The 55,837-nt window shown below is 63.1% G+C and carries 55 protein-coding genes (2 of these 55 cut by a window edge); 33 read left to right on the top strand and 22 right to left on the bottom strand.

What is annotated here, in order from left to right; genetic code table 11:
* The 7 genes from lgt to J2Z31_RS15845 form a co-directional block, all read left to right on the top strand.
* A protein-coding gene (gene lgt, locus J2Z31_RS15875; protein ID WP_209602540.1) for a prolipoprotein diacylglyceryl transferase crosses the window boundary here: on the top strand, window positions 1–100 show its 3' portion. 746 nt of this gene lie to the left of the window's left edge; the window shows 100 of its 846 coding nt (coding positions 747–846); its start codon lies beyond the left edge, outside the window; it ends in the stop codon at window positions 98–100.
* A gap of 12 nt (window positions 101–112) precedes the next feature.
* The gene (locus J2Z31_RS15870; protein ID WP_209602539.1) at window positions 113–1,243 is read left to right on the top strand and encodes a class I SAM-dependent methyltransferase; all 1,131 of its coding nucleotides are present in this window, start codon (window positions 113–115) and stop codon (window positions 1,241–1,243) included.
* Window positions 1,244–1,355: 112 nt separating this feature from the next.
* A complete protein-coding gene (gene pgeF / locus J2Z31_RS15865; RefSeq protein ID WP_209602538.1) occupies window positions 1,356–2,150 on the top strand; it encodes a peptidoglycan editing factor PgeF in 795 nt (264 codons plus the stop codon).
* 1 nt (window position 2,151) lies between these two features.
* Complete coding sequence (locus tag J2Z31_RS15860; protein ID WP_209602537.1) at window positions 2,152–3,303, top strand: M24 family metallopeptidase; 1,152 nt, start codon at window positions 2,152–2,154, stop codon at window positions 3,301–3,303.
* 91 nt (window positions 3,304–3,394) lie between these two features.
* Entirely contained in the window at window positions 3,395–4,246 is an 852-nt protein-coding gene (locus tag J2Z31_RS15855) for a hypothetical protein (RefSeq protein WP_209602536.1), read from the top strand.
* 325 nt (window positions 4,247–4,571) lie between these two features.
* Window positions 4,572–5,504, top strand: a complete 933-nt coding sequence (locus J2Z31_RS15850) for a ribose-phosphate pyrophosphokinase (RefSeq protein WP_209602535.1) — start codon at window positions 4,572–4,574, stop codon at window positions 5,502–5,504.
* A gap of 489 nt (window positions 5,505–5,993) precedes the next feature.
* Entirely contained in the window at window positions 5,994–6,434 is a 441-nt protein-coding gene (locus tag J2Z31_RS15845) for a YybH family protein (RefSeq protein WP_209602534.1), read from the top strand.
* Window positions 6,435–6,520: 86 nt separating this feature from the next.
* On the opposite strand, the gene J2Z31_RS15840 is transcribed toward J2Z31_RS15845, so the two are convergent.
* Window positions 6,521–9,910: an AAA family ATPase gene (locus J2Z31_RS15840; RefSeq protein ID WP_209602533.1), complete on the bottom strand. Its 3,390-nt coding sequence runs from the start codon at window positions 9,908–9,910 to the stop codon at window positions 6,521–6,523.
* Window positions 9,911–10,380: 470 nt separating this feature from the next.
* On the opposite strand from J2Z31_RS15840, the gene J2Z31_RS15835 reads away from it, so the two are divergent.
* Window positions 10,381–11,352 (top strand): cation diffusion facilitator family transporter, encoded by a 972-nt coding sequence (locus J2Z31_RS15835; RefSeq protein ID WP_209602532.1) that lies wholly within the window; start codon window positions 10,381–10,383, stop codon window positions 11,350–11,352.
* A gap of 149 nt (window positions 11,353–11,501) precedes the next feature.
* Here the strand turns inward: J2Z31_RS15835 and J2Z31_RS15830 are convergent, their stop codons facing one another.
* On the bottom strand, window positions 11,502–11,756 hold the full coding sequence (locus tag J2Z31_RS15830) for a heavy-metal-associated domain-containing protein (protein WP_209602531.1): 255 nt from the start codon (window positions 11,754–11,756) through the stop codon (window positions 11,502–11,504).
* Between the two features lie 177 nt (window positions 11,757–11,933).
* On the opposite strand from J2Z31_RS15830, the gene J2Z31_RS15825 reads away from it, so the two are divergent.
* From J2Z31_RS15825 to J2Z31_RS15780, 10 genes are all read left to right on the top strand, one after another.
* Window positions 11,934–14,462 (top strand): heavy metal translocating P-type ATPase, encoded by a 2,529-nt coding sequence (locus J2Z31_RS15825; RefSeq protein WP_234939473.1) that lies wholly within the window; start codon window positions 11,934–11,936, stop codon window positions 14,460–14,462.
* 25 nt (window positions 14,463–14,487) lie between these two features.
* On the top strand, window positions 14,488–15,528 hold the full coding sequence (locus J2Z31_RS15820) for a 2Fe-2S iron-sulfur cluster-binding protein (protein WP_209602530.1): 1,041 nt from the start codon (window positions 14,488–14,490) through the stop codon (window positions 15,526–15,528).
* Entirely contained in the window at window positions 15,525–15,998 is a 474-nt protein-coding gene (cueR, locus tag J2Z31_RS15815; RefSeq protein ID WP_209602529.1) for a Cu(I)-responsive transcriptional regulator, read from the top strand. The genes J2Z31_RS15820 and cueR overlap by 4 nt, the downstream gene beginning before the upstream one ends.
* Window positions 15,999–16,029: 31 nt before the next feature.
* Entirely contained in the window at window positions 16,030–17,523 is a 1,494-nt protein-coding gene (locus J2Z31_RS15810; protein ID WP_209602958.1) for a multicopper oxidase family protein, read from the top strand.
* Window positions 17,524–17,949: 426 nt separating this feature from the next.
* Window positions 17,950–18,894 carry an ABC transporter permease gene (locus J2Z31_RS15805; RefSeq protein WP_209602528.1) on the top strand — a complete coding sequence of 315 codons (945 nt, stop codon included), beginning with the start codon at window positions 17,950–17,952 and terminating at the stop codon, window positions 18,892–18,894.
* A complete protein-coding gene (locus tag J2Z31_RS15800; protein WP_209602527.1) occupies window positions 18,884–19,798 on the top strand; it encodes an ABC transporter permease in 915 nt (304 codons plus the stop codon). The genes J2Z31_RS15805 and J2Z31_RS15800 overlap by 11 nt, the downstream gene beginning before the upstream one ends.
* Window positions 19,791–20,795 carry an ABC transporter ATP-binding protein gene (locus J2Z31_RS15795; RefSeq protein ID WP_209602526.1) on the top strand — a complete coding sequence of 335 codons (1,005 nt, stop codon included), beginning with the start codon at window positions 19,791–19,793 and terminating at the stop codon, window positions 20,793–20,795. Before J2Z31_RS15800 ends, J2Z31_RS15795 begins: the two co-directional genes overlap by 8 nt.
* A complete protein-coding gene (locus J2Z31_RS15790; protein WP_209602525.1) occupies window positions 20,792–21,844 on the top strand; it encodes an ABC transporter ATP-binding protein in 1,053 nt (350 codons plus the stop codon). The genes J2Z31_RS15795 and J2Z31_RS15790 overlap by 4 nt, the downstream gene beginning before the upstream one ends.
* Before the next feature lie 117 nt (window positions 21,845–21,961).
* A complete protein-coding gene (locus J2Z31_RS15785; RefSeq protein WP_209602524.1) occupies window positions 21,962–23,455 on the top strand; it encodes an ABC transporter substrate-binding protein in 1,494 nt (497 codons plus the stop codon).
* Between the two features lie 151 nt (window positions 23,456–23,606).
* Window positions 23,607–24,827 carry an MFS transporter gene (locus J2Z31_RS15780; protein ID WP_209602523.1) on the top strand — a complete coding sequence of 407 codons (1,221 nt, stop codon included), beginning with the start codon at window positions 23,607–23,609 and terminating at the stop codon, window positions 24,825–24,827.
* A gap of 48 nt (window positions 24,828–24,875) precedes the next feature.
* On the opposite strand, the gene J2Z31_RS15775 is transcribed toward J2Z31_RS15780, so the two are convergent.
* From J2Z31_RS15775 to J2Z31_RS15765, 3 genes are all read right to left on the bottom strand, one after another.
* On the bottom strand, window positions 24,876–25,250 hold the full coding sequence (locus J2Z31_RS15775; RefSeq protein WP_408022038.1) for a DUF779 domain-containing protein: 375 nt from the start codon (window positions 25,248–25,250) through the stop codon (window positions 24,876–24,878).
* A gap of 101 nt (window positions 25,251–25,351) precedes the next feature.
* Window positions 25,352–26,860: an aldehyde dehydrogenase gene (gene adh / locus J2Z31_RS15770; protein ID WP_209602522.1), complete on the bottom strand. Its 1,509-nt coding sequence runs from the start codon at window positions 26,858–26,860 to the stop codon at window positions 25,352–25,354.
* A 247-nt stretch (window positions 26,861–27,107) separates the two neighbouring features.
* The gene (locus J2Z31_RS15765) at window positions 27,108–28,064 is read right to left on the bottom strand and encodes a helix-turn-helix domain-containing protein (RefSeq protein WP_209602521.1); all 957 of its coding nucleotides are present in this window, start codon (window positions 28,062–28,064) and stop codon (window positions 27,108–27,110) included.
* A 221-nt stretch (window positions 28,065–28,285) separates the two neighbouring features.
* Between J2Z31_RS15765 and J2Z31_RS15760 the strand changes: the two genes are divergently transcribed.
* The 6 genes from J2Z31_RS15760 (at window position 28,286) to J2Z31_RS15735 (ending at window position 34,770) form a co-directional block, all read left to right on the top strand.
* Complete coding sequence (locus J2Z31_RS15760; protein ID WP_209602520.1) at window positions 28,286–29,467, top strand: benzoate/H(+) symporter BenE family transporter; 1,182 nt, start codon at window positions 28,286–28,288, stop codon at window positions 29,465–29,467.
* Window positions 29,468–29,632: 165 nt separating this feature from the next.
* Window positions 29,633–30,244 carry a 50S ribosomal protein L25/general stress protein Ctc gene (locus tag J2Z31_RS15755; protein ID WP_209602519.1) on the top strand — a complete coding sequence of 204 codons (612 nt, stop codon included), beginning with the start codon at window positions 29,633–29,635 and terminating at the stop codon, window positions 30,242–30,244.
* 230 nt (window positions 30,245–30,474) lie between these two features.
* Complete coding sequence (locus J2Z31_RS15750; RefSeq protein WP_209602954.1) at window positions 30,475–32,841, top strand: putative bifunctional diguanylate cyclase/phosphodiesterase; 2,367 nt, start codon at window positions 30,475–30,477, stop codon at window positions 32,839–32,841.
* Between the two features lie 68 nt (window positions 32,842–32,909).
* Window positions 32,910–33,644, top strand: a complete 735-nt coding sequence (locus J2Z31_RS15745; protein ID WP_209602518.1) for a substrate-binding periplasmic protein — start codon at window positions 32,910–32,912, stop codon at window positions 33,642–33,644.
* A gap of 190 nt (window positions 33,645–33,834) precedes the next feature.
* Complete coding sequence (pth, locus tag J2Z31_RS15740) at window positions 33,835–34,554, top strand: aminoacyl-tRNA hydrolase (RefSeq protein ID WP_209602517.1); 720 nt, start codon at window positions 33,835–33,837, stop codon at window positions 34,552–34,554.
* Entirely contained in the window at window positions 34,555–34,770 is a 216-nt protein-coding gene (locus J2Z31_RS15735) for a hypothetical protein (protein ID WP_234939471.1), read from the top strand.
* Between the two features lie 13 nt (window positions 34,771–34,783).
* Here J2Z31_RS15735 and clpS read toward each other — a convergent pair whose 3' ends face one another.
* The gene (gene clpS / locus J2Z31_RS15730; RefSeq protein WP_209602516.1) at window positions 34,784–35,095 is read right to left on the bottom strand and encodes an ATP-dependent Clp protease adapter ClpS; all 312 of its coding nucleotides are present in this window, start codon (window positions 35,093–35,095) and stop codon (window positions 34,784–34,786) included.
* 259 nt (window positions 35,096–35,354) lie between these two features.
* Between clpS and ychF the strand changes: the two genes are divergently transcribed.
* Entirely contained in the window at window positions 35,355–36,458 is a 1,104-nt protein-coding gene (gene ychF, locus J2Z31_RS15725) for a redox-regulated ATPase YchF (protein ID WP_209602515.1), read from the top strand.
* 173 nt (window positions 36,459–36,631) lie between these two features.
* Here ychF and J2Z31_RS15720 read toward each other — a convergent pair whose 3' ends face one another.
* The 9 genes from J2Z31_RS15720 to J2Z31_RS15680 form a co-directional block, all read right to left on the bottom strand.
* Window positions 36,632–37,009, bottom strand: coding sequence for a DUF488 domain-containing protein (locus J2Z31_RS15720; protein WP_209602514.1), 378 nt, complete (start codon window positions 37,007–37,009; stop codon window positions 36,632–36,634).
* Between the two features lie 76 nt (window positions 37,010–37,085).
* Window positions 37,086–37,499: an EF-hand domain-containing protein gene (locus tag J2Z31_RS15715; RefSeq protein WP_209602513.1), complete on the bottom strand. Its 414-nt coding sequence runs from the start codon at window positions 37,497–37,499 to the stop codon at window positions 37,086–37,088.
* Window positions 37,500–37,595: 96 nt separating this feature from the next.
* Window positions 37,596–39,035, bottom strand: a complete 1,440-nt coding sequence (locus tag J2Z31_RS15710) for an FAD-binding oxidoreductase (protein ID WP_209602512.1) — start codon at window positions 39,033–39,035, stop codon at window positions 37,596–37,598.
* Between the two features lie 127 nt (window positions 39,036–39,162).
* Entirely contained in the window at window positions 39,163–39,954 is a 792-nt protein-coding gene (locus tag J2Z31_RS15705; protein WP_209602511.1) for an ABC transporter ATP-binding protein, read from the bottom strand.
* The gene (locus J2Z31_RS15700) at window positions 39,951–40,784 is read right to left on the bottom strand and encodes an ABC transporter ATP-binding protein (RefSeq protein WP_209602510.1); all 834 of its coding nucleotides are present in this window, start codon (window positions 40,782–40,784) and stop codon (window positions 39,951–39,953) included. The genes J2Z31_RS15705 and J2Z31_RS15700 overlap by 4 nt, the downstream gene beginning before the upstream one ends.
* Window positions 40,781–41,713, bottom strand: a complete 933-nt coding sequence (locus J2Z31_RS15695; RefSeq protein ID WP_209602509.1) for an ABC transporter permease — start codon at window positions 41,711–41,713, stop codon at window positions 40,781–40,783. Before J2Z31_RS15695 ends, J2Z31_RS15700 begins: the two co-directional genes overlap by 4 nt.
* On the bottom strand, window positions 41,710–42,771 hold the full coding sequence (locus tag J2Z31_RS15690; protein ID WP_209602953.1) for an ABC transporter permease: 1,062 nt from the start codon (window positions 42,769–42,771) through the stop codon (window positions 41,710–41,712). The genes J2Z31_RS15695 and J2Z31_RS15690 overlap by 4 nt, the downstream gene beginning before the upstream one ends.
* A gap of 23 nt (window positions 42,772–42,794) precedes the next feature.
* Window positions 42,795–44,435 (bottom strand): ABC transporter substrate-binding protein, encoded by a 1,641-nt coding sequence (locus J2Z31_RS15685; RefSeq protein ID WP_209602508.1) that lies wholly within the window; start codon window positions 44,433–44,435, stop codon window positions 42,795–42,797.
* 47 nt (window positions 44,436–44,482) lie between these two features.
* Window positions 44,483–45,538, bottom strand: coding sequence for a dipeptidase (locus J2Z31_RS15680; protein ID WP_209602507.1), 1,056 nt, complete (start codon window positions 45,536–45,538; stop codon window positions 44,483–44,485).
* A 372-nt stretch (window positions 45,539–45,910) separates the two neighbouring features.
* Between J2Z31_RS15680 and J2Z31_RS15675 the strand changes: the two genes are divergently transcribed.
* The gene (locus J2Z31_RS15675) at window positions 45,911–47,104 is read left to right on the top strand and encodes an alpha/beta hydrolase (protein WP_408022041.1); all 1,194 of its coding nucleotides are present in this window, start codon (window positions 45,911–45,913) and stop codon (window positions 47,102–47,104) included.
* A 21-nt stretch (window positions 47,105–47,125) separates the two neighbouring features.
* Here the strand turns inward: J2Z31_RS15675 and J2Z31_RS15670 are convergent, their stop codons facing one another.
* Both J2Z31_RS15670 and J2Z31_RS15665 read right to left on the bottom strand, forming a co-directional pair.
* Window positions 47,126–47,455, bottom strand: coding sequence for an SMR family transporter (locus tag J2Z31_RS15670; protein WP_209602952.1), 330 nt, complete (start codon window positions 47,453–47,455; stop codon window positions 47,126–47,128).
* A 63-nt stretch (window positions 47,456–47,518) separates the two neighbouring features.
* Window positions 47,519–48,079, bottom strand: a complete 561-nt coding sequence (locus tag J2Z31_RS15665) for a TetR/AcrR family transcriptional regulator (protein ID WP_209602505.1) — start codon at window positions 48,077–48,079, stop codon at window positions 47,519–47,521.
* Window positions 48,080–48,226: 147 nt separating this feature from the next.
* On the opposite strand from J2Z31_RS15665, the gene J2Z31_RS15660 reads away from it, so the two are divergent.
* Both J2Z31_RS15660 and J2Z31_RS15655 read left to right on the top strand, forming a co-directional pair.
* A complete protein-coding gene (locus tag J2Z31_RS15660) occupies window positions 48,227–48,619 on the top strand; it encodes a group II truncated hemoglobin (protein WP_209602504.1) in 393 nt (130 codons plus the stop codon).
* Between the two features lie 5 nt (window positions 48,620–48,624).
* A complete protein-coding gene (locus tag J2Z31_RS15655; RefSeq protein WP_209602503.1) occupies window positions 48,625–48,987 on the top strand; it encodes a DUF423 domain-containing protein in 363 nt (120 codons plus the stop codon).
* A gap of 229 nt (window positions 48,988–49,216) precedes the next feature.
* Here the strand turns inward: J2Z31_RS15655 and J2Z31_RS15650 are convergent, their stop codons facing one another.
* The 5 genes from J2Z31_RS15650 to J2Z31_RS15630 all read right to left on the bottom strand — a co-directional run bounded on the left by J2Z31_RS15650 (window position 49,217) and on the right by J2Z31_RS15630 (window position 51,887).
* On the bottom strand, window positions 49,217–49,531 hold the full coding sequence (locus J2Z31_RS15650; RefSeq protein ID WP_209602502.1) for an antibiotic biosynthesis monooxygenase family protein: 315 nt from the start codon (window positions 49,529–49,531) through the stop codon (window positions 49,217–49,219).
* Between the two features lie 3 nt (window positions 49,532–49,534).
* Complete coding sequence (locus J2Z31_RS15645; RefSeq protein WP_209602501.1) at window positions 49,535–49,810, bottom strand: hypothetical protein; 276 nt, start codon at window positions 49,808–49,810, stop codon at window positions 49,535–49,537.
* Window positions 49,811–49,874: 64 nt separating this feature from the next.
* Window positions 49,875–50,285 (bottom strand): DUF2325 domain-containing protein, encoded by a 411-nt coding sequence (locus J2Z31_RS15640; protein WP_209602500.1) that lies wholly within the window; start codon window positions 50,283–50,285, stop codon window positions 49,875–49,877.
* Window positions 50,286–50,491: 206 nt separating this feature from the next.
* Window positions 50,492–51,412 carry an energy transducer TonB family protein gene (locus J2Z31_RS15635; protein WP_209602499.1) on the bottom strand — a complete coding sequence of 307 codons (921 nt, stop codon included), beginning with the start codon at window positions 51,410–51,412 and terminating at the stop codon, window positions 50,492–50,494.
* 37 nt (window positions 51,413–51,449) lie between these two features.
* Complete coding sequence (locus J2Z31_RS15630) at window positions 51,450–51,887, bottom strand: hypothetical protein (RefSeq protein WP_209602950.1); 438 nt, start codon at window positions 51,885–51,887, stop codon at window positions 51,450–51,452.
* 250 nt (window positions 51,888–52,137) lie between these two features.
* On the opposite strand from J2Z31_RS15630, the gene hemP reads away from it, so the two are divergent.
* The 5 genes in view from hemP to J2Z31_RS15605 are tightly spaced (at most 11 nt apart) and all read left to right on the top strand, a layout consistent with a single transcriptional unit that may run on beyond the window.
* The gene (hemP, locus tag J2Z31_RS29355; RefSeq protein WP_328243471.1) at window positions 52,138–52,248 is read left to right on the top strand and encodes a hemin uptake protein HemP; all 111 of its coding nucleotides are present in this window, start codon (window positions 52,138–52,140) and stop codon (window positions 52,246–52,248) included.
* A gap of 11 nt (window positions 52,249–52,259) precedes the next feature.
* Entirely contained in the window at window positions 52,260–53,321 is a 1,062-nt protein-coding gene (locus tag J2Z31_RS15620) for a hemin-degrading factor (protein WP_209602497.1), read from the top strand.
* Between the two features lie 10 nt (window positions 53,322–53,331).
* Window positions 53,332–54,279 carry a heme/hemin ABC transporter substrate-binding protein gene (locus J2Z31_RS15615; protein WP_209602496.1) on the top strand — a complete coding sequence of 316 codons (948 nt, stop codon included), beginning with the start codon at window positions 53,332–53,334 and terminating at the stop codon, window positions 54,277–54,279.
* The gene (locus J2Z31_RS15610; protein ID WP_209602495.1) at window positions 54,266–55,387 is read left to right on the top strand and encodes a FecCD family ABC transporter permease; all 1,122 of its coding nucleotides are present in this window, start codon (window positions 54,266–54,268) and stop codon (window positions 55,385–55,387) included. Before J2Z31_RS15615 ends, J2Z31_RS15610 begins: the two co-directional genes overlap by 14 nt.
* Window positions 55,388–55,392: 5 nt before the next feature.
* Window positions 55,393–55,837: the 5' portion of a heme ABC transporter ATP-binding protein gene (locus tag J2Z31_RS15605; RefSeq protein WP_209602494.1), read on the top strand. 341 nt of this gene lie beyond the right edge of the window; the window shows 445 of its 786 coding nt (coding positions 1–445); its start codon is at window positions 55,393–55,395; its stop codon lies off the right edge, out of view.

The raw sequence follows: 55,837 nt of genomic DNA, 5'->3' as shown, positions 1-55,837 counted from the left end.
TGGCTGGCTAACCATGGGCATGCTCCTTTCGGTGCCGATGGCGATCGCCGGACTATGGGCAATTGTCCGGGCACGCCGGGCGGCGGTCGCCGCCGCATAATTGGACGAATGCATGACGAATTCTCTCGCGGACAAGATCAAGGCCCTGATCAGGGCCAACGGGCCGATCAGTGTCACCGACTACTTCTCCCTCTGTCTCGCCGATCCTGAGCACGGCTACTACCGTGTCCGCGAGCCCTTCGGGGCTGCCGGAGACTTCACCACCGCGCCGGAGGTGAGCCAGCTCTTCGGGGAAATGATCGGCGTCTTCCTCGTTCACGCCTGGCAACAGCACGGTTCCCCCAAGGGCGCGCTCATTGCCGAGATCGGGCCGGGCCGCGGCACCATGATGTCGGACATGCTGCGTGTGGTCCAACGCCTCGCGCCCGAACTCTATGAGGGATCGAGCGTTCATCTCGTCGAAACCAGCGAGCGACTGCGCGAGGTCCAGGCGGCGACCCTCTCCGCTCATTACGGCAAGATCCACTGGCATGAAAGTTTCGACAGCTTGCCCGCCGGGCTCCTGCTCATCGCCGCCAACGAGCTCTTCGACGCGATCCCGATCCGCCAGTTCGTCCGGACCGCCCTGGGCTTTCGCGAGCGCGTGGTCGGGCTTGATGCCGAGGACGAACTTACCTTTGCCGCAGGAACTGCCGGCATCGACCCGGCGCTGTTGCCGACGCCGGCGCAAGCGGTGGCCGAGGGCACGATTTTCGAGATCGCTCCGGCCCGCGACGCGGTGATGGCCGCGTTCTGCGAACGTCTTCGCACCGGCGGCGGCACGGCAATCATCATCGACTACGGGCATCTGGCGACCGGTTACGGCGATACCCTTCAAGCCGTCCGCAAGCATCGTTACGATCCGCCGCTTGCCCATCCCGGCGAAGCGGACCTCACCAGCCACGTCGATTTCGAGCAACTGGCGAACCGTGCCAGGGGGGAAGGCATACAGGTGAACGGGCTTGCGCACCAAGGCGATTTCCTCGTCGGCCTCGGCCTTCTCGAGCGCGCCGCCGCTCTCGGACGCGGCAAGAACGCGACAACCCAGGAAAGCATTCGCGACGATGTCGAGCGCCTTGCCGGCACCGGTGCCGGCAAGATGGGCGAACTGTTCAAGGTGCTGGTCGTCAGCAGCCCCGAAGTGGCGTTGGCGCCGTTCCAGCGGAAGCGCGCCGGCCACATTTCGCTTTCGGCCGGCAATTGACAGTCTCGGCATGCCGCGCCAACATCCCCCCACGTCAGCCGCATTTCATCGGGCCGAAGCGCGCCCTCAAATCCAAAGTAGCTTATTGAAAATACAAGGGCGAGAACACCGAATGCAGGACGATGCCTCGCTTTGCCCCGTGCAGAGCCCACTCCTCGGCGCCAGGGCGGGCCGCGCGATCACGCATGGCTATTTCACCCGCCAAGGGGGCGTTTCGGAAGGCATCTACCGCGGCCTCAATGTCGGTATCGGCTCCCATGACGACCGGGCGCGTGTCGGCGAAAATCGCGCCCGCATCGCGCGCTGGTTCGATGCCGAGCCGCACCGGCTCGCCACCGTTCACCAGATCCATTCCCCGGACGCCTTGATCGTCGACGGCAGCTACGACGGTTCGCGCCCGGAGGCCGACGCGCTGGTGACGGCGACGCCCGGCATCGTTCTTGGCGTCCTTACGGCCGATTGCGGCCCCGTGCTTTTTGCCGACCCGGAGGCCCGTGTCATCGGCGCGGCCCATGCGGGCTGGAAGGGAACGCTGACAGGCATACTGGAAAGCACCATCGAGGCCATGGTTTCGCTCGGCGCGCGCCGTGAGCGCATCGTCGCCTGCCTCGGCCCATCGATCAGCCGTCAGCATTACGAGGTCGGACCCGAATTCGTTGAGCGCTTCGTCGCGGCCGATGCCGGCTATAGTTCGTTCTTCAGCCCGTCCAGCCGCAACGGCCACGCCATGTTCGACCTGCCCGCGCTGACGGTCCGGAAACTTACGGAGGCCGGCGTGACGGCGGAGAACCTCGACATCTGCACCTATGCCGACGAGGATCGCTTCTTCTCCTACCGCCGCACGACTCACCGGCGCGAACCGGACTACGGCCGGCAGATATCCGCGATTTGTCTACGGGAGGTTTGAGATGGCGCTTCATTTCGCCGAAGAGGAATATGCAAGCCGTCTGGCGCGGCTGACGGCCCGGATGCAGGAAGAGAGGCTCGACGCCATGCTCCTCTTCGCGCAGGAGAGCATGTATTGGCTGACCGGCTACGACACTTTCGGCTACTGCTTCTTCCAGACCCTCGTCGTCAAGAAGGATGGCTCGATGGTGCTGCTGACGCGCTCGGCCGATCTGCGCCAGGCGCGCCACACCTCGAACATCGACCGAATTGAGATCTGGGTGGACCGGGTCAATGCCGATCCCGCTATGGACCTTAAAAACCTCCTGAGCGAACTCGACCTGCTCGGCAGCCGTATTGGCGTCGAATACGATACCCACGGCATGACCGGAAAGGCGGCGCGCCTTATCGACAATCAGCTCTCCACTTTCGGTGAGCTCGTCGACGCCTCCATGCTGGTGAGCGGGCTGCGTCTCATCAAGAGCCCGGCGGAAATCGCCCATGTCGAAAAAGCCGCAAGCCTCGCCGACGACGCGCTCGAGGCGGCACTGCCGCTGATCCGGCCAGGCGGCAGCGAGGCAGATATCCTCGCGGCCATGCAGGGGGCGGTCTTTGCCGGCGGCGGCGATTATCCGGCCAACGAATTCATCATCGGCTCCGGTGCCGATGCCTTGCTCTGCCGCTACAAGGCGGGCCGGCGGACACTCGATGCCAATGATCAGCTCACACTCGAATGGGCGGGCGTCAGCGCCCACTACCACGCGGCGATGATGCGCACGGTGGTGATCGGCGAACCGAGCAACCGGCACCGCGAGCTCTACAGCGCCTGCCGCGAGACGATCCAGGCGATCGAAATGGTGCTGAGGCCCGGCAACACTTTCGGTACCGTATTCGACGTTCACGCCAAGATCATGGACGAACGCGGCCTCGCCCGTCATCGGCTGAACGCCTGCGGCTATTCGGTGGGTGCCCGCTTTGCGCCCTCATGGATGGAGCATCAGATGTTCCATGTCGGCAATCCGCAGGAGATCGAGCCCGACATGTCGCTCTTCGTGCACATGATCATCATGGACTCCGACAGCGGAACCGCCATGACGCTCGGGCAGACCTACCTGACGACCACGGACGCGCCGCGGGCGCTGTCGCGCTACGGGCTGGACTTCATAACTGCGTAAGGAAATCGTCCTATCGTTTTGGCGAGAATAGAAGAAAGCGCGGCATGTCGGCTTTCCGACAACGCCCATTCGAGCCGAGACGGTGGGAACAATGCGACAGCGGATCATGCCGATCGCCAGCCTTGGCCTTGCCGCAGCCCTGGCCGGCTGCAACACGACGGACGCGCTGATACCGCGGGTGGACGTCGGGGAAGGCAGCTTTCGATCGCCGCCCGTCACGCAATCCGACCTCGATGCCATGTCGGCACAGACGGCCGTGATGCCGGTCGAAAGCGTACCGCCGAACAATGCCGCCGCATTCTCGGCACAGCCGCATGTTGCGAGTCCGCCGACGCAGTACGCGACCGACTACACTGACTACACGGATCCGGCCGGCACGCTGGAGGACCAGGCAAGTCGCCTTGCCCAGGGCGGGGCACCCGTCCAGACCCTGCAGCCGCATGCGCCGCAAGCGCAAAGCGATCCTCCGCCACAGGAGACTGCCGCCCGTCAGGAGCCGCTGGAGCCAGAGCCAGCCGCGACGGCAGCCCCGGAACCGAAGCATGCCGCCCTGACGCCTCAAGCCACGAGCGCCGGCTCCGGCGGCATCCGTTTTCTGCCGATCATCGGTGCACCGGTCGAGGCCGTGACACCCCTCTCCAGACAACTAGCCGCTTCGGCTCGGGCAGAGGGATTGCCGATCAGGAGCTCCGGCGACACCACGAGCGACCATATCCTCAAGGGCTATTTCTCGGCCCTCAACGACGGCGGCAAGACGACCGTCGTCTATGTCTGGGACATCCTCGACGGCGACGGAAACCGCCTGCACCGCATCCAGGGACAGGATACGGTCGCAAAGACCGCTGCCGATGCTTGGGGTGCCGTTCCGCCGGAGACGATGCAGGCCATCGCCGAAAAGACGATCGCCGCCTATCTGGAATGGCGCCGCTCACGAGCCGGATGAGCCTACAGCGCCGCGCGCCTGATAAGACGCGCAAAGGCCACTGCCTCAACTTCCAATCGCTGCTTGCCGTTGTCCGTAGATCAGGACGCGATCTAAGGAGACATGCGGCGGCGCCGCAGGGCGCAAAGATTTTGGAATAATGGGCTTTGCGGCGCAGCAATCCACTTGCATTCACCTTCAGGGACGCTAAAAAGCGGCCGATCAGCTCTGACAGCGGCCATCCGCAGCGATTGCCGGCGATCGGAATGGCTCACGGACAATGCGCGGAAATCCCGTCCCGGATTGGGCCCGGACGGTAGCCGCGCCAGCTCAAGGCGGACCGTCAATGAAGGTTTTCGCAGGCAATTCGAACCGGCTGCTGGCCGAAGCGATCTGCAACTATCTCAATCTGCCGCTCGGCAAAGCAACGGTGAGGCGCTTCGCCGACCAGGAAATCTTCGTCGAGATTGGCGAGAACGTCCGCGGCGAGGATGTATTCATCGTCCAGTCCACCTCATTCCCGACCAACGATCATCTGATGGAACTGCTCATCATGATCGATGCGGTGCGCCGCTCCTCCGCCCGCCGCATCACCGCCGTGCTTCCGTATTTCGGTTATGCCCGCCAGGATCGCAAACCAGGACCGCGCACTCCGATCTCCGCCAAGCTGGTCGCCAATCTCATCACCGAAGCCGGTGCCGACCGCGTTCTGACCCTCGACCTTCACGCAGGCCAGATTCAGGGCTTCTTCGATATTCCGACCGACAATCTCTATGCGGTTCCGATCCTTGCGCGCGATGTCAAGGAACACTACGACTTGCAGAACGTCATGGTCGTCTCGCCCGACGTCGGCGGCGTCGTTCGCGCCCGCGCGCTTGCGAAACGACTCGACAGTCTTTTGGCAATCGTCGACAAGCGCCGTGATCGTCCCGGCGAGTCCGAAGTCATGAATGTCATCGGCGACGTCAGCGGCAAGGACTGCATCCTTATCGACGATATCGTCGATTCCGGCGGCACGCTCTGCAATGCCGCCGAAGCACTATTGAAAAACGGCGCGACCAGCGTCACCGCCTATATCACCCACGGCGTTCTCTCCGGCGGCGCGGTGGCCCGCGTCACCTCCTCGATGCTGAAGGAACTGGTGATCACCGATTCCATCCAGCCGACGACGGCGGTTCAGTCGGCCCACAACATCCGCGTCATCTCGACCGCCGCCCTCATCGGCGAAGCGATCAGCCGCACCAGCCAGGAAGAATCCGTCTCGAGCCTGTTCGACTGAGACGTGTGCTGAAAACGCCTTAACTAGGAATGAGGCCGCCCGTATCCCGCGGCCAACCACAAACCTTCTTCAGGCCCAGCGCGTGCGGTCAGCAAGTCGCGAGGGCAAAACGCCACAAGCGTATGTCGTCTGATCGGAGGTTCCCTTCTCCCCCATACGAGATCGCCTCGGCTCCAAGTGTCGAGCGAATACAAGCGCGTGACGCGATCGAGAGCCCCCTATGCCGTAGCCGCAAACTCGGTCCCTCCCGCAACGGCGTGTTACATGTCCACACTTGCTCATTGCGGACACTCGGACCAAGTGCAATATCATAGATAGCTAATATTCTATCGATTTTGCCCTTTCGCGCTAGCGCAGATCCAAAGGGTTACAGCCGACCTTTGCGTATCTGAAGACGCGCGACGCTGTAGACGAGAACGGCTCCACGTGGCCGCCGAGCTTGGGGCCGACTTTCGATAGGCTGTTCGTCAACCATCCGAGGGCACTAAGATGTTAGAACCGGACCTCACAAAGTTTATCGAGCAGGATCATCGGGCGTTGGATGCTTTCGTGAAGGGCAACCCCGAACCTCTGAAGGATCTCTACTCAAGACGGGATGACGTTATTATCGCCAATCCGTTCGGACCGCCTGCGAGGGGATGGGAAAAGGTCGCCGCGACCATGGAAAGGGCTGCGACCAATTACCGTGAGGGCGAAGCCACCGGCTTTGAGCGCATTTCCGACTACGCGACCGCGGACTTGGGCTACATCATCGAGATCGAGCGGTTCCGATCCAAGGTCGGTGGTGGGGACGAGATAGTGCCGCTTGAGCTTCGAGTCACCACCATATTCCGGCGGGAGGAAGGTGCATGGCGGATCATCCTTCGTCATGCCGATCCGATCACCTCGGCGCGCTCGCCGGAGTCCATAACCGGAGCGGAACTACCTTAGATGCCGCGAATCACTGGGCATGTGCTTTGCCTTCTCTCAAATGCATCTGGCGTCCGGTAAACGTCCGCTCCGCGTAGCTCGGCTGACTAGTCGGATGACCTGGTCGCGCCATTAAAACCGGCTGCCTCGCGAAGCACCCGTTGTGCCAATTGCAGGTCCGATGTCGCTAAGCCCTCGGAAAACTTGGCGCAGAGTGGCGCAAGCAGGTCATGAGCGTCGCCGCATCGGTTCTGCGCGATAAACAGTCGGGCGAGGCTCGTCGACGCCCGCAACTCCCATAAGTCAGCGCTTTGCCCTCGCGCCAGCTCGGCCGCATGCCGCAGCCGTGCTTCCGCCTCGGAATGATCAAACGCGGGCAGCCCAAGCATCAGCTCGCCCGTCAGCCGATGCAATTCCGCCTCGAACCACCGCTCGCCCGTTTCGCGCACTCTGTCCAGCGCGTCGGCCAGCAAATCCAAGCCCCGCTTTGCTCCCCCGGCATGGGTCTCGACGCGCGCGAGCAAACTTAAGAAGAATGGGATCAGAAATCTCGCTCCAGTCATCTGCCACGACGCCAAGCCTTCTTGAACCTGTGTGATGGCCGCTGGTAACTCACCCGTTTCTCCTAGCGTCCAACCTCGAACGATCGCACCTGCGCCGAGGAAGTGCGGAGAACCCTGCGCTCTTGCGAGCATGATTAGCGACTCTGCCCGATCTCGGGCTTCTCGCCTGTCGCCACGAAGCTGCGACAGGATGCAGCCGTAAAGCAGCGCGTAACCAAGTGTGTTTCGGTGGGAAAGTTTCCTTGCGTCCGCCAATGCCTCGTTGCTCCTCGCCTGGGCCTGCTCGGGACGACCGATAGCGAAGAGTGTCCAGGAGAGGACCGACAGCGCCGCCACCCGCGGGTCCTGGGCGAACAGGAACGCGAGAGAGCGGTGTTGCTGCGGGTCATAGAGGGCGAGCGACCGTTCCAGATATTCACGAGCAACAGTGATCTCGCCGCGAAGGAAGGCATTGGTTCCGACGATGCGGTTGCCGACGGTCTCACCGGACACATCCCGTTCTTCCTGCGCGCGCCGAAGCAGTTCCTCTCCTGCCTTCCTCCCCGCCTCCAGCTCGGCGCGCACGGCGTGGAAGACCCAGTCCCCGTAGAGGACAGGGAGGAGCCTGCTTTTGTCCCCCAGCCGCTCGCATAATTCGCGTGCTCGCGCATTGGCCCGGCCGACCTCTGGCGCTGCCCAGCCCTTGGCAGTCATTAGAGCGACGCTGAGAGCGACTTGCAGCTCAAGTTCCTGCCGCCATCGCGGGGCGTCATCAGGCAGACCATCAAGCAGCTCCAGCCCTCTTGTCAGATGGGTAATCGCTTCGGCCGTTGCCGAGCGCGCAATCTCTGCTTGCCCGGCTTTGAGCCAGTAATTGATCGCGGGCTCTAGCAGCCCCGCCTCCGCGTAGTGCTGGGCTAGAAGCTCGGGTTGCGTCCGGACCGTTTCCGGGAAGCGTTGCTCGATCGCTTTAGCGATCGCCGCGTGCAGCCGTTGTCGTTTCGTGCGCACAAGGGTCGCGTAGGCCGCGTCTCGTACGAGCGCGTGCTTGAAGCTGTAGGTCGCCTGCGGCGAAATCCCGTGGCGGAACACCAGTCCCGATGAAATGAGGTCCTCCAGTGCTTCCTCGACCTCACTCGTCTTCAACGGCGTGGTGGTCACGAGCAACTCATGCGAGAATTCTCGACCGATAGCGGCTGCCACCTGCGCTACCTCCCTGGCGGGCGCAAGTCGGTCGAGCCGGGCCAATAACGACTCCTGGAGCGTAGTTGGAATTGCGATCGCCGACAGCGGACTCGCGAGAGCATAGTGATCACCCTCGTCTTTGAGCAAGTTGGTCTCTATCACCGCCCGCGTCAGCTCTTCCACGAATAGCGGAACGCCGTCCGTTTTCGCGACGATTTGGTCAAGCACTTCAGTAGGCAGAGCCCTGCCGCCGGTCAGCGTCTCGACCATAGCTGCGCCTTGCCGACGGCTCAAACGACTAAGCGTCAATGAGGTGACATGAGGATAGCGCAACCACTGTGGCAGGAATTCGGAGCGGAATGTGATGAGCACCAGCACTGGCGAGGCCTGCACGTGCTCAACAACAAGATCCAGCAGTTCCAAGGAAGTCGGATCCGCCCAATGCACATCTTCGTACACTGCCAGGACGGGCTGATGCGCCGCTAGCCCGATGAGCTGATCGACTAGTACTTCCAGCGTTCGCTCCTTCTGGCGGTGCGGGCTCAACTCCAATCTCGGACAACGGCCGCCCGTTGGAAGCGAGAGCAATGCCGCAAACAACGGTGTAACGCCGGCGACATCGTCGGTCGAAAGCGCGAGCAGCGCTTGGAGCTTGTTCAGTCTCACGTCGGGGGCATCGTCTGTGGCGAAGCCAGCTGCCCGCTCCAGAAGGCCGATTACCGCATGAAGCGGGCTGGTCTGATGATAGGGCGAGCAGTAGTGACTCACAGTCGTATGCGGCTTGCTTTCCAGATGCCGGCGCAAGGCACGAACAAGGCGCGACTTGCCGATGCCGGGCTCGCCCGCCAGCAACACCACGTGGCCTTCCCCTTCTTTGACTGCTTCCCAGTGCTTCAGCAGGAGTTCTACCTCATCCTCGCGACCGACGAGCGGGGTCAGGCTCGGCCCGTGCAAAGCTTCGAAACGGCTTTCCGCAGAGCTTTCACCGAGCACGCGCCAGGCTGGTACGGAGGCAGGAAAACCTTTCAACGGGTGGAGGCCGAGTTCGGCGAGATCAAACAAACCCCGGATCAGCTGCCGGGTGGTGGATGCCACCACCACAGTTCCCGGCTCGGCGACACTTTGCAGTCGTGCCGCCAAATTGGGCGTCTCGCCGACTACCGTCTCCTCGCGCGCAGCACCTTCGCCAATCAGTTCGCCAACAACCACCAGGCCGGTCGCGATGCCGACTCGAGCTTGAAGCATCGTCCCATGCGGTGCTTGCAGATTACGCACTGCCTCGATGGCGGCAAGCCCCGCTCGCACCGCTCGTTCGGCCTCATCCTCGTGAGCCCGCGGATAGCCAAAGTAGGCGAGCACGCCGTCGCCCATGTACTTGGCAACGTGTCCCTCGAATCGCGCAATCGCGCCTGCCACCGCACCCTGATAGCCCCGCAGCAGTTCGCCCATCTCCTCTGGATCGAGTCGCGCGGACAGCGTGGTCGAGTCGACGAGGTCAACGAACATCACGGTGAGCTGGCGGCGCTCCGCCTCCGGGAGGATCACAGAAGTCCCGCGAACCCGGGCTGGACCGCTCGCTTGTTCAGCGACCTGACGCAGTGCGGCGATGGCAGCGAGCAGTTTACGGCGGTGCCCTATTGAAGCGACGCCGAGCTCAATCAGGTCCTCGGCCGTAAGATCCCCTAGCACTTCAGGATCGATGTCGTTTTGGCGGAACGCTTTTTCGTACTGCCCCAGCCCTTGATCGCGCAGCCAAGCACCGACGTCCATGGCTCCTCCTCCGTCTACTCGGAGTGCAAGGTTCTTGAGCATACTCCAGAAGCCTCTGAGCCGCACGACAAACCCTGTCAAATGGGGCACCATGGACTGCACCATTCTACTCGCCGGCTGATTGTCCGGTGCCCCGCAAGTCCACTGATTGCGGCTGGTGTGTTGGCCGAAGCGATGGCATGTCCGCCTTCTGTCCACGAACCGCAGCCACACTGGTTGGCGGGGGAAATCGCAGGAGTGCCATCACCCGCGATGGTCTTCCTACGGGACAGCAGGAGGAGGCTGCCGAACGGCAGTGCGACGATGAGCGCCAGTATGTTCAAGCTCATATTGCCGCGACAGACCTTTGAGAAATGTCGCGTGAGTGGCTTGCACCTCTAGTCGCTAGAGGGATTAGCAAGAAGATGTCGTCATTCAGGACGTCACTGGACCCCGCAAAGAACCAATGCCGGCAAGGAAAATTGTAGGACATGCAAAGCCATCACGATCATAGCGGCCACCATCATCGCGACGAAGGTTCCCACGGAGACCACTGCCATTCGCAGGGCGGCCTCGGCCACGTTCATGTGCCAGCGAGTTTCGGAAGGGCGTTTCTGGTCGGCATCGGGCTCAACACCGCTTTTGTCGCGATCGAAGCGCTGTACGGTATCTATGCCAATTCCATGGCGCTGCTGGCGGACGCAGGGCACAACCTGTCGGACGTTCTCGGACTGATCGTCGCATGGGTTGCCGTGGTCCTGACAAAGCGGCTGCCGACGCCGAAATTCACCTACGGCCTCGGAGCGTCATCCATTCTGGCAGCCTTGGCCAACGCCATGCTGTTGTTGGTGGCGGTCGGCGCGATCGCCTGGGAGGCAATCCAACGGCTATGGGAGCCGGCGCCGGTCGGCGGCATGACGGTGATGATCGTGGCGGGGATCGGAATCCTGATAAACGGGTTAACCGCCTACCTCTTCGCTTCCGGCCGCAAGGGCGATCTCAACATCCGCGGCGCCTACTTGCACATGATGGCTGACGCCGCCGTGTCGGCGGGGGTCGTCATCGCCGGGCTCTTGATCATGCAAACGGGTTGGTCCTGGATTGATCCCGCCGTGAGCCTCGTCATTGTTGCCGTCATCCTCTGGGGAACGTGGGGGCTTTTGAGGGGAAGTGTCACCTTGTCCTTGAACTCCGTTCCGGAAAACGTCGATGCGGACGGAGTTCGCGCATTCCTTAATCAACTGGAGGGAGTGACGGAGGTTCATGACCTGCACATCTGGCCGATCAGCACGGTCGAAACGGCTCTGACCGCTCATCTCGTGATGCCCGGCGGTAGCCCGGGTGACAAGTTTCTGTTCGACGTCCAGATGGTTCTGCGTCAGCGATACGAGATCGGGCACGCGACCATTCAAGTGGAAACCGGCGAACATGCCTGCCCACTGGCCCCTCGAGATGTTGTGTAGCTCCCGGGACTCGCCGCTCGCGCCTGACCGGTTCGTCCAGCGAGTCCTTGCGACGGCCGGCAAAACGGCCCAGTTCCAAAAGACGGACAAAGCCCCGGGCCCGATTTACGCCGGGGCCTCAGGGCTTGCCAGGCAGTCGCAATTCGGGTTCAGGCAATCTGATGGGGCTCGTATCCTGCCGCGCGGATGGTCTGCACGGCCACCGCCGCGTCCCCGTCCACGGTGACTTCTCTGGCCGCCAGATCAATAGAGATGGCTGTCCCAGGCATCGTCTTCTCGAAGGCCTTGCGGATCGTTCCTGCGCAGTGGTCGCAGGTCATCTCCTCCACCTTGAACCGAGTGCCGGAAGCGGCCGTTTCGCAAGCTTGGGTGGCGTTATCCTGATGCTGATGTTCTCCGCACATAGGCGATATTCTCCTTCTGGTTAGCAGTATCAGCATCCTGCAGTTTCCAACGGTCGGAAGGTCAAGCCGCTTTTTTCAGTTTTTTTCCCGAGGACGTTTTTTTCTTTTTCTGGCTTGACTTTCCCATCGTTGGAAGCCGTAGAACCAAATGCAGTCGCAAATTTCGGAGGAGCCGCCATGAGCCTGGCGACTGCGAACAAGAGTCTTCCGGCACCGGTTCACGTCGATGTCGTGGGTATGAGCTGCGCTTCTTGTGTCAGCCGGGTGGAGCGCGCGATTGGCGCCGTCCCCGGTGTAAAGTCCGCCTCCGTTAACCTGGCGACGGAGCGCGCGGAGATCAGTTTCGCCGGATCAGTCGATCTGGCGCAGGTCCTCAGCGCGATCCGTGGCGCCGGCTATGACGCCCGAACCGAAAGCGTGGAACTTGCGGTCGAGGGGGCGACTTGCGCCTCCTGCGTTAGGCGCATCGAGACGGCGCTGAAGCGAGTGCCGGGTGTGCTCGATGCGACAATGAACCTCGCAACTGAAAGGGCTCTTGTCCAAGTCGCTGCCGGCGCAATTCGTGTTCAGGACCTGCTGGTGGGGATTGAGCAGGCCGGGTACACCGCCCGTCCGGTGGCGGTCGAGAACCCGGAGGACCTCCAGGCCGAAGCCCGCGAAAGGGAGGCCCACAGCCTTTCCCGTGCGCTTACTCTCGCAGCCGTGCTGACGCTCCCCATCTTCGTCGTTGAAATGGGCTCGCACTTCGTACCCGCGATCCACGATTTCGTCATGGTCCATATCGGCATGCGGGAGAGCTGGTACGTGCAATTCGTGCTGGCGACCATCGTGCTCTTCGGACCGGGCTTCCGCTTCTTCCGCAAGGGAGTGCCTGCTCTCCTTCGCCGGGCGCCGGACATGAACAGTCTTGTCGCTCTCGGTACGGCGGCGGCGTGGAGTTACTCCGCAGTCGCCACTTTCGCGCCGACGGTCCTGCCGCACGGCACTGCCAATGTCTATTATGAGGCGGCAGCGGTCATTGTGACACTTATCCTGCTCGGTCGTTATCTGGAAAACCGCGCAAAAGGCCGCACTTCGGAAGCGATCAAACGCCTTGTCGGCCTTCAGGCAAAGACGGCGAGGGTCGTGCGCGACGGCGCGACGGTAGAGATCTCGCTCGATCTGGTGCAGGTCGGCGATTTGATAGTCGTGCGGCCCGGTGACAAGGTACCGGTTGACGGCGAGGTCGTGGAGGGCTCGTCCTATGTCGACGAATCCATGATCACCGGTGAGCCCGTACCGGTTGCAAAGAGCGCGGGCGCGGCGGTGGTCGGCGGTACGATCAACAAGACGGGCGCCTTCACCTTCCGCGCCACAAAGGTCGGCGCCGACACTGTGCTCGCCCAGATCATCCGGATGGTGGAGCAGGCCCAGGGGTCGAAGCTGCCGATTCAGGCGCTGGTGGACAAGGTCACGGCCTGGTTCGTCCCGGCAGTAATGCTCGCGGCCGCCGCCACGTTTCTCATCTGGCTTTTCTTTGGTCCGACGCCGGCACTCAGCTTCGCGCTCGTGAACGCGGTGGCCGTGCTCATCATCGCCTGCCCATGTGCCATGGGTCTCGCCACGCCGACCTCCATTATGGTCGGCATGGGCCGCGCGGCCGAGATGGGCCTGTTGTTCCGGAAGGGCGAAGCGCTGCAGACGCTCAAGGGCGCTGATGTGATCGCAATGGACAAGACGGGCACGCTTACGAAGGGCCGGCCCGAGCTCACCGACCTCCTTCCCGCCGAGGGCTTCGACCGGCATGAGGTGCTCGGACTTGTCGCCGCGGTCGAGACGCGCTCGGAGCACCCGATCGGGGAAGCCATCGTCGCCGCGGCCAAGCGCGAGGGACTCGTTCTTCCGCCGGTCGAGGATTTCGATGCCACTCCCGGATTCGGCGCCGAGGCACGGGTTGCGGGCCACAAGATCCACGTCGGCGCGGACCGGCTGATGGCGAAGCTCGGACTCGATGTGTCCGCATTCGCTGGCGAAGTCGATCGGCTTGGTGACGAGGGCAAGAGCCCGCTATTCGCGGCCATCGATGGGAAGGTCGCCGCGGTGATCGCCGTGTCGGACCCGATCAAGCAGACGACCATCGAGGCGGTTGCCAGGTTGCACGAGCTCGGCGTGAAGGTCGCGATGATCACCGGCGATAACCGAAGGACGGCCGAGGCGATCGCTCGCCGGCTGAAGATCGACGAGGTCGTGGCCGAGGTGCTACCCGACGGAAAGGTCCAGGCGCTCGAAAATTTGCGCGCCGGTAACCGCAAGGTGGCTTTTGTGGGCGACGGCATCAACGATGCGCCGGCTTTGGCGGCCGCCGATGTCGGCATCGCAATCGGCACCGGCACGGACGTGGCCATCGAGAGCGCCGATGTCGTGCTGATGTCCGGCGATCTTCGTGGTGTTCCCAATGCCATCGCTCTTTCGAAGGCGACGATCCGCAACATCAAGGAGAACCTGTTCTGGGCCTTTGCCTACAACACCGTGCTGATCCCGGTAGCAGCCGGCGCGCTGTTTCCCGCCTATGGTCTGATGCTCTCGCCTATGATCGCAGCCGGCGCCATGGCGCTGTCCAGTGTCTTCGTTCTGGGCAACGCGCTGCGGCTCAAGCGTTTCCGGGCTCCGATGAAATTCGATGCGGTGCGGGCTGACGGGAGCGGCCGCCTGGCTGCGGCGGAATAGCGACGGGTCGGCAGGAGGTATTGCGATGGGAACGTTGGTTCGGATCCGCCAGGTGGGCCGGGAGATATCGGTAGCGGACGAACGCACCATCCTGCAAGCAGCCCTGGAGCACGGCATTGCCTACCCACATGGCTGTCGCTCGGGTCGCTGCGGCTCCTGCAAGTCACGATTGCTAAAAGGTGAAGTCGACTTGCTGCCGCATACGCCCTTTGCCCTGACACCCGAAGAGCGCGATATGGGTCTGATCCTGGCCTGCCGGGCACAGCCGAAGACAGATGCGACGGTCGCTTGGCTGGGCAGCGAGGAGGACCGGGCGGATCATCCGGTGCAGGTCCTCAAAGCGAAGGTCCTATCGCTGGATGACGCCACGCATGATATAAAGCGGGTGAGACTTTTGCCGGAAGGCGGCGTGCCGCTCGCCTTTAGCGCTGGGCAATATGCGCAGCTTTCCTTTCCGGGCGCACCGATGCGCGACTACTCCATGGCAAACCAGCCGGGCGAAAGAGAACTTGAGTTCCACATACGTCGCATTCCCCATGGCGCGGCGAGCGAGCGGGTCGCCAGGACAGTGGCCGTCGGAGACGAGGTGACGGTTCGCGGCCCCTACGGCAGCGCGTTCCTGCGCCAGCGTCACACTGGGCCGATACTGGCCATTGCCGGCGGATCGGGCATGGCGCCGATCAAATCCATCGTGGAGACGGCGCTGAACCACGGATTTCGACAGCCTATCCACTTGTACTTCGGCGTGCGGCAGGAGCGGGACCTCTACCTCGTGGAGCATTTCCGGACCTTGTGCGAGCACCATCCGAACCTGGCCTTTATCCCGGTGCTTTCGCAAGTCGAGCATTCGGTTCGTTTCCGCACGGGCACCGTGACCCAAGCCCTTGCGGAGGATCTGCAGGACCTCGACGGTTGGCAAACCTACATGGCAGGCCCGCCGGCAATGACCGACAGCGTGACGCCGGTCCTTCTCGAGCGCGGACTTCAGCGGGACGGGCTTCATGTTGATGTGTTCTTCACCCCTGAGGCGGCGCGGGCGGAACACGAGTTGGAGGATGTGAAATGAACATTGGCGATGTCTCCAAAGAGTCTGGTGTCTCCACCAAGATGATCCGTTACTACGAGCAGATCGGGCTTATTCCGGCAGCGCATAGAACCGAAGCGGGTTACCGCATCTATCGCGACAATGATGTGCACAGGCTGCGATTCATTCGGCGGGCGCGGGATCTCGGCTTCTCCATGGATCAACTCACGCAGCTGATGGCGCTGTGGTCGGATCGCCACCGTGCCAGTGCCGACGTCAAGCGCATCGCGCGCGAGCACATCGCGGAACTGGAGCGGAAGATCCACGAGTTGCAGGCAATGACCGACGCGCTGAAGCACCTGGCCGAGCATTGTCATGGCGATCAAGATCCAGAGTGCCCGATCCTCGAGGATTTGGCGGGCGCGATCGAGGTTGAGGCGAGGCACGCGGACCTGACGCGCTTTGGCGCGGGCGGCGCCGATCCCGTGCGCCGGAAGAAGGAAATCCAGTGAGGGGCCTTTTCGGGAGAGATCAGAAATGAAAATGCCACAGCTTTCACGTCGTCGCTTCCTCACGTCTTTCGCAGCCGCTGGCATCGCAGCTGCCAGTCCGTCATGGCTGATGCCGGCAGGACCCGCCTTCGCCGGGCCGGCAACGCTGCTCAAGGCAGGGCGAAGGACCATCGAGGTGAAGCGCCGCGCGGCCACGGTCTACGGCCTGACGCAGGCTGATGGCACGCACGGGCTGGTCGCGGAGGCCGGCAATTCGTTCCGAGTGCGGCTGGAAAACGGGCTCGACGAGGAGACGCTGATCCATTGGCACGGCCTGACCCCTCCGTGGAAGCAAGACGGCGTTCCGGAAATCTCCCAGGCACTGCTTTCCCCAGGCGCCGCGCACGACTATGACTTCCCTCTGGCCCGGGCCGGCACCAACTGGATGCACTCCCATCACGGACTGCAGGAACAGGGCCTTTTGGCCGCGCCGCTCATCGTCCGCGACCCTGGCGAGGCCCGGGACGACGTGCAGGAAGTGGTCGTTCTCTTCCACGATTTCACGTTCCGCGATGCGACCGAGGTGCTGGCCGGCTTGCAGGGTGGCGGGCAGGCTGCCCAAGCACAGGCCGCGCCCATGGACCATGCCGCAATGGGCCACGCCGCGATGGGTCATGGCACTCCGACGCCCGCAGCAGGCGGGCATTCCGGCGGAAGTGGCGTAGCTGCGCCCGCAGGTCCCCACCTGAACGATGTCGAATACGACGCCTTCCTCGCTAATGACCGCACGCTTGATGATCCCGAGGTCTTCCAGGTGGAGCGCGGAGGGCGGGTGCGCCTGCGGCTGATCAACGGGGCTGCAGCGACAAACTTCTGGATCGACCTTGGCGGGCTCGATGGCCGCCTGATCGCGGTCGACGGAATGGCGGTCGAGCCGATCAGCGGCCGACGCTTCGAATTCGCGATCGCGCAACGCCTCGATATCGCGCTCGACCTGCCAAAAAATGAAGGCGCATGGCCGATCTTTGCCATCCGCGAGGGAGATCGTGTGCGCACTGGTTTCATACTGGCCACCTCGGCCGGCGCTGTAAAACGCGCCAGCGGAGAAGCAGACGAAGCCGCCGCCGCCGTAGGGCTCGCGCTCGAAGGAAAGCTGCGCGCTGTGCAGCCACTGGCGGGACGTCCGGCCGACCGCGAGCACACGGTCACCATCACCGAGGCGCCCGGCTATGTCTGGATGCTGAACGGCAAGAGGAGCGGCGAAGCTGCACCGCTCTCGGTGTCCAAGGGAGAGCGCGTCGAGATCACCTTCCGCGATCAGACCACGATGGCGCACCCCATGCATCTGCACGGCCATCACTTTCAGGTGGTTGCCATCAACGGCAAGCGGTTTCCGGGCGCGGTGCGCGACACCGTGCTCGTGCCGTCGCAGGGCAGCGTGACTGTCGCTTTCGATGCAGTGAACCCAGGCAAGTGGCCGCTTCACTGCCACCACCTCTACCATATGATTGGAGGGATGATGACCGCGATTGAGTATGAATCGTAGGTATCAATAATAGAATCATCGTTACAAAATAGAGGTGCCATGAAAAAACCCCGACTACATCAGGAGTTCGTTTCGGGTATTATTTGCGTTCCATTGTTATTCCGGAATTTTAATTGATAAATAGCACGAAATTCTGCTTGATAACTTGAATTTAGCACATTGTTCTTTATCGGATATATTAGACTTTAGTAATCGAAATGGCGGCCGATTGAAGGAGTGTGAGCGGAGGTCCAGCGTGGCCTTTGCTAAAACGAACTGCAGCCAGCCAGTGAGCGCAATAAGCCAGAGGGGGCAGGCGCTCGCCAGAAACGGGAGCAGTGATAGAGCTCCCCCAGAAGCTGATCTGCGGCGGAATTGAAGCTCCTTCTTCGTGACACAGTGGCGGCAGGGCAACTCGCAGCCGGTGCGTGAAAATGGGAGGACGACATGTTGGCAAGACTGCTTCAACGTCTCTTGATTTTAGGCCTGATGCTCCTCGGCGTCTCGCTCATAGCTTTCCTTGTGCCGTTTGTAAGCGGTGGCGATCCGGTGCGGACGATCCTGATGTCACGGGTCCGCGACCTTGCCGTCGATCCTGCAGCCGTGGAGGCAATGCGCGTGCATTTGGGACTCGATCGGCCGCTGCCGGTGCAATATGGCACCTGGCTTTGGCAGGCGCTCCAGGGCGATCTGGGTTATTCGTTCACGAGCGGCAGGCCTGTTGCCTCGGAGATCGGGCGGGCGCTCGGTGTGTCTGTAACGTTGGCGCTGACGGCGCTCGGCATTGCCGCGGCCGTCGCCATACCGCTGGGCACCTTGGCGGCAACGCGGCCCGGCGGGACGGTCGACAGCGCCACGACGCTGATGATTCAGACCTTCGTGGCGACGCCGGAATACTGGCTGGCGCCGATGGGCATTCTCGTTTTCGCGCTTTACCTCGGATGGCTGCCGTCGGCCGGCTGGACGAGCTGGAGCTCGCTCGTGCTCCCAGCAATGGTGTTGTCGCTGCGCCCGATGGCCTATTTCACACAGGTGACGCGGGCCACCATGATGGATGTTCTGCAAGCTCCCTACATCACGGCAGCGCGCAGCCGCGGCCTCAGCATGCGCCAGACGGTCATGCGCCACGGGCTGCGCAACGGCTCGTTGCCGGTCGTCACCTTCTTTGCATTGTGGCTGGCCGGACTCCTCGGCGGCTCGGTCGTGATCGAGGTCATCTTCGCTATCCCCGGCATGGGGCGGCTGCTCTATGAGGCTGTCGTCAATCGCGACGTGCCGATGCTGCAAGGTGGTTTCGTTTCCATCGTGGCACTGTCAATCCTCATCAACACAATCGCCGACATTCTCTATGTCGCGCTCAACCCGGCAGTGAGGTCAGGCCATGCGCATTGACAACGCTTCACAAGCAGCCGCCGCCGGCTCACTTCTGCATGTGCCCCCTAGACGCACGGCCGCGCGGCGCCTTTGGCGGTTCCTCCGCGGACGCCACTGGACTTTCCGGACAGGGATAGTGATCCTGGTGGCACTCGTGGTGACGCTGATCCTGGCGCCGTGGATCGTTCCGCATGATCCCGCCGTGCAGAACCTGATTGCGCGGCTATCGCCGCCGAGCGCGGAGCACTGGCTGGGCACGGACCATCTCGGGCGCGACCTCCTCAGCCGCCTTCTTGTTGGCGGTCGCTTCACCGTCACCATAGCCATGATCACGGTCATACTGTCCTTTGCCATCGGCACGCTGATCGGCGTCGTCGCCGGACGCGTCGTAGGCGGCCTGTTCGATGAGATCACGATGCGCGTCGTCGACGTCCTGATCTCGATCCCCGACGTCGTGGTGGCAATCTTCCTCGTTGCCATTTTCGGCCCCGGCTATCTGACGCTGATCGCCTCGCTCACCGTCATCGGCTGGACGCCGTTTGCGCGGCTCGCCCGCGGGCTGACCCTGGCGATCAACTCTCAGGGTTACATCCAGGCGGCGGAGGTGCTGGGCTGCAGCCGGTCCTTCATCGTCCTCCGCCACGTCATTCCGAACATCATCCGGCCGATCGCGGCGGTGAGCTTCCTGCGCTTCGGCCACAAGCTGATCACGGTCGGGGCGCTCTCCTTCCTCGGGCTCGGCGTACAGCCGCCCGCAGCCGACTGGGCGCTGATGCTGGCCGATGCACAGCCCTATGTCGAGCGGCTGCCGATCCTGATGATTGCGCCGGGCCTGGCGATCTTCGTGGCTGCGCTCAGCGTCACCTGGATCGGGCACGGGCTGGAGATCGAATCCAGAGATGGAGGCTCAGGCGATGAATAAGAGAGACGAACCGTTGCTGGTCATCGAGGACCTCAAGGTCGCCTTTCCGGGTCAATCGGCGCCGGTGATCGACGGTCTCAGCCTGACGCTCGACCGTGGCGAGGTTCTGGCGCTAGTCGGCGAATCGGGCTCAGGCAAGAGCATGACGGCGCTGTCGCTCATGCGACTGCTGCCGTCCGGCGGTGCCATTACCGGCGGGCGAATCCGCTTCGACGGCGAGGACGTCCTGTCGCTGCCGGACCGGCAGATGAACCGGCTGCGCGGCGGGCGCATGGCGATGCTGTTCCAGCAGCCACAGGCGATGCTCGATCCAACCTCGCGGGTCAGCGCCCAGATCGCCGAACCATTGCGGCTGCATCGCGGCCTCGGGCGGCGGGCGGCCATGGGTCGGGTGCTCGACCTCTTGCGCGATGTTGGAATCCCCGATCCGGCGGTGCGGGCTCGGTGCTTCTCGCACGAACTGTCAGGCGGCATGGCGCAGCGCGTGATGATGGCGGCGGCGTTGAGCGGGGATCCGGACATGCTGATCGCGGACGAGCCAACGACCGCGCTCGACGTCACCGTGCAGGCGCAGATCCTGCGGCTCATCGACGAGGAGAGGCGCAAGCGCAACCTGGCGACGCTGCTCATCACCCACGACCTCGCCGTCGTCGCCGCGCTCGCCGACCGGGTAGCTGTAATGTATGCCGGACGGATCGTCGAGGAGGGACCGGCCAAGGCCGTACTCGAGTCGCCGCAACATCCTTATACCCAGGCACTAATGCGCTGCTCGCTGCTGGTTCCGGATCCGCATGGGCAATTGCTGTCGATCCCCGGCTCGGGGACCCATGCGCGGGAACTGACCTGCGGCTGCCGCTTCCATCCCCGTTGCAGCGCGGCGTCGCAGCACGGCCTCGTCAGCCGGTGCATGCGATCCGAGCCGGCGCTCAAACCCGATGCCGATGGCCATGTAACGCGCTGCTGGGCCGTCGAGACCGAAAAGGAGACGGCCGCATGAACAGCCACACGCTTTTGCGAACGGTTACCGGGGATACCCAGCCACCCGCCAGCCAGGCCGTTCGACCGCCGCTTGTCGAGATCGAGCACCTTGCCAAGCACTACCACCTCGGCCTGTCGTTCTCGGTCAAATCTGTTGACGGTGTCTCTTTCACCATTGGTCAAGGCGAAGTGCTCGGCCTTGTCGGCGAGTCGGGCTGCGGCAAGAGTACGATCGCCCGCCTGTTGACACGCCAGACATCGCCGACAAGCGGCCAGGTGAAAATAGCCGGGCAGGAGATTGCTGACGTCAGCGGCGAGGAACTGAAGCGCCTTCGCCGCACCGTGCAACTCGTCTTCCAGGACCCTTTCGGGGCGCTCGACCCGCGTATGCGGATCGGCACGAGCATGGAGGCGCCGCTCGCGCAGCACCGCATCGGGACTCGCGAGGAACGCCGCGAAAAGGTCATGCGCATGCTCACGGAAGTCGGCTTGGATGAAAGCTTCTACGAACGCTACCCCAGGCAATGCTCGGGCGGACAATTGCAGCGCGTCGTCATCGGTCGGGCCCTGCTCCTCGAGCCGAGCTTTCTGATCTGCGACGAGCCGACATCGGCGCTCGACGCATCGATGCGCACGCAGATCCTCAACCTGCTAACGGATCTGAAGCGGCGCCACGGCCTGACCATGCTGATGATCTCTCACGATCTCAGGGTGGTGCGCCACATCTGCGACCGCATCGCCGTGATGTATCTGGGTCGGATCGTCGAGGTCGCCGACCGTGATGCGCTCTTCAAGACGCCGCGCCACCCCTATACGCGGGCGCTCATCGCCGCATCCATGCTTGATCGGACCGGACTCTATGCACCGGAGATTCAGTTGCGCGGCGACCTGCCCAGCCCACTCAACCCGCCCCTCGGCTGCCGTTTCCACACCCGCTGCGCCCACGCCCAGGCAAAGTGCTCGCAGGCCGAGCCGGAATTCGAGGCTGCTAGCGAGAGCCATCAGGTGCGCTGCCATTTTTGGCGGGAATTGCAGCCTGACAGGTCGGCAGAGGCGGGCTCGCCCTAGAGAAGGTCGAAAGGAAAGGAGGTTAGCTGCCATCCCGAATGACAGCGCACGGCCGTCGGTCGGAGGCCGACGGTGCGGAACTGGTCGATACCAACAAAATAGGAGGAGGAACAGAAGATGAAAAGATGTGCTCTGGTGGCGGTGTGCGCGACGGCATTGTCCTCAAGCGCCATTGCCCAGGAAGGCAAAACGCTGACCTATGCCGATTTCCAGCCGGTTCAGACCAACTGGCAGATGGCCAGCGACGATTCTTATTTGGGCAGCCGCGCCGGCTGTTTCGAGACGCTTGTGCGCCTCAACTGGCAGCTGCAGCTTGAACCGGGCCTCGCCACGTCGTGGGAACAGGTCGAGCCGACGGTGTGGGAGTTCACTTTGCGTGATGGCGTCAAGTTTCAGGACGGTGCGCCCCTGACGGCTGAGTCGGTGGCCGGCGCGCTGAATCATCTGCTCGCCGCAGAGATGCCGGCGCGGCCCTTCTCGCCCAAACTGATCAAGTCCGTGGAAGCTGTCGGGGAGAAGGTGGTCCGCATTACCACCCATACCCCTTCGGTTCTGCTTCCGGCGCAACTTGCTGCGCCCAACACCACGATCCTGTCGCCGGCCGCCTATCAAGGCGCGACGATCGATCCCGTCGGTCGTTGCACCGGTCCCTTCGAGATCGTCGAAGTCAAGCCAAAGGAGTTTCTGAAATTCAAGCGCAATGACAATTACTGGGGCGGCAAGCCCGCGCTCGAGGGAGGCACGGTGGTTTTCATTCCCGATGCCAACACCCGCATGACTCAGGTTCGAAGCGGCGAGGCCGATATCGCGCGCTTGATCCCGCCGCATGGCGTAAAGCAACTGGAAGGGGCGCCGGGGATCGATCTGATACGGCTGAAGACCCCGCGCGTGACCGAATTGCTGCTCAACAACAAGAAGGAGCCGCTCAACGATGTCCGCGTTCGCCGGGCCATTCAGGCCGCAATCGACGGCGAGGCGATTGCCGCCAGCGTCTATGAAGGCACGGTGACGGCTGCGGCTTCTCCCTTCTCGCCCGAGGATCCTTGGGCGCCGAAGGATCTCAAGCCGATCTACGATCCGGCGCGCGCCAAAGCGTTGCTGGAGGAGGCCGGCATCCGGCCCGGGCAATTGCAGCTTGAACTTCTGGCTTATACGTCAAGAACCGAAATGAGGGACATTGGTGCCATCATCCAGGCGCAACTTGGTGAAATCGGCATCAAGGTCAATCTGCGCGTGGCCGAATATACTGCCATCGAACCCCAGATGATCTCCGGCGACTATGACATGGCGCTGATGTCGCGTGGCTATCTCACAGACATTGCCGATCCCTTCGGCTTTCTGACAGCGGATTATTCCTGCGGTGGCAGCTACAACATGTCGCATTACTGCTCGGAAGAAGTCGATGCACAGATCGAGAAGGCATCCTCGCTCAGCGACCCGCAGGCGCGCTACGATATCTATGCGCAGCTTGCCAAGAAATTCTTCGATGAGGCGGTCACTGTCTATCTGGTGAACGAGACGTCTTTCGACGCCCGTAGTGAGCGCGTGAAGAACTACGACATGCATCCTCTGGTCTACTACCTCATGACCAAGGATCTTTCCGTCGAATAACTGTTATCTCGGGATCGCGCGGGCTTCTGTTCCGAGCGATCCCACGCCGACGCAATCTCTCCCCGCGCACTTCAGTCCATGCGTCGGCAGGCGCAGTTATGCGCGTGAGTCCCTCGGAACGGCCGGATTCCAGAAGCTGCAGGCGACTCAGATGCTCAGTGTCCTCTCCAACCCGACCTACCGCGCCTTCTACTTGGCACAAGTCGCCTCGCTCGTCGGCGCGGGACTGGCTACAGTGGCGCTCGGGCTGATGGCCTTCGAACTTGCCGGCAGCGGGGCCGGTGCCGTGCTCGGAATGGCGCTCGCCTTGAAGACGCTGACCACGGTCGGGCTTTCTCCCTTCGTTACCGCCGGGCTCGAGCGGTTCTCCAGGCGCAGCGCACTGATCGGGCTGGAAATCGCCCGCGGGGCGGTGATGTTCATCTTCCCATTCGTCACGGAGGTCTGGCAGGTCTACGTTCTGATCGTACTGCTGCACTCAGTCTCTGCCGGTCTCGTGCCGACCGTGCGAGCCACCATTCCCGACATCCTGCCCGACGAGAAGGACTACACCCGCGCGTTGGTACTCACCCAGCTCTCCTACGACATGGAGACGGTGGCGAGTCCCCTGCTTGCCCTCCTCCTCCTGAGCCTCGTCCCGCTCGATGGGCTTTTCTTGGTCGCTGTCGGAGGCTTTTTAATTTCGGCGGCGCTGATCGCGTCCATCTCCCTCCCGGCGCACAACGCTTCTGTCAGCCTCGGCGTTGGCGCACGCGCGGTGAAGGGTCTCCGACTCTACCTCGTCACTCCCATGCTGCGATCTCTCCTTGCTCTCACCTTCTGCGCGGCCACCGCCAGCGCCATGGTGCTCGTCAACACGGTTGTCCTCGTCCAATCGGAACTCGGCTTGGAGCCGGAAGCCGCAGTTCTCGCACTCGCTGTATTCGGCGCTGGATCGATGACGGCGGCCGTCCTTATACCGAGGCTGCTCGACCGCTTTCCAGAGCGTGTCATCATGCTGGCGGGCGCGTGTCTCTGCGCGGGCGGTCTGGGGGCCGGTGCCGCAGTCAGCAGTTATGCAACGATCCTGCTGCTCTGGTTGGGCCTTGGGGCGGGTTACGCATTGATCCTCACCCCGGCTGGCCGACTGGTCGCGCGGTCGGCAGGCAGGTCGGACCGGTCGGTTCTCTTTGCCGCCCAGTTTGCCTTGACCCACGCTTGCTGGTTCGTTGCCTATCTGACGGCGGGCATGGCGGGTGCGGCTGTCGGCATCGCACTCACCTTCGCAATTCTCGCCGCCATGGCCGCAGCCGGGCTGCTCGTCGGCTTACGTGTCTGGCCCGCAGATCATGCCGTAGCGGCTGCCGTCTGCAACGATCCCCACGACCAATGAGCACCACCGGTGGGACCAAACAGCCTCTCCAGGCCGGAGTGTCTCCGCTCAGCATTGAGACTTGCACGCCTCGCCCCCGCCGAAGAGGCGTGAGCGGGTGAGGAACCGCTTCTCGCGACCATTGTCGAGCGAGAACATGCCGCCCCTGCCCGGCACGACATCGATGATCAACTGCGTGTGCTTCCAGACCTCGTACTGGCTGGCACTGATATAGACGGCAACGCCATCGATTTCGCCGAGTTTCACATCATTGTCGCCGACGATGTAGTCGTCGGCCGGGTAGCACATCGGCGACGAGCCGTCGCAGCAGCCGCCCGACTGATGGAAGAGAATGTCCGGGTGATCGCGCCGGATTTCGCGAATGAGATCGATGGCCGCGTCGGTCGCAAGCACGCGCGGCTCGCCATTTGTTTCCGTCATCATTTCCTGCCTCCCTCTACGCCCGACAGGCCCCCGATAGGAAATCGGGAGCCCGCCGGGAGGATCACCGGCGGTCGCCGGCATCACGACATCCACAATGAGGATCAGAAGAAGCCGAGCGCCTTCGGGCTGTAGCTCACCAGCATGTTCTTGGTCTGCTGGTAATGGTCGAGCATCATCTTGTGCGTCTCGCGGCCGATACCCGACTGTTTGTAACCGCCGAAGGCGGCATGGGCCGGATAGGCGTGGTAGCAATTCGTCCAGACTCGGCCGGCCTGGATTTCGCGGCCGAAGTGGTAGCAGCGGTTGGCGTCACGGCTCCAGACACCGGCACCGAGGCCATAAAGCGTGTCGTTCGCGATCGCCAGCGCCTCGTCTTCGGTTTTGAAGGTCGTTACCGACACGACCGGCCCGAAGATTTCTTCCTGGAAGATGCGCATCTTGTTGTGGCCGCGGAACACGGTCGGCTTGACGTAATAGCCGCCCGCAAGCTCGCCTTCGAGCGCGTTACGCTCGCCGCCCGTCAGCAGCTCTGCCCCTTCCTGCTTGCCGATGTCGATATAGGAGAGAATCTTCTCGAGCTGCTCGCTCGACGCCTGCGCGCCGATCATCGTCTGCGGGTCGAGCGGGTTGCCCTGGCGGATCGCCTCGACTCGCTTCAACGCCCGCTCCATGAAGCGGTCATAGATGCTTTCCTGGATCAGCGCGCGGCTTGGGCAGGTGCAAACCTCACCCTGGTTGAGCGCGAACATGGCAAAGCCTTCGAGCGCCTTGTCGAAAAAGTCGTCGTCCTCGTTCAAGACATCGGCGAAGAAGATGTTCGGCGACTTGCCGCCGAGTTCGAGGGTCACGGGGATCAGACTCTGGCTGGCATATTGCATGATCAATCGACCGGTCGTCGTCTCGCCGGTAAACGCGATCTTGGCGATGCGTGGACTGGTTGCCAGCGGCTTGCCGGCCTCTAGGCCGAAGCCGTTGACGATGTTGAGCACGCCGGGCGGCAACAGGTCGGCGACGAGTTCGGCGAGCACCAGAATGGAGGCGGGCGTCTGCTCGGCCGGTTTCAACACGACGCAATTGCCGGCGGCCAGTGCCGGGGCCAGTTTCCAGGCGGCCATCAGGATCGGGAAGTTCCAGGGGATGATCTGACCGACGACGCCGAGCGGCTCATGGAAATGGTAGGCGATCGTGTCGTGGTCGATCTCGCCGATCGAGCCCTCCTGGGCGCGGATGCAGGCGGCGAAATAGCGGAAATGATCGATCGCCAGCGGAATGTCCGCCGCCATCGTCTCACGGATCGGCTTGCCATTGTCGAAGCTCTCGGCGCGCGCGAGGAGCTCGAGATTGTCCTCCATCCGTGCCGCGATCTTCATCAGGATGTTGGAGCGCTCGGTCGTCGAGGTCCGGGCCCATTTGTCCTTGGCGGCATGCGCCGCGTCGAGCGCAAGTTCGATATCGGCCGCATCGGAGCGGGCGACTTGGCAGAGCGTGCCGCCGGTGATCGGCGTCGTATTGTCGAAATAGCGGCCGGCCACGGGCTCGCGCCACTCGCCGCCGATGAAGTTTCCGTATTTGTGCTTGTACGGGCTCTCGACGATCTTCTGATGCAGCATGACTTCCTCCCTTTGAAAAGACAGCACTCCGATTGCTGTTAAAGGAAGGTGATGCCAAACGGCGATTTACGGTAGAGGGCTGCCGAAGCCGGCAATGCCATCTGTTTCAGAATTGCGACAAGCGGGGCGGGGTAGTCGTGCTGCAGCGCAGCATCGGTCAGAGGACGCCCGCATTCCGCTGCCGCGACCTTTACCCGAAGGCGGGGAGAGGGCTATGGTGAGGGCATCTCTCGATGATGTCGGCAGCTCAGTTCAGCGAGAGCCGCTTCATCTTTCGATAAAGTGTGGCCCGGCTGATGCCTAGGAGATCGGCGGCCATCGAGACATTGCCGTTGGCGCGCGACAGTACGCGGCGAAGAGCCGCGCGCTCGGCATCCGAAAATTCGGTCCCCTCGCCCGAGGCGCGCTCTTCGAGGAGGTCGGATGCGGGGACACCGCCGGCGATGCGCCTGTCGTCAAGGCCGAGCCATTGCCGGGCCGCACGCGTGGCGCCGAGGACGACATCGTCTCGATCCACGGCAAGCAGCGCCGGCCCGGCGCGATCGGCCGGTACGAGCACGATCCGCGCCCCGGTGAAGGCCCGCCGGAAGAGATTGGCCTCGATGCGCCCGGCGGCATCGCGCACGGCCTGTGAGAGAATCGAGAGCGTCATCTCCGATGCATCATCGCGGCAGGTAGAGATGTCGATCGCCGCCGCGATCCGGCCGAGTTCGTCGCGAATGGGTGCCGTCGCGCAGCTGAGACCGATATTGCGGCTCAGGAAATGCTGGTCGCGATGAATGATGACGGGGCGCTCATCGGCGATTGCCGTGCCGATGCCGTTCGTTCCCACGCTCGCTTCGCTCCACACGGTTCCGGACCAAAGTCCGACACCGCGAAAATCAGCATCGTCGCCGCCCGACCCGCGGCGCTCGAGCGCGACGCCCTTGTCGTCGGTCAGCAACAGGCAGCATCCGGCCTTGCCGAGGATCGCAAACAGCCGGTCGAGCTCGCCGCCGGCCTCGGCGAGCAGCACGCCGGAGCGTTCGCGCGCCTCGATGAGCTCTCCGTCCGAAAGACGCCAGGGTGTCCGCGCCTCCTCGGGCGCCAGGCCGTGAACCGTCATGCAGCGGCGCCAGGAGGCGGCAACCGGCGAGCACGCGGCCGCCGACGACTGCTGCGCGATCCTGTAGACGTGTTCCGAATGATCCGTGGCTGCAGGCATCGCTCCCTCCCTGAAGCGTCCGCGGGTTGGCAGATTGCCCCGACCTCCCATGTGCGGTGCCGCTGCATTTGGCGGCACTATAGCCTTCGATAGCAAGCAAGGTCCAGCCAGACGAAGGTCGTGCGCGGCCAGGATGGCCGCACGCGGTATCGGCACATCGGCCGATATGCTACTTGGTCCAGCACAATTTCCGCGACTCGCCTGCGCCATCCGGTTCCGCCATGCTTCGTGATTTCTCCGTTCAAAGCCTCTTCATGGGCGCGCTGACCGCCTTTGTCGGATTCGCCAGCTCCTTCGCCGTCGTCTTGCACGGCCTTACAGGCGTGGGAGCAAGCGAGGTGCAGGCGGCCGCCGGCCTGATGGCACTTTCGATCTCTCTGGGCGTCTGCGGGATCGTCATCAGTCTCGCCACCCGGCTTCCCGTCAGCATTGCGTGGTCGACGCCTGGAGCGGCTTTGCTGGCAAGTTCCGGAGGCGTGGAAGGCGGGTTCAATGCCGCGGTCGGTGCCTTCCTGATCTGCGGCTTTCTCATCGTCGTCGCCGGGCTTTGGAAGCCGCTCGGCCGAATGGTCTCCTCCATTCCCGCAGCGCTCGCCAACGCGATGCTTGCCGGCGTGTTGATCGGCCTTTGCTTCGCACCGGTCAAGGCGATCGCCTTCAATCCGCTGTTCGGCCTGCCGATCGTCCTCGCCTGGGCGATCGTCGGCAGCGTCAACAGGCTCTATGCGGTGCCGGCAGCATTGCTTGCCTTCGTCCTCGTGCTCACTTTCGGCGTCGACATGCCTGCGGACTTCCTCGCCAACCTCTCCTCGGCGTTGGTTCCACGCGCGCAATTCGTCTTCCCGGTTTTCAATGCCGCTGCAATCGTCAGCATCGCGCTGCCGCTTTTCATCGTAACGATGGCCTCGCAGAATATTCCCGGCATCGCCGTGCTGAAGGTCAATGACTTCCACCCGAACCCCGGGCCGCTCTTTGCGACGACCGGCCTTTTCTCGATGATGAGCGCGCCCTTCGGCGGCCACGCCGTCAACCTGGCGGCCATCACCGCCGCCATGTGCGCCGGGCCCGATTCCCATCCGGACCGCGGCCGCCGCTACTGGTCCGCGGTCAATGCCGGCATCACCTATGTCGTCTTCGGCCTCATCGCCGGCGTCGTTACCGCTTTTGTCGGCCTTGCCCCGCCGGTGCTGATCGAGGCCGTTGCCGGGCTTGCGCTGATCGGCGCCTTTTCAAGCTCCGCCATGGCCGCCTTCGCGGAAGCCGACACGCGCGAAGCCGCCGCCATCACCTTTCTCGTCACGGCATCAGGTATCAGTTTCGCGGGCGTATCGGGCGCTTTCTGGGGTCTCATTGCCGGCGGCCTCATGCTCGCGCTTGCCCGTTTCGCCAGGCGGAAGGGATGAGCCGCACCGCGCCTTGCATTTTGGCGCGTTCTCCGTTATGGACCGCGCGTCCGCGCAGACACCCTTGGAGGCAACGCGGATGGGGCCGCTACGCGGCTTCAGGTTTTTCCGCCGGGTCTAGCCCATTGACGGACGAACTCTCCAAATAACCAGAAAGGTCTACCCATGAGCCAGACTTACGAGCTCAAGGCCGAGACGCGCGAACGGGTTGGTAAGGGGTCCTCCCGCGAACTTCGCCGCAACGGTCTTATCCCCGCTGTCATCTATGGTGACAAGCAGCCCCCGCTTTCCATCGCTCTGTCCACCAAGGACGTGACGGTGAAGATCCACGCCGGCGGTTTCATGACCACCGTCGCGACGATCGACGTCAACGGCGAGAAGATCCGCGTCCTGCCGAAGGACTATCAGCTGGATCCGGTCCGTGACTTCACGATGCATGTCGACTTCCTGCGTGTCTCGAAGGACAGCAAGGTATCGGTGCAAGTGCCCGTTCACTTCGAAAACGAAGAGAAATCCCCGGGCCTGAAGCGCGGCGGCGCTCTCAACATCGTTCGCCACGAAGTCGAGCTGAACGTTTCCGCCGACAGCATTCCGGAGTTCCTGAGCGTCGATCTTGCCGGCCTCAACATCGGCGATACGGTCCATATCTCGGACGTCAAGCTTCCGGCAGGCGCAACCCCGGTTATCAGCGACCGCGATTTCACGATCGCGACGATCACCGGCCGTGCCCAGGAGACCGACGACGCGGAAGCCGCCGAGGGCGAAGCCGAGGCTTGATCTCAAGCCTTTTTCGCAGCGTCCATTTCTTGAAACCCTGCCCACCGTCTTGGGGGCGGGGTTTTTGTTTTCGCGCATCGGATGAACGGCAATTGCTTGCACGAAATGCGGCGTGCAATTTCAGCAACATTTAAGGATTTGATGATGTGCTGCGCGCGGGGGAGCATGGCGTGGCAGTGCAAGAGTATCCGAATGTACAGAGTGTGGACATCCACCGATCGGAGCATCCGATGATGCACTCGGTGGAAAGCCGGTTTATCGCAATCATCTGCGGCGCGATGCTTGTTTTCGTGGCGCCGTTGCTCGCACTCTTCCTGACCATATCCGGCGAGCGCGTTGCACGCGAGCGCCTGCACAATGTCGAACTTTTGATGGCGGCAAGCAGCGAGGCTCTCGGCAAGCCCATCTGGGACTTCGACCAGGACGGCATCGGGCGGATCGGCCGCTCGCTGATGGGGGCGACGGATATTCGTGCCGTCACCATTCGCGACGCGGCCGGCAATGTCCTGGTCCAGCTCCCGAGGGAGCGGATCGATACGACCGCGGGCCACCCGCTGCAAACCCCGATTTCGTACGACAGCGTTAATGGCACCAAGACTGTCGGCACGCTCGAAGCATTCGTACCTGCATCCGATATCCCCTCGCGCTTCAGCAAGGACGAGTGGTCAGTCCTCGGTATTCTGCTTGTCGCCGTGGCGATCGTCTTCACTGCAGCGTTGATCGGCAACCGCCTTACCGTGATCCGCCCGCTGACCCGGCTGACCGCCGCGATCGCAGCGACCCGCCAGCTCGGCTCGCGTCATCGGGTTGACTGGGCGGCGCATGACGAAATGGGCACGCTTGCCGCCAATTTCAACGCGATGCAGGACCGGCTCGAGCGTGAGGAATCCGAGCTGAAGGCCGCACATGCGCGTGCCACGGAGACATACAACCTGACGCCGGCAATGCTCTTCTCGCTCGATGCCGAAGGACGGCTGACGGCGGTCAGCGACTATTGGCTGCGGGCGACAGGGTATGGCCGCGCAGCGGTTATCGGCCGACACTTCACCGATTTCATCGACCCGCACTGGCAGGATGCCTACCGCCTTCGTCCACGGGCAAACGCAACGGACAGGCAGACGATCAGCGAGATCACCTTGCCTTTCCGCAAGGCCGACGACGCATTCATGACCGTGCTTATACTCGAAACCAAAGCCGGCGCTGACGCGAATTCGCTCTCAGTGATGACCGACGTGACGGCGCTGAAGCAAGCCGAAAGCCGCAACCACGCGCAAGCGATCACCGACCACCTGACCGGCCGGCTCAACCGACAGGGCTTCGAGAATGCGCTGGATGAGGCGATCGTGAGCGCCGACCAATGCGGCATGCAGCTCGCCTGTATCTTCATCGACCTCGATCGCTTCAAGTGGATCAACGACAATTTCGGCCATGCGGCCGGCGATGCGGTGCTATGCCATACCGTGGAACGGATCGGCAGCGCTCTCGGCCATGAAGACGTGATGGCGAGACTTGGCGGAGATGAGTTCGCCATTCTCGTCCGGGCGCCGGACGTTCTCGAATTGGCGAGTGAAGTCGGCGAGCGTATCTGCGCCGCGCTGCGCGAGCCAATACCGGTCGCCGGCAACGAACTCTCCGTCAGCGCAAGCATCGGCATTGCGGTCTACCCCAACCACGCCGCCGGCGCCTCCGATCTCTTGCTGAAAGCGGACATGGCTATGTATGCGCGCAAGCGCGACGGCAAGAACGGGCTCAGGATCTTCGACACCGGCATGCTTGACGCTGCGCGCGAGCGCCACGAGATCGAGCAATGCATCGAAGCTGGCTTGAAAGAGGACTGGTTCGAGGCCTGGCTGCAGCCGATCGTCAATCTCGGCGACGGCCAGATCGTCGGTTTCGAAGCACTGATGCGGCTCAACCACCCCGAAAGAGGTCTGCTTGCGCCAGGCAAGATCATCAACATTGCCGAGGAAACGGGCACGATCGGCCGCATCGGCGAGCGCGTGCTGGAAAGGGCGATCGGGCACCTCGCGACGATTTCCAGGCTGGACGGGACCCAGGATACCTATCTCGCCATCAACTTCTCGCCGCTTCAGTTCGAACTCACCCTTCCCCACAAGCTCGCGGCCCTCCTGCTCAAGCATCACATTGCGCCGCAACGCATCGTCATCGAAATCACCGAAGCAGTGCTGATGCTCGATAATCCCGAGGTTCATGCGGTCCTGAAGCAGCTCAACGAATTCGGCTGCCGAATAGCGCTCGACGATTTCGGCACCGGCTACTCCTCGCTCAGCTATCTGAACCGCTTCCCCGTCGACATCGTCAAGGTCGACCAGTCCTTCACGCGCTCGCTCAGTTCCAGCGCCGCGGATGTCAGGCGCAAGAGCCGCATGTTGATCAAGGGCATTCGCACGATCTCGCACCAGATGGGATGCACGGTGGTCGCCGAGGGGATCGAATCGAAGGAGCAATGGCAACTCTTGCGCAAGCTTGGCGTGGATTATGGCCAGGGTTACCTCTTCAGCCGACCCTTGCCGATCGGTGGCATGCTGACGATGCTGGAGAACGAATCCGAGGCGAAGGCGAGCGCATCCAACTAGCTTCTGGGCTGCAGTCGCCAACGCATCCCGCTCCCAGGCCTTGGGCGTGGGCGAAAGGAGTACACAGCTTGAAAAAACTGATCCTGGCGATCCTGCTCCACCTGTCTGCCACGGCTCACGCCGAAACAATCCATTTCCTGACCGAAGAATACCGGCCCTATAATTACCTCGGCGACGAAGGTCCGAGTGGCGCCTCCGTCGATCAGGTCGTCCTCATGATGAAGTCCGTCGCTATTCCCTATGACATCGAAGTTCTGCCTTGGGCACGGGCCTTTGCACTAGCAGAAAAGGAGCCCTTCCACTGCGTATTCACGACCGGTCACGACGCCGAGCGGGACGGCGAGTTCCGATGGATCGAACCACTTCTTGTCGACCAGATGATGATGGTGCGTCGCAAGGATGCCGCCATCGCGCCGAAGACGCTGGACGAGGCAAAGCAGTTCGTGATCGGCACGCAGCGCGAAGATGTCTCCGCCAGTTATCTGAGGGAGCACGGCTTTGAGCGGATCGACTACGCCACCAGCCTCGACTCGACGCTCAAGAAACTTCTCGCCGGCCGCATCGACCTGATGATGACCTCGGAAAAGACCTTCGAGACGATGCGGGCCGGCGGCACGCCGGTCGAACCGGCGCTCGTTCTCGAAGGCAAGCAGTACGGCATTGCCTGCCACAGGGATATGCCGGAGGAAATCGTCACGCGGATGCAGGTGGAGCTCAACCGCCTGATTGCCGACGGCACGCAGGACCGGATCTTCGAGCGTTACGGTCTGCGCCCGAACGCCATCCGCCAGGCGGCGAATTAGAGATTGACTTAGCCGAGCACCAGTGGTTTTGCGTTGAAATGATTGAGGGATGCCCCTCACCCTAGCCCTCTCCTGCGGGCAGGAGAGGGCTGCCCCACCTTTGGCAGCTGCTGCGGAGGGTAAGGCAGGCGGGATAGGAGGCACAGGCCCTCCTCGTCAGCGTCAGGCAAGAGCATCAGGAGTTGACCGCATGCTGATCATCGCGGGACTTGGCAATCCGGGACCGAAATATGCGGACAACCGCCACAATATCGGTTTCATGGCAGTCGATGCCATTCAGCGGCGCCCGGGTTTCTCCTCCTGGTCGAAGAAGTTCAAGGCGGAGATCGCCGAAGGCGAGATCGCCGGCGAGCGCGTGCTTCTGATGAAGCCGCAGACTTTCATGAATCTCTCCGGCGAGGCCGTCGGCGAAGCTATGCGCTTTTACAAGCTCGCGCCAAAGGACATCGTCGTGATCTATGACGAACTCGATCTCCCCGCCGGCAAGGCGCGCATCAAGACTGGCGGCGGCCATGGCGGCCACAACGGCATCAAATCGATCGACGCCCATTGCGGCAAGGAATACCGCCGCCTTCGCCTCGGGATCGGCCATCCGGGCGTCAAGGACCTGGTACACGCGCATGTGCTCGGCGATTTCGCCAAGGCGGATCAGGCCTGGCTTTCGCCTCTCCTCGACACCATCGCCGATAACGCGGAGATGCTGGTCAAGGGCGAGGATTCGCAGCTTCTGAACAAGCTCGCACTCGCCATCGGCGGCAAGCCCGACGCGGGAAAGCTTGAAATACCGAAGAAGCAGACGGCGCAATCCCACATCCACCAGGCCCGCAGTGCACCTCAGCCGAAAAAGCTCCCGACGACCGGCCCTATGGCCGAGATGCTGAAGAAAATGTTCGGCGCGAAGGGCGATTAGATGGCGACGTTATTTGGATCGGTCGTCTTCTGGCACTCCCGTCGCGATCGCGACCCGGCTCACCAGTGGCTGCGCAAGCAGATCGTCCGGGTCCGGGACGAATTCGAAGCGACGATGCGCGCCCGCATCAATCCCGAGCTTTCGATAGGATGCCCGTTCGACACGGACAAGCCAAAGGATGCCGAACCGGCTCCGCGCTCGGCCGCGGTTGCGTAGCCAGGGCCGGGACTCACTCCTCCGGCTCGGTCGTGAACAATAGCGGGAAACCCGCCTCCTTGCCGAGCTCGGTCGCTTCCTTCGCCTTGGACTCGGCAATGTCCCGGGCGCAGACCACGACCACCGAGGTACCGAGCTTGTGCGCCGTCATCATCACGCGATACCCCGTCTCCTCACTCATGTGGAACACGGCCTTCAGCACCATGACGACGAATTCGCGCGGCGTGTAGTCGTCGTTGACGAGCATCACCTTGTAGAGCCTCGGGCGCTCGAGCTTGGGCTTGGTCTTGATCTTCGGCTTTGCGGCAGCGTCATTGTCACTCATCGGTCCACCCGCTGATGACATACAGCGCCGCGCGCCTAATCAGACGCGCAAACGTCGCTGTAGCACTTTGAATCGCTGCACCTCTCCCAAAATCGAGGTCGATTAAGAAGACATGCAGTAGGAGATCCTGCACGACTATCGCGCGCCAGCTGCGGGCATTCAAGTGAAAGCCCGCCGAATAGGAGCGAAGACTTGACCGCTCCGCTCCTTTATCCCATAGCCACCCGCAAGCAATTCGAGAACGACAGGTTTTTTGGCCATGGGCTTCAAATGCGGTATCGTCGGGCTGCCGAATGTCGGCAAGTCGACACTCTTCAACGCGCTCACCAAAACGGCGGCGGCACAGGCTGCGAATTATCCCTTCTGCACGATCGAACCGAACACCGGCGAAGTCGCCGTACCGGATCCGCGCATGCGCAAGCTCGCCGACATTGCCAAATCGAAGGAGATCATCCCGACGCGCATCTCCTTCGTCGACATCGCCGGCCTGGTGCGGGGCGCCTCCAAGGGCGAAGGCCTCGGCAACCAGTTCCTCGCCAACATCCGCGAGGTCGATGCCGTGGTTCATGTGCTGCGCTGCTTCGAGGACGACGACATCACCCATGTGGAAGGCCGCATCCATCCGGTCGAGGACGCCGAGACGATCGAGACCGAACTGATGCTTGCCGATCTCGAAAGCCTCGAGCGGCGTACGGAGCAGACGCGCAAGCGCGCCACCGGTAAGGACAAGGAGTCGATGGCGCAACTGCCCATCATGGATGCCGCGCTGAAACTCCTGCAGGAGGGCAAGCCGGTGCGCACTCTCTTGCCGAAGCTCGATGCGGACGAGCTGCGTATCCTTCAGGGCCTCAATCTGCTGACCGCCCATCCGGTTCTCTACGTCTGCAACGTCGCCGAGGGCGATGCCGCAACGGGCAACGAACATACCCGGGCCGTGGAGGAGATGGCCAAGGCTCAAGGCGCCGGCACGGTCATCATCTCGGCCGCGATCGAATCCGAGGTGGCGCAATTGCCGGAAGAGGAGGCGAAGGAGTTTCTTGCCGCGCTTGGTCTCGAAGAGGCCGGCCTCGACCGGTTGATCCGCGCCGGCTACAAGCTGCTCGATCTCATCACCTATTTCACGGTCGGCCCGAAGGAAACGCGCGCCTGGACGATCCCGCGCGGCACGAAAGCGCCTCAGGCGGCCGGCGTCATCCACTCGGACTTCGAGCGTGGCTTCATCCGCGCCAACACGATCGCCTATGACGACTTCATTGCGTGCGGCGGCGAGACCGGCGCGAAGGAAGCCGGCAAGGCGCGCGACGAAGGCAAGGATTATGTCGTCCAGGACGGCGACGTGATCCACTTCCGGTTCAACACCTGAAGGTTCTGCGGATTCGGCGGGCAGCGGTCACGGCCCGCTCAGAGATGTTCTCTCCATCTGCCCCTCAGGCAATACGGAACCATGGCCAAGATCAGCGCTGATGAGGAAGTGCGCAATGCGCGAGTAGGCGGACGCGAGGTCCAAGATCGCGCCCGGCCGGCTCTCTCACTGCGCTACCCCGGCAAGCCCCCTCCCCGATGTCGTTCCAGCCATGTCTTCAGTGCAACTGCGTTATTGCGGCTCTCGTCCCGCGCCGCATAAAGCAGCGTCACCGGACCCTGCGCCCGAAACTTGAAAAGTTCGCTTGCCGCCGCCTGTGCCGCCTCACCTTGGAGTTCGGCGGCATAGGATTCACAGAAAGCGCCCCATTCATCCGGCTTGCCATGGAAGCGCTTGCGCAGCGCGTCGCTCGGTGCGATCTCCTTAAGCCAAAGGTCGATCCGCGCCTTGTCCTTGGCGATGCCGCGCGGCCACAGTCGGTCGACGAGAATGCGCGTCCCATCCTCCGGACGCGGCGCCTCATAGACACGTTTCAGCTGAAATTTCCCCATCCGTTCCCCCGGAATGCTGCTGCGTTCCCTGCATCTCGCCCGAAACACGGCGGTTCGGGCGAGATGCCAGCCGACGCTATTCCCGCATGAAAGTCTGGACCTCCTCCTGCGTGACCTCGCCATTACCGTCGGCGTCGATCGCGTCGAAGATGCGCCGGTGAATGGTGCTGATCTCCTCGAAGGAGAGCGAGTCGTTGCCGTCGGCATCAGCGATCGCGAACATGACCTTCATCATGTGCCCACGCCCGCGCATCATCCTGCCGTGAACGCCCATGCGGCCCGGGCGCGCCATGTCGCGCGGCATCGCTTGCGGCTGATCGGCCTGGGTCTCCTGATCCGGAGCGGGCGTTTCCGCCGGCTGCTGAGGCGCCTCCGGCGCGGGTTCCTGCTCCTCGGGCGTATCGGCCGCCTGAGCGGCGGCGATGTTCGCCGAGCCCAGGGCCATGGATACGGCAAGAGCGGCCACCGCGGACAATCGCATCGACAACATCTGATCTCCTCCTTGAGTTTGCTCGTTCAGGCTGAGCGGGATGCGGATGAACTCCGCTCCCCGCTCGACGACTGCATCGCGGCCATCCGCCCCCGCTCATGCCGCTCCGCGTATTTCCACCGGCCGCACATTCTGGTTCATGCGGAAGAGGTTCTGAGGATCGTAGCGGCGCTTGACCTCGGCGAGCCGCGCGTAATTGCCGCCGTAGGCCGCAGCGACCCGATCGACCTCGTCCTCAGGCATGAAGTTGATGTAAGCGGTACCGGCGGCATGGGGCTTCGCCGCCTCGAAGATTTGTCGCGCCCAGTCGATACAGGCCTGGTCCATTGCCGGTTCGCGCCAGCGAGCGTGCACATTCATCACGAAATGCGAATTACGCTGGGGGAAGGCGGTTTCCTCCGCCGCGATCCGACCTGCCGCGCCGCCGACATGGCCGATGAAGATTTCGCATTCCGGTCCCGGCAACTGCCGTATGGCGTCGAGCAGGACGCCGATCGCTGCATCGGAAAGCTCCAAGAAATCATGGCTCTTCCAGTAGTTGCGCGCACCCGGCGCGAGCAGCGGGTCGAAGGCCTGCTGCCAGGCGACGAAGGAGTGGGGGCTGACAACGTCGGCAATCGGTTGGCCGATCGCGCGCAAGGCGGCCGTCGCCTCCTCGCCGGCCACGAGATCGCCGCAATAGCACATGGCAAGTACGAGAACTTCCTTGCCGTGCCATTCGGCGGGAATGAACGGCAGCGGCGGCGCAAGACGCAGCACGACCCAGCAGGTGAGTTCGTCCGGTGCGGCTTTAAGCGCCTGTCTGTATTGCCTGAGTACGTTTCCCGCATCGCCGAAGGGGTGCACGACGAGGCCTGAGAGAACCTCCGGCCCGAGGTCCTGCAGGGCGAATTCAAAGGCGGTGACTATGCCGAAGTTCCCACCACCGCCCCTGAGGGCCCAGAACAGGTCGCGGTGCTCCGCCGGGCCTGCACGCACAAGCTCACCATTGGCCGTCACCATATCGGCGGACAGCAGGTTGTCGACCGTCAATCCGAATTTGCGGGTGGTCCAGCCGAAGCCTCCGCCAAGCGTGAGGCCGGCAATGCCCGTAGTGGAATTGATGCCGACTGGCAGCGCCAGGCCGAAAGCCTGGGTTTCCTTGTCGACGTCGGCAAGCGTCGCGCCAGGCTCCACCCATGCCCGCTTTGTCGTCGGATCCACATGCACCGATTTCATCGGCGAGAGATCGATCATCAATCCGCCCTCGCAGACGGCATTGCCGGCGATGTTGTGTCCGCCGCCGCGCACCGCGAGGAGCAGTTGGTTTTCCGCCGCGAAGCGGACAGCATGGATCACGTCGGAAGCCCCGGCGCAGCGAACGATCAGGCCCGGCCTGCGATCGATCATCGCATTCCAGATGGCGCGCACCTCGTCATATTCCGGATCTCTCCCATTCAGCACGCGGCCGCGTAGCCGCTTCGCGAGGGCTTCGACGGCCTCGGCGCTGACCGTCGTCCTTCCGCCATGCAGATCGGTGAGGCTGACATCGTTCATGATTCGCTCCTCCCACGGTGAACCATTGCCCCAGCAGCTGGCCATTCTGCGCCTTTGTGCGGACCCCGGCAAGCAAAGCCGGTTGTGGCCGCCTACACATCTGCGGGAGCGTGGGGAGGCCGTGCGCTCAAGGTCGGGAGGGGGAGGCGGCGCCTTGTGTGATCGGCTCCGCATGGCGGCGGAACCCTTTGCTCGCCACCATCAGGTTGCGCGTATAGTCCTCGTCGATGCGGCCACCCGCGAGATCGTCCGAGGTTAGTCGCTCGACCACACGCCCGCCCTGCATCACCGCCAGGCGGTCGCACATGTGGGTGACGACGCCGAGGTCATGGCTGACCATGACGAAGGTCAGCTTTCGGTCGTGCCGCACCTGCTCGAGCAGGTTCAGCACTTCCGCCTGGACCGACGCATCGAGCGCCGAAGTCGGCTCGTCGAGGAGCAGGATCGAGGGTTCGAGGATCAGTGCGCGGGCGATTGCCACGCGCTGCCGCTGGCCGCCGGAAAGCTGATGGGGATAACGGAATCGAAATCCGGAGCCCAGGCCCACCTCGTCAAGCGCTTTCAAGATGCGGCGCTCGCCATCACGGGCGCCGTGGATCGCGAGCGGCTCCATGAGCTGCCGGTCGATCGTCTGGCGCGGATGCAGCGACCCGTAGGGATCCTGGAAGACCATTTGCACTGCACGGTAAAAGGCCTTGTCGCGGTCTCTGCCGCGAAGCTCCCGTCCGGTGATCCGCATCGTGCCCCCGGCTGGGGGCGCAAGCCCCGCAATTGAACGCAGCAGCGTCGACTTGCCCGAGCCGGACTCGCCGACAAGTCCGAAGGACTCCCCTGCGAAGACATCGATGCTGACATTGTCAAGCGCGGTGAAGTCGTCGAAGACGACGCTGAGGTTCTCGACCGAGACGATCGCGCTCATAGCGCCCACTCCGGCTTGCGTTCGAGAACTGGCAGGGGATGGCGATCGGCGCCGATCACCGGCATGCAATTGAAGAGCCCTTGGGTATATGGGTGCTTGGCATTGGCGAGGTCGGAGGCGGCAAGCTCCTCGACGATCCGGCCCGCATACATGACGAGCACGCGATCGCAGAAGGACGAGACGAGCCTCAGATCGTGCGAGACGAAGATCAGTCCCATCCCGCGCTCGGCAACCAGTTTGTCGAGGATCGACAACACCTCGAGTTGCACCGTCACGTCGAGCGCCGATGTCGGCTCGTCGGCAATCAGCAGTTCCGGCCCGGCCACGAGCATCATCGCGATCATCGCCCGCTGGCCCATGCCGCCGGAGACTTCGTGCGGATAGAGCCCGAAGACGCGCTTCGGGTCGCGGATCTGGACGGCGGCAAGCATCTCCAGCGCCCGCTCACGGGCCTCCGCGCCCGAGACGTCCTCGTGCTCTCGCAATGTCTCGACGATCTGCCGGCCGATGCTCATCACCGGGTTCAGCGAATATTTCGGGTCCTGCAGGATCATCGCGATGCGCTTCCCGCGGAGGCTTCGGCGGAGTTTCGGCGGGGCCGACAGAAGCTCGATGCCATCGAAGGAGAGCGTCCTTGCCGTTACTTGCGCCTGTGGCGGCGTCAATCCCATGATCGCCCTGCCGGTCTGCGACTTGCCGGAACCGCTCTCGCCGACGATGCCGAGGCGCTCGCGTCCGAGGGCGAAGGAAACACCCCGCACCGCCTCGACCATGCCGGTACGCGTCGGAAAGCAAACCCTCAGATCCTCGACCGTCAGAAGCGCACTCATTGGCCGCTCTCCCGCGGATCGAGCGCATCGCGTAAGCCGTCGCCGAGAAGGTTGAAGCCGAGGCTGACGATGAGGATCGCGATGCCGGGCATGGTGGCAACCCACCATTGGTCGAGGATGAAACGGCGGCCGGAGGCGATCATCGCGCCCCATTCGGGGAGCGGCGGTTGTGCACCGAGGCCGAGGAAACCCAGGCCCGCCGCCGTCAGAATGATGCCCGCCATGTCGAGCGTGACGCGGACGATCAGCGATGACAGGCACATCGGCATCACGTGCCGGATGACGATGCGCATGGGCGACGCCCCCATCAGCCGAACCGCGGCGATGTAGTCGGAATTGCGCACCGTCAGCGTCTCGGCGCGGGCGATGCGCGCATAAGGCGGCCAGGAGGTGATCGCGATGGCGATGACGGCGTTTTCGATCCCTGGACCGAGGGCGGCGACGAAGGCGAGCGCCAGGACGAGCTTCGGGAAGGCGAGAAAGATATCGGTGACGCGCATGAGGATGGCATCGATCCAGCCGCCGGCATAGCCGGCGACCGCGCCGACGATCAGGCCGACGGGCGCGGCGATGATCGCGACGAGCGCGACGACCATGAGCGTCAGCCGCGAACCATGGATCAGCCGCGACAGGATATCGCGCCCCTGGTCGTCGGTGCCGAGCAGGTATCCGTCGCTGCCCGGCGGCAGAAGCCGCGCGCCGGCGAGATTGCCGACGAAGGGCGAATGCGGCGCGATCTGATCGGCAAAGGCCGCAACGAGGACCAGTGCCAACAGGATCAGAAGTCCGGCAACGGCGAGGCGGTTCGCCGAGAAGCGGCGCCAAGTCATGTAGGCGCGGCCCAGCCGCGCCTGCAGGCGCGACTGCGGACGATCGGAGAGCAGCCATTCCCGGCGCGTCGTCGGGCGGGTTTCCGTGGCCAGGCTCATCGCGCGCGCGTCCTCGGGTCAAGCGTCCGATAGAGCAGATCGGACAGGAGATTGATGCCGATGAAGACCGACCCGATGATGATCGTACCGCCGAGCACGGCGTTCATGTCGGCATTCTGCAGTGAATTGGTGATGTAGAGGCCGAGCCCCGGCCAGGCGAACACCGTCTCGGTGAGCACTGAGCCTTCGAGCAGCCCGGCATAGGAAAGGGCAATCACGGTGACGAGCGGCACCGCCGCATTGCGCAGCGCGTGGCCCCAGATGATCCGCGCCTCGGAAAGGCCTTTGGCGCGCGCGGCAACGATATATTCCTGCTGCAGCTCGTTCAGCATGAAGCTGCGGGTCATGCGGCTGATATAAGCGAGCGAGAAATAGCCGAGCAGAGAGGCCGGCAGGATGATATGCCGGAAGACGTCCCGGAACACGTCCCATTGTCCCTGCCAGAGCGCGTCGACGAGGTAGAAGCCGGTGATCGGCGTAAAGGTGTATTCATAGACGATGTCGATGCGGCCGGGGTAGGCGACCCATTGCAGCCGCGCATAGAAGACGAGGAGCGCCAGAAGCGCCAGCCAGAAGATCGGCACGGAATAGCCGACGAGCCCGATGACGCGCACGATCTGATCGGCGATGCTGCCGCGTTTGACGGCGGCAAGCACCCCGAGCGGGACGCCGATCAGGCCCCCGATCAGGGTCCCGAGCGTCGCGAGCTCGATGGTCGCCGGGAACACGCGTCGGATGTCGGTCATCACCGGGTTGGTCGTCAGCACCGAAACGCCGAAATCGCCGGAAAGCGCCTGCCTCACATAGATGAAGAATTGCTGGTAGAGGGGCAGGTTGAGCCCCATCGCCTCGCGGGTCCGGTCGACGACATGGGCTGGTGCGCGGTCACCGAGGACCGCCAGCACCGGATCGATCGGGATGACGCGGCCGATGAAGAAGGTGACGGCGAGCAGGCCGAGATAGGTCGTCGCCACGACGACAAGGAATTGCAGCGCCGTGGCAACGATCTTGCGGGAACGGGCACGCCGGCGGCCGCTCCCTCGCTCAATTGCGCTCAAACTCAAGGAAGCGGTCCTCTCGGCTATTCCTTGGAGACGTTCCAGACGAAGTTGGTGTCGAAGCTCGGCCCCAGCTTGTAGTCCTTGACGCTACCGCGCAGGCCAGCCACTTCCGTCTTCTGATAGATGATGACGAAAGGGCCCTCCTCCAGGACGACCTTTTGGAGTTCCTTGTAGGTCTCGGCACGCTTGGCGCTGTCGCGCTCGAGAAGCGCCTCCCTGGTTTTCTTGCTCAATTCCGGCACATCCCAGGCGTTGCGCCAGGCAAGTGTCTTGACCTTGCCTTCGTCGGAATTGTCCGGATTGCTGGCAAAGGTCTCGGCATTCGAATGCGGGTCGAAGTAGTCCATGCCCCACTCGCCGATATACATGTCGTGATTGCGGGCGCGGTATTTCGTCAGAGTCTGCTTGCCGTCGCCGGGAATGATTTCGAGCTTCACCCCCACCTGCGCAAGCGTCTGCTGGAAGGATTCGGCAATGCCGGTCACGGGCTGGGTGTTGCGCACGTCCATGGTGACGGAGAAGCCGTCCGGGTAGCCGGCTTTCGCCAGCAGTTCCTTGGCCTTGGCCGTGTCGAGCTTGTACGGATTTTCGTCCAGCGCGCCGAGCACGCCCTTCGGCAGGAAGGTCTGATGTATCTCACCGATTCCCTTGATCAGCGTCGCGCCGATGGCGTCATAGTCGACGAGATATTTGAAGGCCTCGCGCACCTCGGGCCTGGCAAGGTCCTCGTTCTTCTGGTTCAGGCTGATGTAGTAAACGGTGCCCTTCGCCGCACTCGTCGTCGAGAGATCCGCATTCTTCGAGACCGCCTCGTAGTCGCCCGGCTCGAGATTGCGCGCGACATCGACATCGCCGGCTTCGAGCGCCAAACGCTGGCCGGAGCTTTCCTTCATGTGTCGATAGATGACGCGGGCGAGCTTGGCCTGTTCGCCGTAATAATTGTCGTTTCGCTCCAGCACGACCACTTCGTTCGCGCGCCAATCGCGCAGCTTGAACGGCCCGGAACCGGCATAGCCGGTCTTCAGCCATTCATTGCCGAAGTCGTTGTCGTATTTATAGGCATCGCTCGGCTCGACGGGCTTGACATGTTCGAGGACGAGCTTCTTGTCGATGACCGAAGCGACCGTCGCGGTCAGGCAGTTCAAGACAAAGCTCGGGGCATAGGGCTGGTCAACGGTGAAGACGAAGGTCTGCTCGTCGGCGGCCTTGGCCTTCTCGGTGACGTTGTCGCCGGTGAGACCGAACTGCGTCAGGATGAAGGCCGGGCTCTTGTCGAGCTTGACGACACGCTCGAAGGAATAGGCGACATCCTCGGCGGTGATCGGATTGCCGGAGGCGAATTTCATTCCGGGCTTCAGCTTGAACGTATAGGTGAGGCCGTCGTCGGACACCGTCCAGCTCTCGGCGAGATCGCCGACCACCTTCGACGTGTCGTTGAGGTCGAGGCGCACGAGCAGGCTGTAGGTGTTGCTGGTCATCTCGGCGGTCGAGATCTCGAAGGCCTCGCCCGGATCCATGGTGATGATATCGTCGATCGCCCAGGCCTGGACCAGCGTGTCCTTCGGCGTATCGGCGAGAGTTGGCTGCGCCACACCCATCGTGAGCGCAAGCGCGGCGGAGGCAGTCAGAAGTCGAAAACGTCCATGGAGCTTATGCATCATCTTGCGTTTCCCTCTTTTATGCCCGTTGCGGGCTCTTCTTCATGAGATCAGGCCTGCTCGTGCCACGCCTGCCCCAGAACTCTCAACCAATTCTCCCGACAGATCTTTTTAAGCTCGCGATCACCATATCCGGCACCCTTGAGCGCCGCAACGAGCCTCTGATTGCCCGCCGCATCGCCGATTTCCTCCGGTATGGTCGCGCCGTCGAAGTCGGAGCCCAGCGCAATGCAGTCGATCCCGACACGCTCGACCATGTAGTCGACGTGTCGGACCATATCGGCGAGCGGGGTTGCAGCATTTTCCTGTCCGTCCCCCCGCAGCATGGTCGTCGCATAATTGAGGCCGACCACTCCCCGGCTCTCGCGAATCGCATCGAGTTGGCGGTCGGTCAGATTGCGTGCGACCGGCGTCAGCGCATGCGCATTGGAGTGGCTGGCGACGAGCGGCTGATCCGTCGTCTTCGCGACGTCCCAGAAACCCTTTTCGGTGATGTGCGCGAGATCGATGAGAATGCCGAGCCGGTTGCAGGCGCGTACCAGTTCGAAACCTGATGCGGTGAGTCCCGGCCCCGTGTCCGGCGTGGACGGAAAAGCGAACGGCACGCCATGGCCGAAAGCATTGTGCCTGCTCCAGACCGGGCCGAGCGAACGGAGCCCCGCCGCATGGAGGGTCTCGAGCGCCGCGAGCTCTGGCCCGATCGCCTCGCAGCCCTCCATGTGCAAAACGGCAGCGAAGACGCCCTCCTCGGATGCCCTGCGAATTTCGCCGGTCGAGCGGCAAAGCCGCCAGGCGCCGGCACGGTCAAGCCTGAAGGCGACGTCGGCAATCTCCATTGCGGTCGCGAGCGACGCCATGTGGTCGAGCGGCTTGGCAAGCGGGGTCGCGTAATGCCCGTTTTCGTCCGGCACTTTCAGCACGAGATCGCCCGACGGAATATAGATGGCGCACAGGCCGCCGATGAGGCCTCCCTCTCTGGCGCGCGGGGCGTCGATATGACCTTTGTCGGTCCCGTGGGCAAATTCGGCCACGGGATCGACACCTGCGCGTGCATGCCGCCAGAGCCGCAATAGCACGTCATTATGGCCGTCGAAAACCGCCTGCATTCGCAAAATTCCTCGTCATGTCAGGGAGACCGGATGGATCATCCGCCAGGCCGCGTCCGCTCAAGGGCCAAGCCGATGCTATTGAAAGGCATCGGTCATTTCAATGAATTTCCAGGGGAACCACGACCGCAGCTTGTAGCGAAATGTTGCATGAAAGCCGCAATCGGGCGGCGAGCAGTCGTCCGGCACAGCCCTTTCGAGCGTCAGGAAATGCGAAAAGGGCGAAAATCTGCCATTGCTTCCGCCATTGCCGCTGCTCGAGCCGTCATGAGGACGATGGAATGAATGAGACCCCAGAGGGAATTTGAGGTGCGGTCGATCGCGAATGCCCTCACAACGCGTTTGGCCCGCACCTTCGTCTGCCTGGTGCTGATGCTCGGCATTGCGGGCTGCGGCGCCCGCCCCGTCGGAGTTCTCACCCCATCCGGCTCCGCCGCTGGCGCTTCCAAGGTCGATCTCCTGGTGGCGACGACGCGCGCGCCATCCGCCGATCCTGCCATACTCTTCACCGGCGAGCGCGCTCAAGGGCTTTCGCTGACGGAAATCGTCGTTTCCATTCCCCCGGAACAGAACCGCAAGGTCGGCCAGGTGCAATGGCCGAAAAGACTGCCGCCCGATCCGAGCCGCGATTTCTCGACCGTCAGCGTCAAGCCGCTCGAGGCTGGACAGCAAACGCAGGCTTGGCTAAAGGGGCATCTGCCCAGGAGCCGGCGCGTGCTGATCTTCGTCCACGGCTTCAACAACCGCTTCGAGGATGCGGTCTACCGCTACGCCCAGATCGTCCACGATTCCCATGCCGAGGTCGCGCCCGTCATCTTCACCTGGCCTTCGCGGGCGAGCATCTTCGATTACAACTACGACAAGGAAAGCACCAACTATTCGCGCGACGCGCTGGAAGAGCTGCTGCACCGCGCGACAAGCAATCCCGCGGTCCGAGAAATCACGGTAATGGCGCATTCCATGGGATCGTGGCTCACCGTGGAAGCGCTCCGGCAGATGGCGATCCGCGACGGCCGGGTCGACGCCAAGATCACCGACGTCATCCTCGCTTCACCCGACCTCGACGTCGATGTCTTCGCCAAGCAGATGCAGGCGATGGGCGAGAAGCGCCCCCAATTCACGCTCTTCGTCTCCCGCGATGACCGGGCGCTGACGGTCTCGCGGCGGATTTCCGGCAATATCGACCGGCTCGGACAGATCGATCCGACCGCGGAGCCCTATCGCAGTCAGCTCGAACGGGCCGGCATCACCGTGCTAGACCTGACGGCGCTTAAAGGCGGAGACAAGCTCAACCATGGGAAGTTCGCCGAAAGCCCCGAGGTCGTGCGGCTCCTGGGCAACCGGTTGATCGCCGGCCAGACCGTCACCGATTCCGATGTCGGCCTCGGCGAGCGCGTGGGCGCCGTCGCCCTTGGAACGGCGCAGACGGTCGGCAGCGCCGCGAGCGTCGCCGTCTCGACGCCGATCATGATCTTCGACCCCCGTACCCGGGAGAATTACGACGACCAGCTCCGCCGGCTCGGCCAATCGGTCGAAAACACGGTCGGCTCGGCGGTGACGCCCTGAGGGCTTCGGCATGGACGCCCTTCAATGGAAGGTCGACTTGGAGAAGAGGTTGAGGACCAGCACGCCGGCGATGATGAGCGCAAGGCCGAGAATGGCGGCAATGTCCAGCTTCTGGCCGAAGGTCAGGTAGCCGACGAGCGATATCAGCACGATACCCAGGCCGCTCCAGAGCGCATAGGCGATGCCGACCGGTATGTAGCGCAACGTGTAGGACAGGAAGAAGAAAGCAACCGCATAGCAGGCGACCATGAGCAGGGTCGGCGCGAGCCGCGTGAAATGCTGGGCAGCCTGCATGGCCGATGTGCCAAGCACTTCGAAAACGATGGCGATGACCAGGACTGTGTAGAGCATGGCGGGGTTCACGATTCGACTCCGTCGGTTCGAGAATGGGTGGAGCCGCACTTCCGCGGCCCTCTATTGCAGCGACAGCGCCTTGAGTTTCTGAAGTAGCTCGGCGCGTGTCGACGCTTCGAGGTCGTGGCTCTGCAACAGGTCGGCGAGCCACACGCCGTCGGCGGCAAAGCGGGCGATGAGGCAGTTCGGCGAGCCGTCGGTTTCCGCAAACTCTGCCGACCGACGTGCCACCCAGTCTCGCCAGCGCGCCTTGAGATGCGGCTCGGCGAGCAGCGCGATCGCCAGCACCTGCCAGTCCTGCCCTTCCGCATCAGCATCAAGGGCAAAACACACCGCAAGGTAAGCGCGGGTGAAGCGCCCTCTTTCGACATCGTCCTCGACCATCGCCCCCTCGATCGCCCGATCGAAGCGGGTGATCAGCTCATCGAACAGGCCGTCCAGCAAGGCGAGCTTGTTCGGAAAGTGGTGCAGGAGCCCGCCCTTGCTGACGCCCGCCGCCTGGGACACCTTGTCGAGCGTCACCGCGGCAATCCCCTGCTCGAACGACAGCCGTGCTGCGACCTCCAGCAATTGCTGGCGCACCCGCTCCGGCTCCTTCTTTCTTTGATAGGCGTTCTTCATGGCATACAAAAGATACCGTCCGGACGGTTTTGTCAAGAGCCCAAAGCGAAGCTTCCGCCCGCCGCCGCGATGAAACGCCGCAAGCGACAAGCAGGCATTGTCCCCGACCCGGAGCCGCGATACGAAAATTGGCGCGAGGAAATGACAATGTCGGAAACGGAAACGACCACCCTCTATGAGGCGATTGGCGGCGAAACCACCGTGCGTGCGCTGACGCGGCGCTTCTACGAGTTCATGGACAGCTTGCCCGAGGCAGCCCGCTGCCGCGCCGTGCATCCGCCGGATCTTTCGGGCAGCGAGGAAAAGCTCTACGAATATCTGACCGGCTGGCTCGGCGGGCCGCCGATCTATGTAGAAAAGCGCGGCCACCCGATGCTGCGCCGCCGCCACTTCATCGCAGAAATCGGCCCGGCCGAGCGTGACGAGTGGCTCCTCTGTTTTACCCGCGCCCTGGAGGAAACGGTCTCCCATCCGAAGCTGAGGGAAATCATCCTCGCGCCGATAACCCGGCTCGCCCTTCACATGCAAAACAAGGAATAGCTCGGATGCCCGCCGGCACGCTCCGCTCGACCATGCTTTTCGTTGCCGGGCTGATGGGCCTCTTCGGCGTTGCCGCCGCGGCAGCCGCTTCGCATGGGGCGGATCCACGGCTGCTCGGCGGGGCATCCGCCATGTGTCTCGCCCATGCACCGGCGCTCGTCGCGCTTCATGGCGGGTGGGCACATTTTCGCACCGCCGCGCTTTCCGCCCTATTGTTGGCAGTAGGAACGGCGCTCTTTGCCGGGGACCTGACACTGCGTCATTTTGCCGGACACGGTTTCTTTCCGATGTCGGCACCCATTGGCGGTTTGACGATGATGGCGGGGTGGCTGGCCGTGGCGCTGGGTTGCTTCTTGCCGCGCGGCTGATGTTGCTGGGTCGGATGCATTCTTGGCGCTGCTGCCCTGGTCACCCCCTCTGGCCTGCCGGCCATCTCCCCCACAGGGGGGAGAAAATGTGCGGCGCGCCCTGCGCCTCAACCGCAGCTCTCCGCTTGCAGAAGTGTTTCGGCCGAAGCGAGGAGAAGCCACCTCCCCTTGTCGGGGATATGCCGCAGGCCCAGAGGGGTAAGAACGGGCACGAGCCTGAAGCCTTCCCCTACGCCCCCTCGACGACGGTATAGCCCTCGAATTTCGGCGGTCCGAGATACATGGCCCGGCTGTCGCCGGCGCTCCTGTGTGCCGACCGGAAGCTTTCCGATTTCGTCCAGGCGAGGAACGCGTCCTTGCTTTCCCAGGTCGATTTCGAGATGAACGGCGTGTAGCCCTCTTCCGGAACGCTCTCGCCCCTCAGCAGATGGAAGTCGATGAAACCAGGCATTTCCGCAAGGCTCGAGTTGCGGCCCTTCCAGACAGCCTCGAAGGCTTCTTCCTTGCCGGAGGCGACTCGGAAACGGTTCATCGCAAAGTACATGGCTTACCTCTCGAGCGCCTGCCGTTCCGAAGCGGGATTTGCCGCGGGGCGCGGGAACGGCAGGATAACGCCCTCGGCCCCCGGCGCAAGCCCGAGCGACCCCCGTCCCGGCTGCCTCGCCTGGCCTGCCGGAAATTCGGTGACGTTCGGGTTCTCCTCCAACATTCGAGCGCGCCGCGTCAGCAACTCGTAAAGCTCCGGCACCAGCCCGTCGCCGAACTGGCACGCCAGCTTGTGAAGACCGATCAACATCATCTGATCGAGACGCTCATCACTCATCGTGGACACTCCATGCGTCGGCGGAGATCGGCAATGCCGTCCGCTCCTTTCTCTCCATTGGGAATCATTCGTCGGCGCCGGCGGAGAGATCCTGAAGCGCCCGTTCCAGGCTCGACTTTGATCCATTGCGCAGCGGCACGAAGGCCTTGCCCCACTTCTTGCAGCCCGTCTTCACGCGAAGACATGCGTCGTGGCTGATGCAGTCGATCGGGCAGAAGACGCAGTCGACCGAGGGCAGAACCCGGTCGATACGCGAGACCGCTTCGCGTAGACCGCCGTCATGATGGATAAGTTCGGCGCCATAGGAGCTGGCGATCTCACGCAAATGGGCGACCTGGCAGTCGCGGCCGCCGACATAAAGGAAACTGCGGCCCTCGAGCGTCGCCTTGCCCACCGCTGGCCGCGCCGGGCTCGTTTCCACCTTTGACTTGCCGTTGCCGACCTTGCCCGAATTCTGCTGCCGCTTGCCGCGCATGCATTCCTCTCCGCTTGCATCGGCGAGACGAACCTTCTCGCCGATCGCCTCCAAATCCTGTTTCGGTACACACCGCCTGGTTGTGCGATGACGGCACCCTATTAAACTTGATTGCTACAGTAAAGTATAAACATGAGCGTTATACTCATATTTAAATCGGAGCACGTCGGCCTGAAGCGAAGGCCCGCCATGCCCGCAGAGGGCATTCAGCGTTTGAAGTCGATCGGAATGGTAAAGACCCAGCTGTCTCGTCCGGCTCTAGCTGGAATGGGCGGGAACGGCGCGGCGCGGCGCACCGCATCGAGCGCCGCCTCGTCGAGAATCGAAGAGCCGGCGCTTCTGGCGAGACTGACGCCGGCAAGGCCTCCATTGGAAGTCACGGTGAAGCGCACATGCGCGACGCCGCGCAGACCCTGACGCTTGGCTTCCGCAGGATAGTACCGTGCTCGACTGAGCTTTCGCCGGACTTTGCCTTTGTAGTTGTCGATTGCAGCGTTGCCGGCTTCCTGAGCGGCAGCGCCCCGCCTTGCGCCCGTCGCCGCAGTCACGGCGGCGCTTTCGACGCCGTCCGCCTGCCCCCTGACGCGGGTTGCCGTCTTGTCGCCCTTTTCGCCAGCCTTCTTTCGGGCAATCTTCTTCTTGACGGGCTCCTTCTTCGGCTTCGATTTCTCGACCTTGGGCCGTTCAATCTTCGGCGGCTCCGGCTTCTCCTGCGGAACAACCGTCTCGACCGGCGCAACGCTCGCGACCACCGGTGCCTCGGCGACCGCTGCGGCAGGAATCTCCTCCGCGGGCAGGATCACGTCCGCTTCCGTTGGCACCACGTCGGACGGCTGTTCCGCGGCGATATCGGGCAATGCCGGCTCGATCGCTTCGGCTGCCTCTTCCGTCGGCTGTATCTCCGTCGGCGTCAGTTCCTCGGCCGCTTCTTCCGTCGGTTCAATGAGCTCGGACGGCTCGCCGGCCTGAAGCGAATCCTGAAATGCATCGCCGAGCAAGGTGACCTCGGTCGCCGCGCCACCGGCCATGAGGACCTCGTCCTCGCTCGGCTCGAACAAGATTGCGCCGCCGGCATGCGCCAGCAGCGAGAGGCCGATCGCCCCGCCCCATTTGACGATTTGCTTCATGAGATCGCCTTCCAACGGCATTTCAGCGAACGGGCATTCAGCCCTTGAGATCCACCGCCGACCTGGAGCCGGTCTTCAGACGTGTCATGCAGGCGCCTTTGTCGATACCCTCACCCACGCAGGCCGGCGCATCGTTGATCAGCAGGCTTTTGACCGCCTCACATTTCGTGCCGGGCAATTCGAACTGCCGAACCTTCGTCTTGCCGGAGGGCAGGTCGCGGAAGTCGAGTACGGCCATTCGCTCGACGAGGCCCTTCTGATCGAAAAGGACGAACTCGAAGGTGACTTTGGAGAGCGACTGGTCGAAGCCGTTGTCGGCAACGAAGGTCAGCTTGCAGCCCTTCTCCGAAGGAGTGACCTCGTTAAGTTCGATCGCCAGTCCGCCCGAAGCGACCGCATCTTGCGCAAGGACCGCGTCTGGGGCGGACAGTACGGCCGTTGCTGCCCAAAAGACGAAACGGGAAAGATAGACCATCACGACACCATCCATGCTCCGCCCCGCGAAGGCTTCGGGGCATAATACTTGACTGTAAACATCCTGTATTGCGTCCTTAAAAAAATATGAGTAATGAAGTCAAGATAGCAAATGACATGCGCGACAGGAACGCTGGGAAAGACACCCCGGGCGATCACTTTGCGAACTGGCTTAATCCGTGACACCGAACGACCGCGAAACGCAGAGATCATCCGAGCCGCCGAGCCCGATCAGTCAGTCGACGCGAATCGTGGAAAGCCGCGAACTGTTCGGCGGCGACAGCGAGATCCTGATTTCCCACGGCGGCGCGACCTACCGGATGAGGATCACGCGCCAAGGGAAACTGATTTTGAACAAATAGCCAAGGTGACGATGGACAAGAGCATGCGCCACAACCCTTCCGAGATCCGCGCCTATCGTGCCGCGCACCCGAAGCTGCGGGAGCGTGACATTGCCGCCCAACTCGGTATTTGCGAAGCCGCACTTGTCGCAGCGGAATGCGGCTTCACCGCCGTCCGCATCGACAGCGACGCCAATCGCTTCCTCGAGCGCGCGGTAGATCTCGGCGAAGTGCTCGCGCTCACCCGCAACGAAAGCGCCGTCCACGAGAAGATCGGCAACTACGAGAACGTACAGGCGGGAAAGATGGCGGCTCTTGTGCTCGGCTCCGAGATCGATCTGCGCGTTTTCCCCAGTGCCTGGGCCCACGGATTCGCCGTCTCGAAGGCCGACGCCGAAGGCACCGTCCGTTGCAGCCTGCAGTTCTTCGACAAATGGGGCGATGCCGTTCACAAGGTCCATCTGCGCCCGGCCTCGAACAAGGCGGCCTATAACAGGATCGTCGAGGAACTTCGGCTGGACGACCAATCCCAAGACTTCATTGCCGAAGCTGGCCTTTCCAGGGACGGCGACAGGCCGGATAGCACGGTCGATGCGGAGGAATTGCGCGACCATTGGACGAAGCTGACCGACACACATCAGTTCCACGGCATGCTGCGCAAGCTGAATATCGGGCGGCGCCAGGCTCTTCACGCAGTCGGTGATGACCTCGCCTGGCGGCTTGATCCTGCCGGCATCGAAGCGATGCTGCGCGGCAGCGCCGAAATCGAGCTGCCCATCATGTGCTTCGTCGGCAGCCGCGGCGTCATACAGATCCATTCCGGGCGGGTTGCGAACATCGCCGCCATGGGCCCCTGGCTCAACGTGATGGATCCCACGTTCCACCTGCATCTGCGCCGCGACCACATCGCCGAACTCTGGGCCGTGCGCAAGCCGACCGCAGATGGGCATGTAACCTCACTCGAGGCTCTCGACGCCAAAGGTGAGATGGTCATCCAGTTCTTCGGCAAGCGCAAGGAAGGCTATGCCGAACGGCCGGAATGGCGCTTGCTCGTCGAAGGACTGCCACGCCTCGACACCATCGCCGCAGCCTGAGGAGGTGAACATGAGCGGTTTCGACTTTCGCCGATTTCGCTTTTGGGAACTGGTGCTTACCTTGATTGCGGTCGCCGCACCCTTCGTCCTGCCGGCGATTGTCCCGAAATCCTCGCACCTCCTGCGCCCAGCAATGGCTGAGAGCCTGGAGCAGCCGGACACCTCGCGCGTTGTTTCCGTCGGCGGCGCGGTCACGGAGATCATCTATGCGCTCGGCGAAGAGCGCCGGCTCGTCGGACGGGATTCGACCAGCACCTATCCCGAGGCGGCCTTGAGGCTCCCCGACGTCGGCTACATGCGGCGATTGGCTCCGGAGGGCATCATCGCCGTCAATCCGACGGCAATCGTCGCGGTCGAAGGCAGCGGGCCACCGGAAGCACTCGCACTGCTTAAAGAAGCAAACATCCCTTTCACCACGATCGCCGAGACCTACGACCGGCAGGGGATCCTCGCCAAGATCCGGGCGGTCGGCGCATTTCTCGGGGTCGAGGACAAAGCGGAAGCCCTCGCCCGATCAGTCGAGAAGGAGCTGGACGCCACCCTGGCGGGCGCCGATCTCCGACCGGAAGGCGACCGCAAACGTGTCCTCTTCGTCCTCAGCACAGAGGGCGGCAAAATCATGGCTTCGGGCACCGGGACGGCCGCCAGCAGCATCCTCGGTCTCGCAGGTGCGGCCAATGCCGCCGGCGGCTTTACCGGCTACAAGGCCATGACCGACGAGGCGATCGTCGAGGCGATGCCGGACGTTATCCTGATGATGGACCGGGGCGGGAGCCATGGCACGAGCGCCGATGCGCTCTTTGCCCTGCCGGCCCTTAGCCTCACCCCCGCCGCAAAGGCCAAGGCGCTGATCCGCATGGACGGCTTGCACCTGCTCGGCTTCGGTCCGCGCACAGCAAGCGCGATCCGCGAATTGAATGCGGCGATCTATGGAAAGAAAGCCAATGACTCCGAGTGAAGCCATGGGCGGTAGAAGCGCGCCCGAATTGGCCGGCGAACTTCTCCATGCATGGAGGAGAGGCGATCGCTCGCGCCTGGCGCGCTTTGTCATCGTCGTGCTGGCCGCCCTCGCGCTTGCGACCTTCGCCACATCGATCGTGACCGGCGCGGCCGATGCGTCGCTGGGCAACGTCCTGCGCTGGCTTGCCGGCGAGGCAGCGGCCGACCAGGGGCTGAGTGCGCGCGACCGCATCATAATCCTCGACATCCGTCTGCCGCGTGCTGTGCTCGGCATGCTGGTCGGCGCAGCGCTCGCGGTTTCCGGCGCCGTCATGCAAGGCCTCTTCCGCAATCCCCTCGCCGACCCTGGCCTCGTCGGCGTTTCCTCGGGTGCAAGCCTCGGCGCCGTTCTGGCGATCGTGCTCGGCAGCGCCGCTCTCGCTCCGCTCTTAGCGCTTTTCGGCGTCTACGCACTACCACTCGGCGCCTTCTGCGGTGGCCTTGCAACCACGGTGTTGCTCTACCGCATCGCGACCCGCGGCGGCCAGACCTCCGTGGCGACGATGCTTTTGGCGGGGATCGCTCTTGGTGCCCTGGCCAATGCGGTGACCGGCGTGCTCGTGTTCATTGCCGACGACAAACAATTGCGCGACCTCACCTTCTGGGGCCTCGGCTCTCTCGCCGGCGCCAGTTGGACAAAGATCGCTGCTGCCGGGCCGATCATTCTCCTGGCGCTTGCCACAACTCCTTTCCTGGCGCGGGGCTTGAACGCGATCACGCTTGGAGAGGCGGCAGCCTTTCATATGGGCATCCCCGTGCAGCGGCTGAAGAACATCGCCATTCTGAGCGTCGCCGCCGCGACCGGCGCATCCGTCGCCGTCTGCGGCGGCATCGGCTTTGTCGGGATCGTTGTGCCGCATCTGTTGCGCCTGGTGATCGGCCCCGATCACCGCTACCTGCTTCCGGCTGCGGCTCTCCTCGGCGGCACGATGCTGATCTTCGCCGACATGCTCGCGCGCACGATCGTTTCGCCCGCCGAACTGCCGATCGGCATTATCACCGCCTTTGTAGGCGCGCCCTTCTTCCTGTGGATCCTGCTCCGCGGGCGCTCGCATATGGGACTGTGACGCGCATGATCAGGGTATACGATATCTCCGTCCGCCTTTCCGGCCGACAAGTGCTGAACGGCGTTTCGTTCGATGTCGCACCCGGCTCGATGACCGCGATCGTCGGTCCGAACGGTTCGGGCAAGACGACGACCCTGAAGGCGATTTCGGGCGAGCTTGCGCTGTCCGCCGGTCGGGTGGCGATCAATGGTCATGATCTGTCCCGCCTGAGGCCGTGGGAGTTGGCACTCAAGCGTGGCGTCCTACCGCAAGCAACGGTCGTCTCCTTCCCCTTTACAGTGCGGGAAATCGTCGGGCTCGGCCTTTCAGCCGCCGCAGCCACGACTCGGCCTGAGCGCCTCGCCGACGAAGCCCTCGAAGCCGTCGACCTGGCAGGTTTCTCCGGCCGCTTCTACAGGGAGCTTTCGGGCGGCGAGCAGCAGCGCGTGCAGCTTGCCCGCGTGCTCTGCC

It is taken from the genome of Sinorhizobium kostiense, assembly GCF_017874595.1.
Classification (GTDB): Bacteria; Pseudomonadota; Alphaproteobacteria; order Rhizobiales; family Rhizobiaceae; genus Sinorhizobium; species Sinorhizobium kostiense.
The sequence above is the reverse complement of the archived record's forward strand: the minus strand, read 5'-3'. Positions and strand labels throughout refer to the sequence as shown.

What these genes read in the sequence shown, in the direction of transcription:
- J2Z31_RS15870 (WP_209602539.1), top strand. Translation starts at nt 113, where the DNA reads ATGACGAATTCTCTCGCGGACAAGATCAAGGCCCTGATCAGGGCCAAC.
- pgeF (WP_209602538.1), top strand. Translation starts at nt 1,356, where the DNA reads ATGCAGGACGATGCCTCGCTTTGCCCCGTGCAGAGCCCACTCCTCGGC.
- J2Z31_RS15860 (WP_209602537.1), top strand. Translation starts at nt 2,152, where the DNA reads ATGGCGCTTCATTTCGCCGAAGAGGAATATGCAAGCCGTCTGGCGCGG.
- J2Z31_RS15855 (WP_209602536.1), top strand. Translation starts at nt 3,395, where the DNA reads ATGCGACAGCGGATCATGCCGATCGCCAGCCTTGGCCTTGCCGCAGCC.
- J2Z31_RS15850 (WP_209602535.1), top strand. Translation starts at nt 4,572, where the DNA reads ATGAAGGTTTTCGCAGGCAATTCGAACCGGCTGCTGGCCGAAGCGATC.
- J2Z31_RS15845 (WP_209602534.1), top strand. Translation starts at nt 5,994, where the DNA reads ATGTTAGAACCGGACCTCACAAAGTTTATCGAGCAGGATCATCGGGCG.
- J2Z31_RS15840 (WP_209602533.1), bottom strand. Translation starts at nt 9,910, where the DNA reads ATGGACGTCGGTGCTTGGCTGCGCGATCAAGGGCTGGGGCAGTACGAA.
- J2Z31_RS15835 (WP_209602532.1), top strand. Translation starts at nt 10,381, where the DNA reads ATGCAAAGCCATCACGATCATAGCGGCCACCATCATCGCGACGAAGGT.
- J2Z31_RS15830 (WP_209602531.1), bottom strand. Translation starts at nt 11,756, where the DNA reads ATGTGCGGAGAACATCAGCATCAGGATAACGCCACCCAAGCTTGCGAA.
- J2Z31_RS15825 (WP_234939473.1), top strand. Translation starts at nt 11,934, where the DNA reads ATGAGCCTGGCGACTGCGAACAAGAGTCTTCCGGCACCGGTTCACGTC.
- J2Z31_RS15820 (WP_209602530.1), top strand. Translation starts at nt 14,488, where the DNA reads ATGGGAACGTTGGTTCGGATCCGCCAGGTGGGCCGGGAGATATCGGTA.
- cueR (WP_209602529.1), top strand. Translation starts at nt 15,525, where the DNA reads ATGAACATTGGCGATGTCTCCAAAGAGTCTGGTGTCTCCACCAAGATG.
- J2Z31_RS15810 (WP_209602958.1), top strand. Translation starts at nt 16,030, where the DNA reads ATGCCACAGCTTTCACGTCGTCGCTTCCTCACGTCTTTCGCAGCCGCT.
- J2Z31_RS15805 (WP_209602528.1), top strand. Translation starts at nt 17,950, where the DNA reads ATGTTGGCAAGACTGCTTCAACGTCTCTTGATTTTAGGCCTGATGCTC.
- J2Z31_RS15800 (WP_209602527.1), top strand. Translation starts at nt 18,884, where the DNA reads ATGCGCATTGACAACGCTTCACAAGCAGCCGCCGCCGGCTCACTTCTG.
- J2Z31_RS15795 (WP_209602526.1), top strand. Translation starts at nt 19,791, where the DNA reads ATGAATAAGAGAGACGAACCGTTGCTGGTCATCGAGGACCTCAAGGTC.
- J2Z31_RS15790 (WP_209602525.1), top strand. Translation starts at nt 20,792, where the DNA reads ATGAACAGCCACACGCTTTTGCGAACGGTTACCGGGGATACCCAGCCA.
- J2Z31_RS15785 (WP_209602524.1), top strand. Translation starts at nt 21,962, where the DNA reads ATGAAAAGATGTGCTCTGGTGGCGGTGTGCGCGACGGCATTGTCCTCA.
- J2Z31_RS15780 (WP_209602523.1), top strand. Translation starts at nt 23,607, where the DNA reads ATGCTCAGTGTCCTCTCCAACCCGACCTACCGCGCCTTCTACTTGGCA.
- J2Z31_RS15775 (WP_408022038.1), bottom strand. Translation starts at nt 25,250, where the DNA reads ATGATGACGGAAACAAATGGCGAGCCGCGCGTGCTTGCGACCGACGCG.
- adh (WP_209602522.1), bottom strand. Translation starts at nt 26,860, where the DNA reads ATGCTGCATCAGAAGATCGTCGAGAGCCCGTACAAGCACAAATACGGA.
- J2Z31_RS15765 (WP_209602521.1), bottom strand. Translation starts at nt 28,064, where the DNA reads ATGCCTGCAGCCACGGATCATTCGGAACACGTCTACAGGATCGCGCAG.
- J2Z31_RS15760 (WP_209602520.1), top strand. Translation starts at nt 28,286, where the DNA reads ATGCTTCGTGATTTCTCCGTTCAAAGCCTCTTCATGGGCGCGCTGACC.
- J2Z31_RS15755 (WP_209602519.1), top strand. Translation starts at nt 29,633, where the DNA reads ATGAGCCAGACTTACGAGCTCAAGGCCGAGACGCGCGAACGGGTTGGT.
- J2Z31_RS15750 (WP_209602954.1), top strand. Translation starts at nt 30,475, where the DNA reads ATGATGCACTCGGTGGAAAGCCGGTTTATCGCAATCATCTGCGGCGCG.
- pth (WP_209602517.1), top strand. Translation starts at nt 33,835, where the DNA reads ATGCTGATCATCGCGGGACTTGGCAATCCGGGACCGAAATATGCGGAC.
- J2Z31_RS15735 (WP_234939471.1), top strand. Translation starts at nt 34,555, where the DNA reads ATGGCGACGTTATTTGGATCGGTCGTCTTCTGGCACTCCCGTCGCGAT.
- clpS (WP_209602516.1), bottom strand. Translation starts at nt 35,095, where the DNA reads ATGAGTGACAATGACGCTGCCGCAAAGCCGAAGATCAAGACCAAGCCC.
- ychF (WP_209602515.1), top strand. Translation starts at nt 35,355, where the DNA reads ATGGGCTTCAAATGCGGTATCGTCGGGCTGCCGAATGTCGGCAAGTCG.
- J2Z31_RS15720 (WP_209602514.1), bottom strand. Translation starts at nt 37,009, where the DNA reads ATGGGGAAATTTCAGCTGAAACGTGTCTATGAGGCGCCGCGTCCGGAG.
- J2Z31_RS15715 (WP_209602513.1), bottom strand. Translation starts at nt 37,499, where the DNA reads ATGTTGTCGATGCGATTGTCCGCGGTGGCCGCTCTTGCCGTATCCATG.
- J2Z31_RS15710 (WP_209602512.1), bottom strand. Translation starts at nt 39,035, where the DNA reads ATGAACGATGTCAGCCTCACCGATCTGCATGGCGGAAGGACGACGGTC.
- J2Z31_RS15705 (WP_209602511.1), bottom strand. Translation starts at nt 39,954, where the DNA reads ATGAGCGCGATCGTCTCGGTCGAGAACCTCAGCGTCGTCTTCGACGAC.
- J2Z31_RS15700 (WP_209602510.1), bottom strand. Translation starts at nt 40,784, where the DNA reads ATGAGTGCGCTTCTGACGGTCGAGGATCTGAGGGTTTGCTTTCCGACG.
- J2Z31_RS15695 (WP_209602509.1), bottom strand. Translation starts at nt 41,713, where the DNA reads ATGAGCCTGGCCACGGAAACCCGCCCGACGACGCGCCGGGAATGGCTG.
- J2Z31_RS15685 (WP_209602508.1), bottom strand. Translation starts at nt 44,435, where the DNA reads ATGATGCATAAGCTCCATGGACGTTTTCGACTTCTGACTGCCTCCGCC.
- J2Z31_RS15680 (WP_209602507.1), bottom strand. Translation starts at nt 45,538, where the DNA reads ATGCAGGCGGTTTTCGACGGCCATAATGACGTGCTATTGCGGCTCTGG.
- J2Z31_RS15675 (WP_408022041.1), top strand. Translation starts at nt 45,911, where the DNA reads ATGCTCGGCATTGCGGGCTGCGGCGCCCGCCCCGTCGGAGTTCTCACC.
- J2Z31_RS15670 (WP_209602952.1), bottom strand. Translation starts at nt 47,455, where the DNA reads ATGCTCTACACAGTCCTGGTCATCGCCATCGTTTTCGAAGTGCTTGGC.
- J2Z31_RS15665 (WP_209602505.1), bottom strand. Translation starts at nt 48,079, where the DNA reads ATGAAGAACGCCTATCAAAGAAAGAAGGAGCCGGAGCGGGTGCGCCAG.
- J2Z31_RS15660 (WP_209602504.1), top strand. Translation starts at nt 48,227, where the DNA reads ATGTCGGAAACGGAAACGACCACCCTCTATGAGGCGATTGGCGGCGAA.
- J2Z31_RS15655 (WP_209602503.1), top strand. Translation starts at nt 48,625, where the DNA reads ATGCCCGCCGGCACGCTCCGCTCGACCATGCTTTTCGTTGCCGGGCTG.
- J2Z31_RS15650 (WP_209602502.1), bottom strand. Translation starts at nt 49,531, where the DNA reads ATGTACTTTGCGATGAACCGTTTCCGAGTCGCCTCCGGCAAGGAAGAA.
- J2Z31_RS15645 (WP_209602501.1), bottom strand. Translation starts at nt 49,810, where the DNA reads ATGAGTGATGAGCGTCTCGATCAGATGATGTTGATCGGTCTTCACAAG.
- J2Z31_RS15640 (WP_209602500.1), bottom strand. Translation starts at nt 50,285, where the DNA reads ATGCGCGGCAAGCGGCAGCAGAATTCGGGCAAGGTCGGCAACGGCAAG.
- J2Z31_RS15635 (WP_209602499.1), bottom strand. Translation starts at nt 51,412, where the DNA reads ATGAAGCAAATCGTCAAATGGGGCGGGGCGATCGGCCTCTCGCTGCTG.
- J2Z31_RS15630 (WP_209602950.1), bottom strand. Translation starts at nt 51,887, where the DNA reads ATGGTCTATCTTTCCCGTTTCGTCTTTTGGGCAGCAACGGCCGTACTG.
- J2Z31_RS15620 (WP_209602497.1), top strand. Translation starts at nt 52,260, where the DNA reads ATGGACAAGAGCATGCGCCACAACCCTTCCGAGATCCGCGCCTATCGT.
- J2Z31_RS15615 (WP_209602496.1), top strand. Translation starts at nt 53,332, where the DNA reads ATGAGCGGTTTCGACTTTCGCCGATTTCGCTTTTGGGAACTGGTGCTT.
- J2Z31_RS15610 (WP_209602495.1), top strand. Translation starts at nt 54,266, where the DNA reads ATGACTCCGAGTGAAGCCATGGGCGGTAGAAGCGCGCCCGAATTGGCC.